Annotated in this window: 50 protein-coding genes, 3 tRNA genes and 2 pseudogenes (2 of these 55 running past the window's edge); 28 read left to right on the forward strand and 27 right to left on the reverse strand. The window is 60.3% G+C overall.

Going from position 1 to position 57671, the window contains the following annotated elements; all coding sequences use genetic code 11:
- The 5 genes from AC13EY_RS14675 to sdhC all read right to left on the reverse strand — a co-directional run.
- Window positions 1–1303 carry the beginning of a 2-oxoglutarate dehydrogenase E1 component gene (locus tag AC13EY_RS14675; protein ID WP_228247169.1) on the reverse strand. The gene continues 1535 nt to the left of window position 1, outside the view, so only the first 1303 of its 2838 coding nucleotides appear in the window; its start codon is at window positions 1301–1303; the stop codon falls past the left edge of the window.
- A gap of 313 nt (window positions 1304–1616) precedes the next feature.
- Window positions 1617–2321 carry a succinate dehydrogenase iron-sulfur subunit gene (locus tag AC13EY_RS14680; protein WP_088274115.1) on the reverse strand — a complete coding sequence of 235 codons (705 nt, stop codon included), beginning with the start codon at window positions 2319–2321 and terminating at the stop codon, window positions 1617–1619.
- An 11-nt stretch (window positions 2322–2332) separates the two neighbouring features.
- Window positions 2333–4105, reverse strand: a complete 1773-nt coding sequence (sdhA, locus tag AC13EY_RS14685) for a succinate dehydrogenase flavoprotein subunit (RefSeq protein WP_228247170.1) — start codon at window positions 4103–4105, stop codon at window positions 2333–2335.
- Window positions 4106–4474 (reverse strand): succinate dehydrogenase, hydrophobic membrane anchor protein, encoded by a 369-nt coding sequence (sdhD, locus tag AC13EY_RS14690; protein ID WP_088274113.1) that lies wholly within the window; start codon window positions 4472–4474, stop codon window positions 4106–4108.
- Window positions 4468–4854, reverse strand: coding sequence for a succinate dehydrogenase, cytochrome b556 subunit (sdhC, locus tag AC13EY_RS14695; protein ID WP_228247171.1), 387 nt, complete (start codon window positions 4852–4854; stop codon window positions 4468–4470). The genes sdhD and sdhC overlap by 7 nt, the downstream gene beginning before the upstream one ends.
- A 341-nt stretch (window positions 4855–5195) precedes the next feature.
- Here sdhC and gltA point away from each other — a divergent pair, with 341 nt between their 5' ends.
- Together gltA and AC13EY_RS14705 are read left to right on the forward strand one after the other, a co-directional pair.
- On the forward strand, window positions 5196–6470 hold the full coding sequence (gene gltA, locus AC13EY_RS14700) for a citrate synthase (RefSeq protein WP_088274111.1): 1275 nt from the start codon (window positions 5196–5198) through the stop codon (window positions 6468–6470).
- A 151-nt stretch (window positions 6471–6621) separates the two neighbouring features.
- Window positions 6622–7509, forward strand: a complete 888-nt coding sequence (locus tag AC13EY_RS14705) for an EamA family transporter (RefSeq protein ID WP_228247172.1) — start codon at window positions 6622–6624, stop codon at window positions 7507–7509.
- Here the strand turns inward: AC13EY_RS14705 and AC13EY_RS14710 are convergent.
- Window positions 7506–7763 (reverse strand): YkgJ family cysteine cluster protein, encoded by a 258-nt coding sequence (locus AC13EY_RS14710; protein ID WP_228247173.1) that lies wholly within the window; start codon window positions 7761–7763, stop codon window positions 7506–7508. The two genes, AC13EY_RS14705 and AC13EY_RS14710, sit on opposite strands and share 4 nt — an antisense overlap.
- Complete coding sequence (locus tag AC13EY_RS14715) at window positions 7763–8635, reverse strand: NAD(P)-dependent oxidoreductase (RefSeq protein ID WP_228247174.1); 873 nt, start codon at window positions 8633–8635, stop codon at window positions 7763–7765. Before AC13EY_RS14715 ends, AC13EY_RS14710 begins: the two co-directional genes overlap by 1 nt.
- Window positions 8636–8762: 127 nt before the next feature.
- Between AC13EY_RS14715 and ppnP the strand changes: the two genes are divergently transcribed.
- Window positions 8763–9044 (forward strand): pyrimidine/purine nucleoside phosphorylase, encoded by a 282-nt coding sequence (ppnP, locus tag AC13EY_RS14720; protein ID WP_088274107.1) that lies wholly within the window; start codon window positions 8763–8765, stop codon window positions 9042–9044.
- 31 nt (window positions 9045–9075) lie between these two features.
- On the opposite strand, the gene AC13EY_RS14725 is transcribed toward ppnP, so the two are convergent.
- Entirely contained in the window at window positions 9076–9522 is a 447-nt protein-coding gene (locus tag AC13EY_RS14725; protein ID WP_228247194.1) for an acyl-CoA thioesterase, read from the reverse strand.
- Window positions 9523–9661: 139 nt separating this feature from the next.
- On the opposite strand from AC13EY_RS14725, the gene AC13EY_RS14730 reads away from it, so the two are divergent.
- Window positions 9662–11911, forward strand: a complete 2250-nt coding sequence (locus AC13EY_RS14730) for an Orn/Lys/Arg family decarboxylase (RefSeq protein WP_228247175.1) — start codon at window positions 9662–9664, stop codon at window positions 11909–11911.
- A gap of 39 nt (window positions 11912–11950) precedes the next feature.
- Here the strand turns inward: AC13EY_RS14730 and AC13EY_RS14735 are convergent.
- From AC13EY_RS14735 to AC13EY_RS14760, 6 genes and pseudogenes are all read right to left on the reverse strand, one after another.
- Window positions 11951–13164, reverse strand: a pseudogene (locus AC13EY_RS14735) (IS3 family transposase).
- 95 nt (window positions 13165–13259) lie between these two features.
- Window positions 13260–13335 (reverse strand) — tRNA-Ala (locus tag AC13EY_RS14740).
- Window positions 13336–13376: 41 nt separating this feature from the next.
- A tRNA-Glu gene (locus tag AC13EY_RS14745) sits at window positions 13377–13452 on the reverse strand.
- Between the two features lie 79 nt (window positions 13453–13531).
- Window positions 13532–13607, reverse strand: a tRNA-Ala gene (locus tag AC13EY_RS14750).
- Between the two features lie 236 nt (window positions 13608–13843).
- The gene (gltX, locus tag AC13EY_RS14755) at window positions 13844–15319 is read right to left on the reverse strand and encodes a glutamate--tRNA ligase (protein ID WP_228247176.1); all 1476 of its coding nucleotides are present in this window, start codon (window positions 15317–15319) and stop codon (window positions 13844–13846) included.
- Window positions 15320–15388: 69 nt separating this feature from the next.
- Complete coding sequence (locus AC13EY_RS14760) at window positions 15389–16291, reverse strand: LysR family transcriptional regulator (RefSeq protein WP_228247177.1); 903 nt, start codon at window positions 16289–16291, stop codon at window positions 15389–15391.
- A 102-nt stretch (window positions 16292–16393) separates the two neighbouring features.
- On the opposite strand from AC13EY_RS14760, the gene AC13EY_RS14765 reads away from it, so the two are divergent.
- The 14 genes and pseudogenes from AC13EY_RS14765 (at window position 16394) to AC13EY_RS14830 (ending at window position 31489) form a co-directional block, all read left to right on the forward strand.
- Entirely contained in the window at window positions 16394–17425 is a 1032-nt protein-coding gene (locus AC13EY_RS14765; protein WP_228247178.1) for an HlyD family secretion protein, read from the forward strand.
- A complete protein-coding gene (locus tag AC13EY_RS14770) occupies window positions 17418–18989 on the forward strand; it encodes a DHA2 family efflux MFS transporter permease subunit (RefSeq protein WP_228247179.1) in 1572 nt (523 codons plus the stop codon). The genes AC13EY_RS14765 and AC13EY_RS14770 overlap by 8 nt, the downstream gene beginning before the upstream one ends.
- A gap of 102 nt (window positions 18990–19091) precedes the next feature.
- Window positions 19092–20375 carry an NAD(P)/FAD-dependent oxidoreductase gene (locus AC13EY_RS14775; protein WP_228247180.1) on the forward strand — a complete coding sequence of 428 codons (1284 nt, stop codon included), beginning with the start codon at window positions 19092–19094 and terminating at the stop codon, window positions 20373–20375.
- Window positions 20376–20541: 166 nt separating this feature from the next.
- Window positions 20542–20934 carry a PA2779 family protein gene (locus AC13EY_RS14780; RefSeq protein ID WP_410172333.1) on the forward strand — a complete coding sequence of 131 codons (393 nt, stop codon included), beginning with the start codon at window positions 20542–20544 and terminating at the stop codon, window positions 20932–20934.
- Window positions 20935–20938: 4 nt separating this feature from the next.
- Window positions 20939–21874, forward strand: coding sequence for a PA2778 family cysteine peptidase (locus tag AC13EY_RS14785; protein WP_228247181.1), 936 nt, complete (start codon window positions 20939–20941; stop codon window positions 21872–21874).
- Window positions 21875–21912: 38 nt separating this feature from the next.
- A pseudogene (locus tag AC13EY_RS14790) lies at window positions 21913–22334 on the forward strand (PaaI family thioesterase).
- 212 nt (window positions 22335–22546) lie between these two features.
- Complete coding sequence (locus AC13EY_RS14795; protein WP_228247182.1) at window positions 22547–22702, forward strand: type VI secretion protein; 156 nt, start codon at window positions 22547–22549, stop codon at window positions 22700–22702.
- Window positions 22693–23778, forward strand: a complete 1086-nt coding sequence (locus tag AC13EY_RS14800) for a type VI secretion system-associated FHA domain protein (RefSeq protein ID WP_228247183.1) — start codon at window positions 22693–22695, stop codon at window positions 23776–23778. Before AC13EY_RS14795 ends, AC13EY_RS14800 begins: the two co-directional genes overlap by 10 nt.
- A gap of 4 nt (window positions 23779–23782) precedes the next feature.
- Window positions 23783–24259, forward strand: a complete 477-nt coding sequence (gene tssJ, locus AC13EY_RS14805; RefSeq protein WP_228247184.1) for a type VI secretion system lipoprotein TssJ — start codon at window positions 23783–23785, stop codon at window positions 24257–24259.
- 1 nt (window position 24260) lies between these two features.
- Window positions 24261–25592, forward strand: a complete 1332-nt coding sequence (gene tssK / locus AC13EY_RS14810) for a type VI secretion system baseplate subunit TssK (protein ID WP_228247185.1) — start codon at window positions 24261–24263, stop codon at window positions 25590–25592.
- Window positions 25593–25597: 5 nt separating this feature from the next.
- A complete protein-coding gene (gene icmH / locus AC13EY_RS14815) occupies window positions 25598–26452 on the forward strand; it encodes a type IVB secretion system protein IcmH/DotU (RefSeq protein ID WP_228247186.1) in 855 nt (284 codons plus the stop codon).
- A complete protein-coding gene (gene tssM / locus AC13EY_RS14820; RefSeq protein WP_482876423.1) occupies window positions 26449–29772 on the forward strand; it encodes a type VI secretion system membrane subunit TssM in 3324 nt (1107 codons plus the stop codon). The genes icmH and tssM overlap by 4 nt, the downstream gene beginning before the upstream one ends.
- Window positions 29769–30497: a PP2C family protein-serine/threonine phosphatase gene (locus AC13EY_RS14825; RefSeq protein WP_228247188.1), complete on the forward strand. Its 729-nt coding sequence runs from the start codon at window positions 29769–29771 to the stop codon at window positions 30495–30497. Before tssM ends, AC13EY_RS14825 begins: the two co-directional genes overlap by 4 nt.
- A complete protein-coding gene (locus AC13EY_RS14830) occupies window positions 30497–31489 on the forward strand; it encodes a serine/threonine-protein kinase (RefSeq protein ID WP_228247189.1) in 993 nt (330 codons plus the stop codon). Before AC13EY_RS14825 ends, AC13EY_RS14830 begins: the two co-directional genes overlap by 1 nt.
- Here AC13EY_RS14830 and thrH read toward each other — a convergent pair.
- A complete protein-coding gene (gene thrH / locus AC13EY_RS14835; protein WP_088274091.1) occupies window positions 31432–32049 on the reverse strand; it encodes a bifunctional phosphoserine phosphatase/homoserine phosphotransferase ThrH in 618 nt (205 codons plus the stop codon). The two genes, AC13EY_RS14830 and thrH, sit on opposite strands and share 58 nt — an antisense overlap.
- Before the next feature lie 217 nt (window positions 32050–32266).
- Here thrH and AC13EY_RS14840 point away from each other — a divergent pair, with 217 nt between their 5' ends.
- Window positions 32267–32992, forward strand: a complete 726-nt coding sequence (locus tag AC13EY_RS14840) for a phosphoadenylyl-sulfate reductase (protein ID WP_228247190.1) — start codon at window positions 32267–32269, stop codon at window positions 32990–32992.
- Between the two features lie 64 nt (window positions 32993–33056).
- Here the strand turns inward: AC13EY_RS14840 and cysB are convergent, their stop codons facing one another.
- The 3 genes from cysB to AC13EY_RS14855 all read right to left on the reverse strand — a co-directional run bounded on the left by cysB (window position 33057) and on the right by AC13EY_RS14855 (window position 36082).
- Window positions 33057–34031: an HTH-type transcriptional regulator CysB gene (gene cysB / locus AC13EY_RS14845; protein ID WP_228247191.1), complete on the reverse strand. Its 975-nt coding sequence runs from the start codon at window positions 34029–34031 to the stop codon at window positions 33057–33059.
- A gap of 167 nt (window positions 34032–34198) precedes the next feature.
- A complete protein-coding gene (locus AC13EY_RS14850; protein WP_228247192.1) occupies window positions 34199–35116 on the reverse strand; it encodes a 5'-nucleotidase in 918 nt (305 codons plus the stop codon).
- A gap of 9 nt (window positions 35117–35125) precedes the next feature.
- On the reverse strand, window positions 35126–36082 hold the full coding sequence (locus tag AC13EY_RS14855) for a putative 2-dehydropantoate 2-reductase (RefSeq protein WP_228247193.1): 957 nt from the start codon (window positions 36080–36082) through the stop codon (window positions 35126–35128).
- Between the two features lie 320 nt (window positions 36083–36402).
- Between AC13EY_RS14855 and AC13EY_RS14860 the strand changes: the two genes are divergently transcribed.
- A complete protein-coding gene (locus tag AC13EY_RS14860) occupies window positions 36403–37488 on the forward strand; it encodes a 3-deoxy-7-phosphoheptulonate synthase (RefSeq protein WP_088274086.1) in 1086 nt (361 codons plus the stop codon).
- Between the two features lie 117 nt (window positions 37489–37605).
- Here AC13EY_RS14860 and AC13EY_RS14865 read toward each other — a convergent pair whose 3' ends face one another.
- The 3 genes from AC13EY_RS14865 to AC13EY_RS14875 form a co-directional block, all read right to left on the reverse strand.
- On the reverse strand, window positions 37606–39042 hold the full coding sequence (locus tag AC13EY_RS14865) for an IS1182 family transposase (protein WP_482890423.1): 1437 nt from the start codon (window positions 39040–39042) through the stop codon (window positions 37606–37608).
- Between the two features lie 120 nt (window positions 39043–39162).
- The gene (locus tag AC13EY_RS14870; RefSeq protein ID WP_228246763.1) at window positions 39163–39438 is read right to left on the reverse strand and encodes a GNAT family N-acetyltransferase; all 276 of its coding nucleotides are present in this window, start codon (window positions 39436–39438) and stop codon (window positions 39163–39165) included.
- Window positions 39439–39532: 94 nt separating this feature from the next.
- A complete protein-coding gene (locus AC13EY_RS14875; protein WP_228246764.1) occupies window positions 39533–40933 on the reverse strand; it encodes a GntP family permease in 1401 nt (466 codons plus the stop codon).
- Between the two features lie 265 nt (window positions 40934–41198).
- On the opposite strand from AC13EY_RS14875, the gene AC13EY_RS14880 reads away from it, so the two are divergent.
- Complete coding sequence (locus tag AC13EY_RS14880) at window positions 41199–41453, forward strand: Lpp/OprI family alanine-zipper lipoprotein (RefSeq protein ID WP_088274083.1); 255 nt, start codon at window positions 41199–41201, stop codon at window positions 41451–41453.
- A gap of 21 nt (window positions 41454–41474) precedes the next feature.
- Here AC13EY_RS14880 and AC13EY_RS14885 read toward each other — a convergent pair whose 3' ends face one another.
- Genes AC13EY_RS14885 through AC13EY_RS14895 form a run of 3 tightly spaced genes read right to left on the reverse strand, consistent with a single transcriptional unit; the run spans window position 41475 to window position 43406 of the window.
- On the reverse strand, window positions 41475–42407 hold the full coding sequence (locus AC13EY_RS14885) for a L,D-transpeptidase family protein (protein WP_228246765.1): 933 nt from the start codon (window positions 42405–42407) through the stop codon (window positions 41475–41477).
- Between the two features lie 13 nt (window positions 42408–42420).
- Window positions 42421–42753: a hypothetical protein gene (locus AC13EY_RS14890; RefSeq protein ID WP_228246766.1), complete on the reverse strand. Its 333-nt coding sequence runs from the start codon at window positions 42751–42753 to the stop codon at window positions 42421–42423.
- A 14-nt stretch (window positions 42754–42767) separates the two neighbouring features.
- Complete coding sequence (locus AC13EY_RS14895; protein WP_088274081.1) at window positions 42768–43406, reverse strand: arylesterase; 639 nt, start codon at window positions 43404–43406, stop codon at window positions 42768–42770.
- Between the two features lie 14 nt (window positions 43407–43420).
- Here AC13EY_RS14895 and AC13EY_RS14900 point away from each other — a divergent pair, with 14 nt between their 5' ends.
- From AC13EY_RS14900 to AC13EY_RS14920, 5 genes are all read left to right on the forward strand, one after another.
- Entirely contained in the window at window positions 43421–44101 is a 681-nt protein-coding gene (locus tag AC13EY_RS14900) for an ABC transporter ATP-binding protein (protein WP_228246767.1), read from the forward strand.
- Window positions 44098–46623 carry an ABC transporter permease gene (locus AC13EY_RS14905; protein WP_228246768.1) on the forward strand — a complete coding sequence of 842 codons (2526 nt, stop codon included), beginning with the start codon at window positions 44098–44100 and terminating at the stop codon, window positions 46621–46623. The genes AC13EY_RS14900 and AC13EY_RS14905 overlap by 4 nt, the downstream gene beginning before the upstream one ends.
- Before the next feature lie 179 nt (window positions 46624–46802).
- Complete coding sequence (locus AC13EY_RS14910; RefSeq protein ID WP_482877098.1) at window positions 46803–47876, forward strand: HlyD family secretion protein; 1074 nt, start codon at window positions 46803–46805, stop codon at window positions 47874–47876.
- 2 nt (window positions 47877–47878) lie between these two features.
- Entirely contained in the window at window positions 47879–50608 is a 2730-nt protein-coding gene (rbbA, locus tag AC13EY_RS14915; protein ID WP_228246770.1) for a ribosome-associated ATPase/putative transporter RbbA, read from the forward strand.
- Window position 50609: 1 nt separating this feature from the next.
- Window positions 50610–51728, forward strand: coding sequence for an ABC transporter permease (locus AC13EY_RS14920; RefSeq protein WP_228246771.1), 1119 nt, complete (start codon window positions 50610–50612; stop codon window positions 51726–51728).
- Between the two features lie 12 nt (window positions 51729–51740).
- Here AC13EY_RS14920 and greB read toward each other — a convergent pair whose 3' ends face one another.
- From greB to AC13EY_RS14935, 3 genes are all read right to left on the reverse strand, one after another.
- Window positions 51741–52223 carry a transcription elongation factor GreB gene (gene greB / locus AC13EY_RS14925; RefSeq protein ID WP_228246772.1) on the reverse strand — a complete coding sequence of 161 codons (483 nt, stop codon included), beginning with the start codon at window positions 52221–52223 and terminating at the stop codon, window positions 51741–51743.
- Between the two features lie 87 nt (window positions 52224–52310).
- Window positions 52311–54197: a cation:proton antiporter gene (locus AC13EY_RS14930; protein WP_410172325.1), complete on the reverse strand. Its 1887-nt coding sequence runs from the start codon at window positions 54195–54197 to the stop codon at window positions 52311–52313.
- Between the two features lies 1 nt (window position 54198).
- Window positions 54199–55164, reverse strand: coding sequence for a glutathione S-transferase family protein (locus tag AC13EY_RS14935; RefSeq protein ID WP_228246773.1), 966 nt, complete (start codon window positions 55162–55164; stop codon window positions 54199–54201).
- Window positions 55165–55307: 143 nt separating this feature from the next.
- On the opposite strand from AC13EY_RS14935, the gene AC13EY_RS14940 reads away from it, so the two are divergent.
- Both AC13EY_RS14940 and AC13EY_RS14945 read left to right on the forward strand, forming a co-directional pair.
- Complete coding sequence (locus tag AC13EY_RS14940) at window positions 55308–57014, forward strand: DEAD/DEAH box helicase (RefSeq protein ID WP_088274073.1); 1707 nt, start codon at window positions 55308–55310, stop codon at window positions 57012–57014.
- Window positions 57015–57028: 14 nt separating this feature from the next.
- A protein-coding gene (locus AC13EY_RS14945; RefSeq protein WP_228246774.1) for a TatD family hydrolase crosses the window boundary here: on the forward strand, window positions 57029–57671 show its 5' portion. The gene runs 158 nt beyond the window's last position; 643 of the gene's 801 nt are visible here — the first part of the coding sequence; its start codon is at window positions 57029–57031; the stop codon falls past the right edge of the window.

Below are 57671 nucleotides of genomic sequence, written 5' to 3' on the forward strand. Positions count from 1 at the left end.
CCGGATCATCGCCATTGACGTGGAAGATCGGCGCCTGAATCATCTTGGCAACGTCGGTGCAGTACTCGGTGGAACGCGCATCGTCCTGGCGGCTGGTGGTGAAGCCAACCTGGTTGTTGATGACGATGTGGATGGTACCACCAGTCTTGTAGGCTCGGGTCTGGGACATCTGGAATGTCTCCATGACCACACCCTGACCGGCAAAGGCTGCATCACCGTGAATGCTGATCGGCAGCACCTTGTCGCCAGTCACGTCGAGGCGACGGTCCTGACGGGCGCGTACGGACCCCTCGACCACCGGAGAAACAATCTCCAGGTGAGACGGGTTGAAGGCCAGCGCCAAATGGACTTCGCCACCGGAGGTCATGACGTTGGACGAGAAGCCCTGGTGGTACTTGACGTCACCGGAGCCCATGTCGACCTTCTTCTTGCCTTCGAACTCGTCGAACAGGTCGCGGGGGTTCTTGCCGAGGGTGTTGACCAGCACGTTCAATCGGCCGCGGTGTGCCATGCCGAGCACAACTTCCTGGGTGCCGTAGGAGCCTGCACGCTGAATGATTTCATCCAGCATGGGAATGAGGCTCTCACCCCCTTCCACACCAAAACGCTTGGTACCCGGATACTTGGTACCCAGATACTTCTCCAGACCTTCAGCAGCAGTCAGACGCTCGAGCAGGTGACGCTTGGTATCAGCGCCCAGCTGGGGCTTGCCGCGCACGCTTTCGATACGCTGCTGGAACCAGCGGCGCTGAGTGGAATCCACGATGTGCATGTACTCGGCCCCGAAGGTCGAGCAATAGGTCGATTTCAGCGCATCCAGAATTTCACGCAGGGTCGCCTCATCCTTGCCGATCTGCAGCTCACCGGTGCGGAACACCGTGTCCAGATCAGCATTGGTCAGGCCGTAATCGGCCAGAGTCAGGTCGGCGATTTCTTCGCGCTTCCAAAGGCCCAGGGGATCAAGAGTGGAAGCCTGATGGCCACGCATCCGGAAAGCCTGGATCAGACGCAGAACATCGATCTGCTTTTTCTCGTGCTCGCTACTGACTGCGCCGCCGCTGACAGCCTGCGGACGACGATTGCTCTTGGCGAGCTGAAGGAAGTGGTCGCGAATTGCGGAGTGGGGAACGTCCGAACCGGCGTGACCGTTTACCTGGGGCAGCTTTTGGAAATAGCTTCGCCACTCTTCGGAAACACTGTTCGGATCTTGCAGGTAGAGCTCATAAAGCTCTTCAACATAGGACGCATTCCCACCATCAAGGTGAGAGGTGCTCCACAGCTGCTGCATTACGCTGTCTGGCATGCTTGGTCACCCTCTATAAGGGGACACCACCTGGCGCTAAGACCATTAATTGGCGAGTCATTCAATGACTCAGCCATCCGCGCGAAACTGCTGGCGTTGACTAGTGGCAGTGTCGCTGCCTCCAATCCTGCCGCCACCTATCCCGTTTAACGGAAAATTGCCGGCCCCGACAGATAGTTCGGGTGTTACCCGAGTGCCCCTGCTGGTTTAGGTACATACAAACCGCTGCTTTTTGGGCTGCGGCTCGTTAAAAAACTGACCGGCTCCCTATGGCAGGAGCCGGTACAGGCCAACTTAATGCAATTTAAGCCGATCAGGTACCGCTTTGCAGCAGCATGTTGCGGATGTGACCAATGGCACGAGTCGGGTTGAGACCCTTCGGGCACACATTCACGCAGTTCATGATGCCGCGGCAGCGGAATACACTGAACGGATCATCCAGCGAAGCCAGACGCTCGTCGGTCTTTTCATCGCGACTATCCGCCAGGAAGCGGTAAGCCTGCAGCAGACCAGCCGGGCCGATAAACTTGTCCGGGTTCCACCAGAAGGAAGGACAGGACGTCGAACAGCAAGCACAGAGAATACACTCGTACAGGCCATCCAGTTTTTCCCGCTCTTCGGGTGACTGCAGGCGCTCGATAGCGGGCGCCGGCGTGTCGTTTTGCAGATACGGCTGCACTTTTTCGTACTGCTTGTAGAAGATGCTCATATCTACAACCAAGTCACGAATTACCGGCAAACCTGGCAAAGGACGCAGCACAAGCTTGTTGTTCTTGACCACGGAAGACAGCGGAGTGATACACGCCAGGCCGTTTTTGCCGTTGATATTCATGCCATCAGAGCCGCACACACCTTCACGACAGGAACGGCGGTAGGAAAAACCTACATCCTGTTCCTTGATCAGGGCCAGCACGTCAAGAACCATGATGTCCTTGCCGCCGGTATCAACCTGAAAGTCCTGCATGTGAGGAGCGTTGTCGCTCTCGGGGTTGTAACGATAAACACTAACTTGCAACATATCGATCACCCTTAGTAAGTACGCACTTTAGGCTCAAATGCCGGAACAGTCTTGGGCGCGAAGTTGACCGCGCGCTTGTTCAGCTGCTTGGTTTCAGGCATGTACAGGCTGTGGCACAGCCAGTTCACGTCATCGCGATCCTCGAAGTCTTCACGCGCGTGGGCGCCGCGGCTTTCCTTGCGGGCTTCAGCTGCGATCGCAGTGGCTTCAGCCACTTCCAGCAGGTTCTGCAGTTCCAGCGCTTCGATACGTGCGGTGTTGAATGCCTGACTCTTGTCTTCGATCTTGACGTTGGCAATGCGCTCACGCAGATCAGCCAGCTGAGCAATACCCTTCTGCATGTATTCACCGGTACGGAATACACCGAAATAGTTCTGCATGCAGTTCTGCAGTTCCTTACGCAGCGGAGCAACGTCTTCGCCGGTAGTACGCTCGTTCAGACCGGACAGGCGCGCCAGGGAGGCGTCGATGTCGGACTCGGACGCACCGCGGTGATCGATGCCTTCCTTCAGTGCAGACTCCAGGTGCAGACCGGCAGCACGACCAAATACAACCAGGTCCAGCAGCGAGTTGCCGCCCAGACGGTTGGCGCCGTGTACGGATACGCAGGCCACTTCACCAACAGCGAACAGACCTTCAACAATCTTGTCGTTGCCGTTGGCATCCTGGGTAATCGCCTGACCATGAATATTGGTAGCGATACCACCCATCATGTAGTGACAGGTCGGAACAACCGGGATCGGCGCAGTGACCGGATCAACGTGGGCGAAGGTCTTGGACAGTTCGCAGATACCGGGCAGACGGCTGTGCAGCACTTCCTCGCCCAGGTGATCCAGCTTGAGCATGACGTGGTCGCCATCCGGACCACAGCCGTTACCGGCCAGAATTTCCTTGACCATGGAGCGCGCAACCACGTCGCGGCCAGCCAGGTCTTTCGCGTTCGGAGCATAACGCTCCATGAAACGCTCACCGTGCTTGTTGATCAGGTAGCCACCTTCGCCACGGCAACCCTCGGTAACCAGGGTGCCGGCGCCGGCGATACCGGTCGGGTGGAACTGCCACATTTCGATGTCCTGCACCGGCACGCCAGCACGCAGAGCCATGCCAACGCCGTCGCCAGTATTGATCAGGGCGTTGGTGGTAGAGGCATAGATGCGACCTGCACCGCCAGTCGCCAGCACGGTAGCCTTGGCACGGATATAGACGGTTTCGCCGGTTTCAATGCAGATGGCGATAACACCAACGACAGCACCGTCCTGGTTCTTGACCAGATCCACGGCATACCACTCGTTCAGGAACGAGGTGTTGTGCTTGACGTTGTTCTGATACAGGGTGTGCAGCAGCGCGTGACCGGTACGGTCGGCTGCAGCACAGGTACGGGCAGCCTGAGTCGGGTTATCCGGCCCCTTGGACTGACCACCGAACGGACGCTGATAGATGCGCCCGGTTTCGGTACGGGAGAACGGCAGACCCATGTGCTCAAGCTCGAAGACCGCTTCCGGGCCAACGGAACACATGTACTCGATTGCGTCCTGGTCACCGATGTAGTCGGAGCCCTTGACGGTGTCGTACATGTGCCAGCGCCAATCGTCATTCGGATCGGCAGAGGCGATGGCGCAGGTGATGCCACCCTGGGCCGAAACGGTGTGCGAGCGAGTCGGGAATACCTTGGTTACAACAGCGGTCTTGTGACCACCCTGAGCCAGCTGCAGTGCAGCGCGCATGCCGGCACCACCACCACCCACGATGATGGCATCAAAAGTCAGTGTGCGAATGTTAGACATTTAGTTACCCCAGAGAATCTGCACGCCCCAGACGAAAATCACGAACATGACCAGACCGCAGACCGCCTGGAACAGGAAGCGGACAACGGTGGCAGATTTGCCAAGGGCCATGGGAGTCAGGTAGTCGGTCGAGATGGTCCACATCCCAACCCACGCATGCACACTCAGCGAAACCAGTGTCAGCAGGCTAAAGATGCGCATCCAGCTCTGGGAAAACAGACCATGCCAATCAGCAAAGGTCAGCCCCGGATTGCAAATCAGGTAGCCAAGCAAAAACAGCACATAAGCAGCCAGCACTACAGCGGAGACGCGCTGCGCCATCCAGTCATAGAGACCGCTGCGAGACAGGTTGGTGACATTCGTTACCATATCCACACCCCCAGAAGAACAATCACGATGGCAGAAACCACGATTACTACCTGCGAACCAAGCTTGCCGCTTTCCAGCCCTTCACCAATCCCCGCATCCATTACCAGATGACGCACACCGGCAATGAGGTGGTAGAGAAGCGCGGACAGAATGCCCCAGATGACCAGCTTGGCCAGTGGGTTCTGCAGGCAGCTCTTGATCTGCTCAAAGCCGCTCTCGGAGGTGAGAGAGGTGTCGAGCATCCAGAGAAGCCCAGCGATGGCGACAAACAGGATCACGCCAGAAATGCGATGCAGAATTGACGTGTATGCGGTTACAGGAAGCTTGATAGTCCTGAGGTCGAGGTTGACGGGTCGTTTGCTATTCACGGCTATATTCACACTCAGGGCCCTGTGGACAGGGCTGGATTATAGGAAGATGCACTGTGACACCTTTAATGACCCGCCCCAGCAGCCTCTGGCGAAGCCCTGCGGGTCACTTTGCCGGTCAAGGAGTATAGTGACTTAGACCGTTGATTACAACGAAACAACCGGCGGGAAACGCTCTGTTTCCGCGGTGCCAAGTCTAGCCAGGCAACAAGAAAAGCTTGCAATTAAACCTTTTAATTGACCTCATTTCCTTTCACTATCCGCACAATTGACAAACCGATTTATCACCTTATAGTGATGCGGGCCCTGCGTGGGGGGTCACCTTTTCGATACAGCAAAACAGGAGGCCATCAATGGCTGACAAAAAGGCGCAGTTGATCATCGAGGGCGCGGCCCCCATCGAGCTGCCAGTCTATTCCGGGACCATGGGCCCCGACGTTGTGGACGTACGCGGCTTGACCGCCCAAGGCGTATTCACCTTCGACCCTGGCTTTATGGCCACTTCGTCCTGTGAATCCAAGATCACCTACATCGACGGCGACAAGGGTGTACTCCTGCACCGCGGCTACCCGATCGATCAGTTGGCCGAGAAATCCGACTTCCTGGAGACCTGCTTCCTGCTGCTCAAGGGCGAACTGCCCAGCGCAGAAGAGAAGGCCAAGTTCGACAACACCATCAAGAACCACACCATGGTTCACGAGCAATTGAAGAATTTCTTCAACGGCTTCCGCCGCGATGCGCACCCGATGGCCATCATGTGCGGCGTTGTCGGCGCCCTCTCTGCCTTCTACCACGACTCACTGGATATCAACGATCCGCATCATCGCGAAATTTCCGCAATTCGTCTGATCGCCAAGATGCCGACCCTGGCCGCCATGGTCTACAAGTACTCCATGGGGCAGCCCATGATGTACCCGCGCAATGACCTGAGCTACTCCGAAAACTTCCTGCACATGATGTTCAATACCCCATGTGAAGAGAAGAAGATCAGCCCGGTACTGGCCAAGGCAATGGACCGTATATTCGTCCTGCACGCCGACCACGAGCAGAACGCCTCCACCTCAACCGTACGCCTGGCCGGCTCGTCCGGAGCCAACCCGTTCGCCTGCATTGCAGCAGGTATCGCTGCCCTCTGGGGGCCTGCACACGGTGGCGCAAACGAAGCGGTACTGCGCATGCTGGACGAGATCGGTGATGTATCGAACATCGAAAAATTCGTCGCCAAGGCCAAAGACAAGGACGACCCTTTCAAGCTGATGGGCTTCGGTCACCGCGTCTACAAGAACTTCGACCCGCGCGCCAAGGTCATGAAGCAGACCTGCGACGAAGTTCTGGCCGAACTGGGCATCAACGATCCGCAGCTGGAACTGGCCATGAAGCTGGAAGAGATTGCGCGCAACGATCCGTACTTCAAGGAGCGCAACCTGTACCCGAACGTCGATTTCTACTCAGGCATCATCCTGAAAGCGATCGGCATTCCGACCGAAATGTTCACCGTTATCTTTGCCACCGGCCGCACGCCGGGCTGGATTGCGCACTGGAACGAGATGATCAGCGGTCCGTACAAGATTGGCCGGCCGCGCCAGCTGTACACCGGCTCAACCCAGCGCGACTACCCTTCCAAGTAATTGCGCCGAGAGTGAAAAAATCCCCGCCATGTGCGGGGATTTTTTTGCACGCATCAAACTGTTCAGCTCTCATTGCACCTGACTGTATGGCTTGCCCGGCGGGCTTTCGTGATTGGATAGACCGCTACCCAAACACACGAGGTACCTGCCAATGCCCCTGAGTGACCTGCTCCGCGCGCTCGCCGTGATCCTGTTGTGGGGCCTTAACTTCGTTGTTATCAAGCTAGGGCTCGACAGCCTGCCGCCGATGCTACTTGGCGCCATGCGCTTCACGCTTGCAGCCATTCCGGCCGTATTTTTCATACCCCGACCACGCATTCCCCTGCGCTGGCTAATAGCCTACGGGATGACCATTTCCTTCGGGCAGTTTGCATTCCTGTTCAGCGCCATGACCAGCGGCATGCCGGCAGGCATGGCCTCTCTGGTGCTGCAGTCGCAGGCATTTTTCACCCTGATGCTGGCAGCTGCGCTACTAGGTGAAAAGGCCCGCATCCACAACCTGGCCGGCCTTCTGGTCGCCGCGACCGGGTTATTGCTGATCGGCCTGCAAAGCGGCTCGAGCATCACAACGCTGGGCCTGATCCTGACGCTGTGTGCAGCCCTGATGTGGGCCTGCGGCAACATCATTACCAAGCAGGTTGGACAGGTTAACCTGACCAGCCTGGTGGTATGGGGCAGCCTTATCCCGCCAATACCGTTTATGGCAATGTCATTCTGGCTCGAAGGTCCGCGACAGATTCATCAGGCGTTGTCAGAGGTCAGCGGGACCGCCATTTTTGCCCTGTTCTATCTGGCATTCGGCGCCACGCTGATTGGCTACGGCCTCTGGAGCCGACTGCTGTCGCGTTACCCGGCGGGCCGGGTTGCGCCCTTCTCGATGCTCGTTCCGGTGGTAGGTCTCAGCTCATCAAGCCTGATTCTCGGCGAAAAGCTCGATGAGATGCAGATTCTGGGCGCGCTACTGATCATGCTGGGACTCGCAGTGAACGTATTCGGTGGCACCCTAAATCGTCGCGGCAGGCCGCTGCAGCCAGACTAGGCTGCGCCTGTCTCGGACTCCAGCCAACCAATAATCCGCAGAGCATCAGCCCGCGTGCTGCCGCAAACACTTTCTTCCGGCAAAAATCCCGCACAGACCGCAGGGCGCTCAGGCGAGCCGAAGATCGCACAGCGCATATCAGGCAGCAGCTGCACACAGGGCACGCCAGCGGGCTTGCCGCCAGGCATGCCGGGAATCGGCGAGGTAATGGACGGCGCCGTACAACAGGCGCCGCACTCTGCACGACAGTCCATCAATCACCCTTCTGCAGACGGGCGATCAGACTGGATGTATCCCAGCGCCCGCCGCCCATCGCCTGAACATCAGCATAGAACTGGTCAACCAGCGCCGTAACCGGCAGCTGCGCACCGTTGCGCCGGGCCTCATCCAGCACGATGGCGAAGTCCTTGCGCATCCAGTCAACCGCAAAGCCGAAATCAAATTCGCCATCAAGCATGGTTCGGTAGCGATTCTCCATCTGCCAGGACTGCGCAGCGCCCTTGCTGATCACCGACACCACGGCATCGCCATCCAGCCCGGCACGCTGAGCGAAATGCATTGCTTCGGCCAACCCCTGGAGCAAGCCACCGATGCATATCTGGTTCACCATCTTGGTCAACTGACCACTGCCCGCCTCACCCATATGCCGGAGCATCTTCGAATAACAATGCAGAATCGGTCTCGCCAGGTCGAATACCGATTCATCACCACCAGCCATGATCGTCAGCTGCCCCTTCTCCGCCCCCGCCTGGCCACCGGAAACAGGCGCATCCAGAAAGCCTACACCGAGTTGCGCAGCGGCCTGCGCCAGCTCGCGGGCCACGCCGGCCGATGCCGTGGTGTGATCCACTACCACCTGCCCCTTGTGCGAGCCGGCAAATACACCCAGCTCGCCACACACAACAGCTCGCAGATCATCATCGTTGCCAACGCACAGCAGCACAAAATCCTGCCCTCGCGCGGCAGAGGCAGGCGTGTCGGCAAAACGGCCACCATACTCCTGCACCCAGCGCGCCGCCTTCTCGGCAGTACGGTTATAAACCGTAACCTGATGCCCCGCGCGCTGCAGATGCCCCGCCATGGGGTAGCCCATGACACCCAGACCGATAAATGCAACATTTGCCATAGCACACCTCTTTGTTGTCAGACGCCAACGACCGCCCAGCCCTACAGTCGAACCTGCATAACCCCAATTGCCCGCCAGATCAGCCCTCGGCATAATGAGCGCCCTTTCATCTGCAGGAGTATTGCGCGTGTTCCAGGTAAATCAGTATTTCGATGGTCAGGTTGCCTCTATCGCCTTCAAGCAACCCGAAGGCGCAGCCACTGTCGGCGTAATGGCTCCAGGCGAGTACGAGTTCGGCACCAGCCAACTGGAAATCATGCACGTCATCAACGGCGCGCTGACCGTCAAGCTGCCCGGCAGCGACGAATGGACCACCTACAACGCCGGCGACCAGTTCACCGTGCCGGCCAACAGTCGCTTCAACCTGAAGGTCGAGCGCGATACCGCCTACCTGTGCGAGTACCGCTGAGCGCCTGCCCGGCGCCCTGCGCCGGGCCTTCTCAGAACCCTTCCGGGGCCTGCGTCATACCTTTGCGATAACCCTCGATAAAGGCCTCGGGCATACGCTTTGGGCGACCGGAAGACAACTCGATACAGACAAATATGGTACGCGCACGGAGCAAGGTGACCCCGTCCCTTTTGCGCACCAACTGAAAGTGCCGCGTCATTCGCAGCTTGCGATCCCAGGTAAAGATCCAGGTCGCCATCTCCAGCTCGTCACCCTCGTATGCCGACGCCAGGTAATCGATCTCGTGGCGCAGTACCGCCATCGCCCGATCCAGCTCACGATACTCCGCCAGCCCCAGCCCCAACGACTTGGAATGCTCCCAGGCACAGCGCTCAAGCCAGCGCACATACACTGCATTATTGGCGTGCCCAAGCTCGTCGATATCTTCGGACACGACCTTGATAGGCTGAACAAAAGGGGTTGGCAGATCCCAATTCACTGACATGCATCTCCTTGCGACGTGGTTGCTGGCTGAATGAGCGATGGTACTACAAAGACACCAGCCAAGCCGCACACCTGCATGCAAAGCACGCCAACCTGGATTAGTCTGGAGGCACTGCCAACATCAGGGACGCACCATGTTCAAACAGCTCAACTTCCCGATCCTCGTCATCCATCCCGCCATCGGACAGAACAACGTTGCAGGCCGCCAACTGGCCGCGCTGCTCGAGGCTCTGGGCAATGAAGGCTTTGAGGTACTGGGTGCAGAGCAGCTGGAAGAAGGCCGACTGATTGCCGAGGCACATCGCGGGCTCGCCTGCATCCTCTTCACGCCCGAGGCACTCAGCAAAATAAACGACGTTGAGGCGCTGTTTGATGCTGCGCACAGCCGCTCTCCCGAGCTGCCGATCATGGCAATTACCACCCGCCAGACCATCGACCCCGAGCAACTCGGCGCCCTGCGCGAACTGCACCAGATACGCGGAATCATTTATCTGTTTGAAGACACTCTGCCCTTTATTGCCGGGCAAATTGCGCGCACCGCCCGCAGCTATCTGGCTCAGCTTCTTCCACCCTTTTTCAAGGCCCTGCTCGAGTACAGCAGCCGTGCCAGCTACTCCTGGCACTCACCCGGCCACGGCGGTGGCGTCGCCTTTCGCAAGAGCCCGGTCGGCCGTGCCTTCCATGACTTCTTCGGCGAAAACACTCTGCGTTCGGATCTCTCGGTCTCGGTACCGGGGCTCGGTTCACTGCTTGACCATACCGGCCCGGTTGCCGACGCCGAACACAACACCGCCCGCGTCTTCGGCGCAGATCATGCCTTCTATGTGGTCAACGGCACCTCCACATCGAACAAGATCATCTGGCACGCCTACGTTACCCGTGACGACCTGGTACTGGTTGACCGCAACTGCCACAAGTCGATTCTGCACGCGATCATCATGACTGGCGCCATCCCCATCTATCTGACCGGCTCGCGTAACGACTACGGCATCATCGGCCCGATAGCCCGCCAGAGTTTCAGCAGCGAGCACCTGTCTCACCTGATCAGCAACCACCCCCTGCTGCAGAACCGCACAGACAGCGCCCGCATTCGCCTTGCGGTCCTGACCAACTCGACCTACGACGGCCTGTGCTACAACACCGACATGGTCGCCGAGCAACTGCGCGAGCGCGTTGACGTGCTGCACTTCGATGAGGCGTGGTACGGCTACGCAGCCTTCCACCCCTTCTATCAGGGCCGGCACGGCATGAGCCATAGCCAGCCGAGCCGAACCGGCCACCCCCTTGTGTTCGCAACCCAGTCGCCACACAAGGTACTAGCCGCACTGTCCCAGGCGTCCATCATCCTGGCACGCGACAGCGCAGATCAGCAGCTCGACCACGAGCGCTTCAATGAGGCCTACATGATGCACACCTCGACCTCGCCCCATTACGGCATGATTGCGTCGATTGACGTTGCCACCGGCATGATGGCCGGCCCGGCCGGCGAGTCGCTGGTTCAGGAAACCCTGGACGAGGCACTCTCCTTCCGTCGCGCCATGCAGCAGACCGCAGAACAGCTGGCCGATGAGGAATGGTGGTTCGATGTCTGGGAACCAGAGGAGGCACTGGGCGCAGAACAGCTGCAAGCGGAGAACTGGACACTCGGCAACAATGCCGACTGGCATGGCTTTGGCGCCATGGCCGAGGACTATGCGCTGCTCGACCCAATCAAGGTCACCCTGCTCACTCCAGGTATCGAAGAGAAGGGACGGCTTGGCAAAAGCGGCATCCCGGCAGCGATTGTCACCCGCTTCCTTGCCGGTCGCGGCCTGGTCGTGGAGAAGACCGGCCTATATTCCTTTCTCATTCTGTTTTCGCTGGGGATAACCAAGGGCAAATGGAGCACGCTGCTGTCGGAACTGCGCGAATTCAAGCGCCTGTACGATCAGAACGCACCGCTGGAAAGCACACTGCCCGAGATCGCCCGGCAGCCACAATACGCTGGGCTTGGCCTGCGCGACCTGTGTCAGCAGTTGCACCAATGCTACAAACAGCATGCTCTGGTGCACCTGCAGCGCGCGATGTACACCGAGCTGCCCGAGATGACACTGCGCCCGGCGGATGCCTATCAGCAAATGGTCAGAGGCAAGATTGAAGCCGTCCCGGTAAGCGCCCTCAGTGGCCGGCTCAGCGCCGTGATGCTGGTGCCCTACCCACCCGGAATCCCCGTCATCATGCCGGGAGAACGCTTTCCAACGGATAACACCATCGCCGCCTACCTGGCCGCTGCAATCGACCTGGAAACCCGCTTCCCCGGCTTTGGCAACGACATTCACGGCCTGCGTCAGGACCTGATAGAAGGCGAACGCTACTGGCGGGTAGACTGCCTGGTCGAGGAATAACAGTGTCTAGCCCTGGAATAGGTTGACACCTATTTTGTCTCAGAACGCCCGATGCACCGCATCGGGCGTTTTGTATTTCAGGGCCAGATGAGGCCGCTCACGGTTATAAATCTCCACCGACTCATCAACCATCGTGCGGGCCTGCTCCAGGTTCCCCGGTCGTACCAACAAGAATTCCGTCTTCAGGATGCCGTTCACTCGCTCCGCCAGGGCGTTTTGATAGCAGTCGTAGCCGTCGGTCATAGAGCATTGGATGCCGTGCTGCTGGTGCAACGCCTGGTAGCTGTCGCAGCAGTACTGAGCGCCTCGATCAGAGTGGTGGATCAGTGGCAGGCTTCCCGGGCGCTCCCGCAGAGCCTTGCGCAACGCCTGTTCCACATCCTCGCTGCGCAGGCTCTCATGCACATGATGACCCACGATTTTGCGGGAGTATGCATCCGTCACTAGGCTCACGTAGCTCATTCCAGAGCGCGTCGGCAGGTAGGTGATATCCGCCACCCAGACCTGATTCGGCCGGCTGGCAACCACTTGCTCCGGGCCCGGCTTGAGCAGGTTCGGATGACGCCGGAAGCGGTGATGGCTGTGCGTGGTCTTGTGGTAGGCCCGCCGCCGGGGTACCAGTAGACGCCGCGCCCGAAGTAGTTGGAACAGGTGATCACGCCCAAGGTGGAGAGCCCGGTCCGGTTGCTCATGGAGAAGGTGATGCAACTTGCGAGCGCCAATGCGAGGCTGGCAGCGGCGAATCGCCCGGACAAAGTCCACCACTCGCTGCTCACGAGCCTCCCTGGCATGCTCCGCTCTCTGGGCCTGATACCAGGCCTGGCGGCTGATCCCCAGGAGATGACAAGCCCTGCTGACGGTCAATCCGGCAACGCGTCTTTGCGTGAGGACTTGCCGGGCCGCTTTTTTACCGTCACCCCGTAGTCATTCTCCATGACATCGACCACGGCTTCGAAGAACTCGGCCTTCTGTTCAGCCAGACGCAGCTTCTCCTCAAGCTCCTTGATACGCTGTTCCGGGGTAGGTGGAGACTTCGGCACGGTAGGGCTCCGACTCGCACGGTGGGAGGTGCCAGGACACCAGTCCTGGTCGCCATATCGACGTAACCACTTTAGTACCGTCGAGCGGCCCTGAATACCATAGCGGGCCTGGGCCTGCTTATAGGTCAGCTCACCGCGCTCCACCTCGTCCACCACCGCCTGTTTAAAGGCCAGGGTGTAATCCCGCTGCGTGCGCTTAACCCTTTGATTCATCACGTTCTCCCACAATCAGGGCTGGAACGTGTCAACTCTATTCAGGACGGGTCACAGATAAAAAAAAGGCCGGCGAATTCGCCGGCCCTTCTAAATGGTGGAGCTAAGCGGGATCGAACCGCTGACCTCCTGCATGCCATGCAGGCGCTCTCCCAGCTGAGCTATAGCCCCAGGTCTTGCGACCCTGACACACTCACGTGTGCCGGTAAAAATGGCGTCCCCTAGGGGACTCGAACCCCTGTTACCGCCGTGAAAGGGCGGTGTCCTAGGCCACTAGACGAAGGGGACGCAATCCCTTCTCTGAACAGGCTGGAATCTGTTCAGCAGTGTATAAAACAGGTCAACGCGAACGTTGACCAAAAAAACTTGGTGGAGCTAAGCGGGATCGAACCGCTGACCTCCTGCATGCCATGCAGGCGCTCTCCCAGCTGAGCTATAGCCCCGTCTCAAGGACGGGGCGAATATTAAGAGCGAAGCCCAAGGGTGTCAACAGAAATTTACGCAAAACAGCAACTTATCTAAAACAAAGCCTCAAGCTGGAAGCTGTAAGCCGCAAGCTGATTGGGGTGGCGGCGAATCGCGGCGCGAGGCTCGAACCCCGCGCCGCTTTTGCTTTTGCTTTTGCTTTTGCTTTCAGCTTCTAGCTTCTAGCTTCTAGCTTGCAGCTTGCAGCTGGAGGCTAGATAGCCTCCAGCTCCTTCTGCCACGCCTTGTTCTCTTTCTTCGAGGTGCCGCCCAGCAGTTCGACGGTTTGACGCAGACGGTAACGGGTAAGGTCCGGGCCCAGATGTGCCATGGCGTCCAGTACCGAGACCGAGCTGGCCTGGCCGGTGATCGCCGGGAACAGCAGCGGCATCAGATCGCGCAGCTTCAGTTCCATATAGGCTGCGACAGCCTGAATGACACCGGTGATGTTGTCCTTGTCCCAGTCGCGCAGTGCTTCAAGCTTCCAGAGCAACAACTGCAGCGCCTTGCGCACGCCGTCGGCGTCCAGCTTTTTGTGCACAAACAGCTCAGGTGCGGGATCAACTTTGCCGGCCATAAAGAAGCCCAGCAGATTCGGCAGATCACTGAAGGTTTCCACCCGGGTCTGCGCCAGCGAGATCATCGGTTTGAGGTACGCCGGATTCAGCGCCCACTGCTGCACTGCTGCGGCAAACTGGTCTTGCGACAACTCACGAATCCACTGCCCGTTCAACCACGACAGCTTGTCGATATCGAAAATAGGCCCACCCAGCGAGACACGCTGAATGTCGAAGTGCTCGACCATTTCAGCGAGGGTGAATTTCTCCCGCTCATCCGGCATCGACCAGCCCATGCGGCCTAGGTAGTTCAGCAGCGCCTCGGGCAGGTAACCCATGCGCTCGTAGAAGGTGATACTGGTCGGGTTCTTGCGTTTGGACAGCTTGCTCTTGTCCGGGTTGCGCAGCAGCGGCATGTGGCACAACTGTGGCATCTCCCAGCCAAAATACTGGTACAACAGGATGTGCTTTGGCGCCGAGTTGATCCACTCCTCGCCGCGCAGGACGTGAGTAATACCCATCAGGTGATCGTCTACCACGTTGGCCAGATGGTAGGTCGGCAGTCCATCGGCCTTCATCAGCACCTGCATGTCGACCTGTTCCCACGGGATATCGATCTCGCCGCGCAACATGTCCTGCACCTTGCAGATGCCATCGGCCGGGACCTTCATGCGCACAACGTGCGACTCACCGGCAGCAACCCGTGCACTGACTTCTTCGGCGCTCAGGCTGAGGCAGTGGCCGTCATAGCCGGGCGTCTGCTTGTTCGCCATCTGCTCGGCCCGCAGCGCATCAAGACGCTCGCTGGAGCAGAAGCAGCGGAAGGCATGGCCCTTCTCGATCAGCGCTTCACTGTGCTCGTGATAGATCGCGCTGCGCTCGCTCTGACGATAGGGACCGTACGGGCCGCCAACATCAGGCCCCTCATCCCACTCAAGTCCCAGCCAGCGCAGCGAATCGAGAATCTGCTTCTCGGAGGCGGCGCTGGATCGGACCTGGTCGGTATCCTCGATACGCAGAATGAACTGACCACCGTGCTGGCGGGCAAAACACTGGTTGAACAGTGCAATGTAAGCGGTGCCAACGTGAGGATCACCGGTAGGGGAAGGTGCGATGCGGGTACGAACAGTCATGAACTCTCTCGATCAGGTGACCCGGACAATCCGGGACGAACTACACAATGGGGCGAATTTTATCAGGGCTCAGCCCTCAACCTCTATATAACTAGACGATCGCAATTGCAGTCGCTCGACCACAAAGTCGATAAACGCCTTCACCTTCATGGCCTGGAAGCGACGCGATGGATAGAGCGCGTACAATTCCCCGGAGGGCAGCTCGGCCTGCTCCAGCACACGCACCAGGGTACCTTCCTCGACACAGGACTCGGCAATAAACGCCGGCACGTTGATGATACCGACCCCGGCCAGCGCCGCCTCGCGCGCGAAGGTAATGTTGTTGACTACCAGTACCGGGGAGATGGGCACGCTAATCGCCGGCTGATCGAACCGCCACTTGCGCGCACCATCGGCCAACGCGTGAATGCAGCGATGATGAGTCAGTTCGGACGCCTCGGCCGGCATGCCGCAACGCTTGATGTAGTCCGGGCTGGCGTACAACTGCCGGGGGCTGGTCATCAGTCGCCGGGCGACCAGGCTGGAGTCCTGTGGCCGCCCGAGGTGGATCACCACATCAACGCCCTCCTCGACCGGGTCGACAGCACGCGTGGTCAGCTCGACCTCAACCTGAATGGCCGGATAGCAGCGCATGAACTCACCGACGACACCTCCGAGAAACAGCTGCCCGAATTCGATGGGCGAGCTGACGCGCAACAGGCCCGTGGGCTCGCGCTGCAGTTGCATGATGGCCTGCTCGGCTTCGGAGAACTCCTGCATGATCTGGCGACAACGTTCGTAGTAGGCCTGCCCTACTTCGGTGAGCCGCAACTTGCGCGTCGTACGGTTGAGCAGGCGCACGCCCAGGCGCTCTTCAAGCTGGGCAATACGGCGGCTGACCGTTGATTTCTGCATACCCAAGGTCGTGGCAGCGCTGGTAAAACTGTGGCACTCCACAACCCGCGTGAAGATCAACGCATCATCCAAACCCATGCTTACTGTTCCCTCGCTGCAACAAAGTTTCCAGATTCTAGCGCCTCCGGCACCCTGCGGAACAGTGTTAGAGTGCAGGCAGAAAAATAATCGAGAAATTGTATGTCAGCCCGAGTTAGAGCACGCCTGTTCGTTTTCCTTCTCCTCTGCGCAATCGCCGGTCTGGTCGCCGTCGGACACTGGTGGCTGGTAGGCCGTTTCTACGAAGAAACCGACAACGCCTACGTTCAGGGCGATATCACCCTGGTATCCAGTCGCCTCTCTGCACAGGTGACAGAGGTACTGGTGGATGACAACCAGGCCGTTGTACCGGGCGACCTGCTGGTCCGGCTTGATCCCCGCGACTTCGAAATTGCCCTGGCGCAAGCGACCGCCAACCTGGCGACCCGCAGCGCCGAGAAGCAACAGGCGCAATCACGGCTACGACAGCAGGACAGCCTGATAGCTGCAGCCGAGGCCAACGTTGAAGCCTCTCAAGCCGAGCAGCGGCGCGTTGAGCTCGATATCAAGCGCATCACACCACTGCGCCAGTCGGGCTATGCCTCCGAAGAACAGCTCAGCAACTACCGGGCGCAGCTGGAAGTGGCTCGAGCGCAGGTCAGCAAGGCACGGGCAGAGCTGCAGACACAAACACTGGCCAAGGATACCCTTGCCGCCGACATCGCCCGCCTGGACGCCCAGATTCAGGCAGCCGAGGCGGCAGTCGGGCAGGCCCGCCTGGACCTTGAACGTACCGAAATTCGCGCCCCGGTCGCCGGCCGAATCGGTCAGCGTAATGTGCGCATCGGCCAGAACGTCTCTCCCGGCAGCAATTTGCTTGCAGTGGTTCCGGATACCGAACTGTGGATCAAGGCCAATTTCAAGGAAACCCAGATCAGCCGTATGCACGAAGGGCTGAGGGCCGAACTGGTATTCGACACCTTTCCCGATCAGCCAGTGACCGGCACCTTACAGAGCCTTTTCCCCGCCTCGGGCGCCCAATTCAGTCTGCTCCCGCCGGACAACGCTACCGGCAACTTCACCAAGGTGGTTCAGCGCATCCCGGTCAAGCTGGTGGTCGATGAAGACAATCCGCTGGCTGGCCTGATCCGACCCGGCATGTCGGTGCACGTGAAGGTCGATCTGCGTGACTAACGCCGGCTCCGCCCACGACATACCACCACCGGGCAGGCGCGACTGGATCGCCCTGCTCAGCGCCATTCTCGGCGCCTTCATGGCGATTCTGGACATTCAGATCATCAACTCGTCGCTGAAGGATATTCAGGGCGCGCTGTCGGCCACCATCGAGGAAGGCTCCTGGATTTCTACCTCCTATCTGGTGGCAGAGATCATCATCATCCCCCTCGCGGCCTGGTTGACTACCATTTTTTCACCACGCCGCTTTGCGGTAACCATCTCGGCTATCTTCGTCATCGCGTCGCTGCTGTGTTCGATGGCCTGGAGCCTGGAAAGCATGATCGTGTTTCGTGCGCTGCAAGGCCTTGCCGGCGGCGCGCTGATACCGTTTGCCTTTACCCTGATTCTGATCAAGCTGCCGCCCTCCTCCCGTCCCAAGGGCATGGCACTGTTTGCCATTACCGCCACCTTTGCTCCATCGATCGGCCCAACCATCGGTGGCTGGCTGACCGAACATTTTGGCTGGGAATACATTTTCTACATCAACATCGTCCCCGGCATTCTGATGGCCGCCGGGCTGATGTACGGGCTGGACAAGTCGCAACCACGCTGGGATCTGCTGCGCCAGGGCGATTACATGGGCATTGTTACCATGGCGGTCGGCCTGGGTTGCCTGCAGGTGTTTCTGGAAGAAGGACATCGCAAGGACTGGCTGGAGTCCAATCTGATGCTGGCACTGGCGGTCATCAGCTTTGTCAGTCTGATCAGCTTCGTCATCATTCAGCTCACCAGAGAAAACCCTCTGGTCAATCTGCGCCTGCTAAAGGATCGCAACTTTCTGTTCGGCAGCCTGGCCAATATCGGTCTGGGGGTCGGCCTGTACGGCACCGTATTCGTATTGCCGGTCTACCTGGCCCAGATTCAGCAGTACAACGCGCTGCAGATCGGTCAGGTCATCATGTGGATGGGTATCCCCCAGTTGCTGATCATTCCGCTGGTACCGATCCTCATGCGCTTTATCGATGCGCGGCTGATCTGCGCGACCGGGTTCTTTCTGTTCGCCTTTGCCAGCTTCTACAGCGGCAGCCTGAGCCTGGATTTTGCCGGCGATCAGTTTATCGCCATCCAGATCTTCCGCGCCTTCGGACAACCCATGGTCCTGGTGCCCATGTCGATCATCGCTACCGCCATGATTGCGCCTTCGCAGGCCGGCTCTGCCTCCAGTCTGTACAATATTCTGCGCAACCTTGGCGGCGCTATCGGCATCGCCGCGCTGGCGACCATTCTCGACAGCCGCGCCAAATACTATTTCGACTTCCTGCGTGAACATATAACCCCGGGCAATCCGGCATTCGAAGAACGCATGCACCTGCTCACCGGCCAGCTGGGCAATGAGCAGAGCGCACTGCAACTGCTGAGCAACCAGGTGCATCAGCAGGCCGCCATCATGGCCTACAACGATGCCTTCCATCTGATTGCCCTGATGCTCGGCTGCTCGATGATCTTCGTATTACTGTGCAAACCATTGCCAAAAGCGCCACCACAAGGTGGCGCGGCAGAGACCGAACCCGCACACCCCTGACTGTCGTTTTTTTTGATCACCCTATAGCAATAGAGCATCCCAAGCGTTAGGATCGGCGCATATTGTCAAATATTTTCAACAAACATTTGCACAGGTGCCCCCATGGCCGAGACCCGACACACCACTTCCTACTACGCAGCCTCAGCCAACCCCGCGCCCGAGCGCCCCGCCCTGCAAGGCAGCCATGAAACCGACGTCTGCATCGTCGGTGCCGGTTTCACCGGTATCTCTGCCGCCCTGCACCTGGCGGAACAGGGCTTCAAGGTCACCGTACTGGAAGCAGTCAAGGTCGGCTTTGGCGCATCCGGTCGTAACGGTGGCCAGATCGTCAACAGCTACAGCCGCGACATCGACGTTATCGAGCGCACCCTGGGCGCTCAGCAGGCACGATTGCTAGGCGATATGGCCTTTGAAGGCGGACGCATCATTCGCGAGCGCGTAGCCCAGTACAACATCCAGTGTGACCTGAAAGACGGCGGCGTCTTTGCCGCGTTCAACAGCAAGCACATGAAGCACCTTGAGGCTCAAAAGCAGCTTTGGGAGCGCTACGGCCACACCCAGCTCGAGATGCTGGACAGCAAGCGCATCCGCGAGGTAGTCAATACCGATATCTATGTCGGCGGCATGCTCGATATGAGCGGCGGCCACATTCACCCGTTGAACCTGGTGCTGGGCGAGGCAGCCGCCTTCGAATCACTGGGCGGCGTCATTCACGAGCTGTCGCCGGTGACCCGTATCGACCAGGGCGAGCATCCCGTCGTGCATACCGCGCAGGGGCAGGTAAAAGCCCGTTATGTGATCGTCGCCGGCAACGCTTATCTGGGCGACCTGCTGCCGCAACTGGCGGCCAAGTCCATGCCTTGCGGTACCCAGGTGGTTACCACAGAGCCGCTGTCGGACGAGCTGGCCGCATCGCTGCTGCCGCAGGACTATTGTGTAGAGGATTGTGCCTATCTGCTCGACTACTACCGTCTCTCCGGCGACAAGCGCCTCATCTTTGGCGGCGGGGTTGTCTACGGTGCCCGTGACCCGAGCAACATCGAGGCGCTGATTCGTCCCAACCTGATCAAGACCTTCCCGCAGCTCAAGGACGTGAAGATCGACTATGCCTGGACCGGCAATTTCCTGCTGACCCTGTCACGCCTGCCGCAGATGGGTCGCATTGGCAACAACATCTACTACTCGCAAGGCTGCAGTGGCCACGGAGTTACCTTTACCCACGTTGCCGGGCGGGTGCTCGCAGAGGTCCTGCGCGGCCAGGCAGAGCGCTTCGACGCCTTTGCCGCGCTGCCGCATTACCCCTTCCCGGGCGGCAGACTGTTCCGCATTCCGTTCACCGCGATTGGCGCCTGGTACTACCAGATGCGCGACAAGCTGGGCATCTGATAAGTCGTGAACCAGGTCACAGCTGCACTGGCATAGTGGAACCCGCAGGCATTGCATGGGTCGATTATAGGGAGCGCGTCTTGCGCACCAGCAGAAGCCACCTATCGTGGTTAACAGCTTCCAAGCAGGGAAGCCACAACAAATCGAGGTATGTCCGATGACTTTCATGCGAACAACAAAGCGTTACCTGTCCATCATGCTCACCGCCCTGTTCATGCTGACGTCACTGGCCAGCATTCAGGCCCAGGCCGCGATGGTCGGCACTGGTGAGGCCATTGCCCAGCAGCAACTGACCGTGGACCGTGCCGAACTCAAAAGCATGCTCGATGATCAGGCCGTTCAGGACAAGCTGGCCAGCATGGGTGTAACACCCGACCAGGTTGAAAAGCGCATCGACAGCCTGACCGCCGCCGAGCTTGCCCAGTTCAACAGCCAGCTGGATGAAGCACCCGCAGGTGCCGGTGTTGTTGGCATCATCGTGCTGTTTCTGGTCATCTTCATCATCACCGACATGCTCTGCGCAACCAACGTCTACAGCTTCGTCAACTGCGTAAACTGACATCATGACCAGGGCTATTCGCCTGGCCCTGGCACTTGGGCTGACAGCACTGCTGTCAGCCTGTGCCGGGCTAACCCCTACCCCACAGCAAAACCTCCCGGACAACCTCCCGGCCAATCGGCTGCTGACCAATCTGCCGTTTCATGCCCAGGATGAGTATCAGTGCGGCCCTGCAGCGCTGTCGATGCTGCTTGGTCAGCGTAACATCGACATTGCACCGGAGCAGCTCACCGACCGTGTCTACTTGCCCGAGCGCCAGGGCAGCCTGCAAGTAGAAATGATTGCGGCCGCCCGAGAACAGGGTCTGCTGGTCTATCCGCTCGCGCCTGAACTGGGCGCCATTCTGCGCGAAATCGATGCCGGCAATGCAGTGCTGGTCATGCAGAATCTGGCCTTCGACTGGTACCCGCAATGGCACTACGCAGTGGTGGTTGGCTATGATCTCAACACCCGGGATCTAATCCTTCACTCCGGCCTGAACGCGCGCCAGCGCGAATCCTTTGCACTATTCCTGCGCACCTGGCAACGCGCGAACAGTTGGGCCGTCGTCGCAGTTCCGGCAGACAGGATACCGGCGACAGCCGAGCCTTTGCCCTACCTGAAAGCTGCAGCGGACCTCGAACAGGTTGGTCAGACCACCAGTGCCGAGGCAGCCTATCGGCAGGCCAGCGAGCGCTGGAGCGATCAGCCGGCGCCACTGCTCGGCCTCGGCAATATCGCCTGGAGCAGCGGGCGCCATAGCGAAGCGCTGGAGCACTTCAGCGAACTGGTGCGGCGTTTCCCCGACTACCAGGCAGGCTGGAACAATCTGGCAACCGGCATGGAAGAACTGGGCTGCACAGAGGCCGCAGAACAGGTTCGTGCCTGCGCCGCAAACCATTCGCAAAACGGCATACATGTTGGCGCTGACGCCGCTTGTACGATCCCGGTCTGTCGATGACCATAGAGCCTCCCCCAGGTGAGGCTCCAATCCTGATGCTGTCATCCTGCGATATTCAAACCCTGATCCGGGAAGGCGTGCCACATGCCGACGACCTCGACTTGCAGGTCATCAGCAGCGATAGCACAACGGCGGTCGCCTGCGTCCCGTTCAACACCCGGCTGATCCGCCCCGGCGGCACACTATCCGGACCAACCATGATGGCACTGGCAGACGCCGCCATGTATGCGCTGATTCTTGCCGGGCCGGGCCGGGTCGCCAGGAGATGGCTGTCACCAGCAACCTGAACATCCACTTTCTGGCACGCCCCGCGCCACTTGACCTCTACGCCAGAGCAACCTGGATGAAGCGCGGCGAACGCCAGGCGGTCTGCGCAGTTGATCTGTACAGCGCGGGCGACGAACACAATCTGGTGGCGCATGCCACCGGCACCTATGCCCTGGCCCGCCAGATACCTTGAGCCTGCCGGCGGTCCTGCGCCAGTTTTTACCGCTACTGCGCAGGCCTTTGCGCACCATGGTGACAACCCCGTCACAACGGCATCCATCGTGAGTCACAGACAGAACCCAAGCTGTTGATTTAACTGATTTATATAGTTCAGGAACAGAGATTGCTGAAGTGACCCCAAGCGCGATTCAGGACGATTCGCGCCGGACCCGCAACGGAATTGCCATGCCCAGCACACCACCACAGTACCGTCTCGTAACCCTGCTGATGCTCTGCCTGCTCAGCAGCTGCACCGGTAACCTGCGCTTTGACGATGAACAGTACCGTCCTCTCGAGACGCCGATAGATCCGCATGCCACGGAGCGTCGTGCATGGAATTGACGCTTGAGGTGATTCATCCGCCACGCCGTCACGATGAACAGCCGCGCAGCCGCACCTTCAGGGCAGCCGGCGGCATCATCGGCCGAGCCGGCCACTGTGACTGGGTGCTCGAAGACCCTTCACGCATTCTGTCCGGCCAGCATGCCGAGATCCGCTTCGACCAGCAGCGCTATCAACTGGTCGATCTGAGCAGCAACGGCATTACCCGCAAACATGACAACCGGAAACTGACCCGAGACACACCGCTGGATATTGAGCACGGCCACATCTATCGCATGGGCGCACTGGAGATCAGAGCCAGACTGCAAGGCGCCCCGGTGGCTAGCCGAAGCCTGATTCCGGACGATGCCTTTCTCGAGCTGGATCACAGCGACCCAGACCTCAGCAGTGACGACCTGCTTGCCACCCTGTTGCCCGAGGGGGAGCCCCAGGCCAGTGCGTTACCGCCGGATACCTTCGCAACCGAAGGTGATCATCACCGCATCGAATCGGAGCATGTTCGGCTGCCGCGCAGGGCAGCGCTCCCCGGCTTCAACACGCAGGAAGAAGACCCTCTGGCCGAACAGATCTGCCAGCGCCTGGGTCTGACTGACTGCGATGCCGGCAACGCCGTACGGCAGGCTCTGCAGGCTGCAACCCTGCTGCGAGTGCTGCTGGGAGAGCTGCAACTCAGCCTTCGCGCAGCGCAACAACTGGATGACGCCCTGGACCTCAGGGAGCCTCCCCACCCAGTCATCCGGCATGACACGCCCCAGGCGCTACTCGAGCACCTGTTGCGGCATGAGCACGATGCCAGCGCCATGGTACGCAGCGCCTGCCAGCGACTACGCGCCCAGGGCCTGGCCATGCAGCAGGCCAGCCGCCACTGCAGCGAGCGTCTGACGCAACTGCTGGCCCCGCATCAACTGATTGGCTCCATGGGGGCCCTGCGCAGTGACGGTGCCCGCTGGCGCGCACTGTGTGAGGTCTACGCCCGGCAGCCGGCGCAGCTGCAGCAACGATTCAGCGATGCGTTCAACTGCGCCTATCGGGATCAGTCCCGGCTTCTGGGCGCACTTCATCAACACCTCGGATAATCCCATGCCCCTTGCCCAACTTCTGCTCACTATTGCGGCCTGCACGCTACTCAGTGCCTGCAGCCTGATATCGCCCTACTCTGATCTGACCAAGCTGGACCTGACCCTGCATACATCGGATCAGCTCAATCCAGACCTTAACGGCAGACCCTCTCCGCTGGTACTGCAACTGGTTGAGCTCAGCCATGCAACCGCCTTTGAACAAGCCGATTACTTCGACCTGCAGCAACGTCCGGCAACCGTGCTGGCTCCGGATCTGCTGGCCATGGAGGAGCTGGAACTGCGCCCGGGCGAGCAGCGCACGCTAAAACTGGCCCTGCAACCCGACACCCGCCATGTTGGGCTGGTGGCAAGCTATCGCGATCTGGGCGCAGCCCGGTGGCGGCTGACCCTGGATCTGGCTCCGCGCCAGCGCAACACCGTGCGGCTGCACCTCGATAACAACGGGCTGCACCTGCCGGCCGGCGATGGGGCACCCTGACATGCAGGCACTGAAAATAATCTGGCAGGAAGGCATGTTGCTGCGTCCGCAGCACTTCCAGTGGCAGGACCGATACCACGAGCAGCAACTGGCGCTTCGCATTCAGGGACTGCTCGCAGACACCTGGGGGTTTCACAGCCTGACGATTGACGAAGCCTTTCTGCCGCTGGGGAAACTGGTCATCAGCCAGGCCAGCGGCGTGCTGCCCGATGGCACACTGTTTCAACTGGAAAGCGACCCGGCACCGCTCGCACTGGATGTCCCCGCCAGCCAGACCGATACCGATATCTATCTGACCTTGCCACTGCAGACAGCCGAGCCGACCGGAGCCATCATTGCGGAACGTGATAACGCGACCGCCCGGTTCACGACCATCACGCAGCGGGTGAGCGACAGTAACGGTACGGTCGATAACGACAGCAGCTTGCTCTGCGCCCGCCCCAATCTGCAACTGCGACTGGACGCCGACGCCCAATCGCCCGGGCTGGTCCGTCTGCGCGTCTGCACGGTGCGCGACAGCTCCCCCGACGGCGGAATCCGGCTGGACGACCGCTTTGCGCCAACCTTTATCCACTGCCAGCCCAGCCCCTTTCTCGGGCGCTGTCTGCGCGAAGTAATCAGCCTGCTGCAGCAGAGAGCCGATGTTCTGGCCGATCGCTTGCTTGCCCGCGGCAAGGCCGCCGGTGCAGAGATCGGCGACCTGCTGACCCTGCAGTTGATCAACCGCCATGAGGCAATCCTCCGGCACCACCAGCACAGGACCCAGACACCCGCCGCCGAGCTGTACAGCATTCTGCTGTCATTGCAGGCAGAACTGGCGACATTCTGCTCCGACAGTCGGCGGCCACCGCCGGAGCTGCAATATCAGCATATTGATCAAAGCCGGAGTTTCGATGCCCTGATGCGGGTCCTGCGGCAACGTCTGTCCAGCGTGCTGGAACAGCACAGTGTCGAGTTACCGCTGCAGCAGCGTCAGTATGGTGTACAAGTCGCGCCCATCAACGACCCCGACCTCATTGACGGGGCACGCTTTGTACTCGCCGCAACGGCAGCCTGCAGCAGCGAGGAACTGCGCAGCCGTTTGCCCAACCACCTCAAGGTCGGCGCCGTCGAACATATTCGTCAGTTGGTCAACCTGCACCTGCCCGGCATCCGCCTGCAGCCACTGCCCGTCGCGCCCAGACAGCTTCCCTTCCGCCGGGACCACTGCTATTTCGCGCTGACACCCGGCAGCGATGAACGCGCACAGCTATCACGCTCCGGCGGCATTGCCTTCCACGCCGCCGGCGATCTGCCCGAACTGAAACTGGCCCTGTGGGCTATCAGAGACTGACTTGCATGTACAACGGCGACTACCCTGACGACGATCGCACTGTCATCCTGTCTGGCAGCATGGCCGGGCACACTCCATACTCGCTGACCGACCACGCGGCATCCGCGGCGTGCATCGCACCGCGAACAGACGATGATCTGTGCCGCACCACTGACGTGCAGCCCAACCCGCTGCTCGCCGCCGCAGCGCCACTGCTGTCCGAACTGGTCGCCCTGCGCACCGGCAGCGGCGAGCGCGAGCCAATCGACGTCCTGCGCGTCACCCTGGAAGCCGGCATACGGCAGTTTGACCAGCAGTGCAGACACCTCGAGGTTGCGCCTGCCAGCAGGCAGGCTGCCCGATACGTGCTCTGCACAGCCCTGGACGAAGCCATTCTCACTACCCGCTGGGGCAACAACAGCAACTGGTCCAGCCGCAGCCTTCTCAGCGCCTTCCACCAGGAAACCTTTGGGGGAGAGAAGTTCTTTCTGTTGCTCACCCGCCTGTCACAAGACATGGCCCGGCATATCGATATGCTCGAATTGATGCTGGCCTGCCTCTGCCTCGGTTTTGAAGGTCGCTACCGGCTGCAACTGCGCGGCCAGCAAGACCTGGAACACATTCGCAGCCGCTTGCACGCCGCGCTGCAGCAATACCGCAGCCCGCCGGATATGCACCTGGGCTCACAGATCGTCCACCCTGAACCGAGCCCCCCGGTGAGGCCGTTGCCCGGCTGGGTGACGGCGGTAGCCACCGCCAGCTGCCTGACAATCCTGTTCCTGGGGTTCAACCATTATCTGGAGCAACACCGCAACGCCGCGCTGGAGCCTTACCTGACCAGCAGCGCGGGCATCACCGCACAACCGGGAGTCAAACGATGAAGGCCCTTTATCAGCGGGTAGCCTCCTATCTGCGCAAACCTGCCGGCGGGTCTCTGCTGATACTGCTGATCCTCGCTGCCTTGATCTGGGTACTCGGCCCGAACATCGCCTTCAACGGCAATACCATACTGGCCGGCCCCGGCAGCCGCCTGCTGGCTGGTACGATACTGCTCTCGCCCTGGCTGGTCTGGCAGTTGCTCGATCAGCTCAAGCAAAGGCGAGCAAACGGCGAGCAAGCCGCCAGCAACGCAGCAACCCTGCAGGCCCGCATCGCCCTGGAACAACGCTACAGATTGAGTCGCCACCTGCTGGCAGAGCACGGGGTAAGCCAACGCCAGCAACGTCGGCAACCCTGGTATCTGCTGCTCGGCCCGGAGAACTCGGGCAAGAAGCGCCTGTTTGCAAGCGCAGAGTTAAGCGGATACTGCACAACTGTCACTGCCCCCCATGGGCCCCTGGGGATCAGCCCGGCAGAGTGGCACAGCCTCAGCCACTGCAGTTGGCTTCAAGTGGGTGGCAGTTGCCTGCCGTCCGCAGATCAGGAGCCACCTTCACCGGCCTGGACAGCACTGCTGGGGCTATTGCGTCAGCGTCGGGCGCCGGCGCTCAATGCCATCGCGCTGATGCTGCCAATGGACCTGCTGACCACGCAGAACACCCTTGAGCTCGACCAACTGGCACGCCGGTACAGGCTTGCACTGAGCACGTTGCGCAAGGCACTGGGACTGGATCTGCCAATTTACCTGCTGCTGAGCAAGGCCGATCTGCTGCCCGGCATCATTGAGTTATGCCAGCAACTGACACCGGAGCAGCGTCTGCAGCCACTGGGCGCGACGCTGCCGGGTGCACCGAACCCGGCACAGGCCAGCACCGGTGCCCTTGGCCCACTGCTGGCTCAGCTGAATCGTCAAATCCTCTGTCGAACCCAACAGGAGTCGGACAGCCTGCGCCGCGGCCGTCTTTACGATCTTCCCTATCAACTGGCGAAACTGGAAGGGTCGCTTCGTCAGTTCCTCAACCAGGCATTTGACAGCAACAGCTACCAGCAGGGCAGTCGAGTGCATGGAATCTATCTGACGATCGCTGCCAGCGAACACGACGTTCTCGTCCCCGGCTCGCTGCCGCGCCCTCCGGTTCAAGGCGCCTTCAGCAGGCGACTGCTGGAAAATCCCCTTGCCGGGCGGCCTGATGGCGTCACGGTCGCCGAAGAGCAGCGCACGCGACAACGCACCAGGCAACGGGTCACGGTCGGTCTCGCCGCAGCTTGTGTGACACTGTCTGCAACTGGCTGGGCTTGGCGCTACGGGCACGAGGCCGAGCAGCTGCAGCAACTTGCCGAGCTTGGCCGACACGTCGTCCAGGATGCTCCCGCGGTTCAGGCACACAGCCGAATAGAACCCTTGCTACAGCAGCTCGATACCCGCTACGCGGCGACGCTGATACCCCAGCCGGCGTCGATGCCTGGCGGCCTCCAGCGCCTGAGTCTTGAGCAGTCCGAGGCGACTCTGCCGGTAGTCGAAAAGGCCTATGCAGATGCACTGCGTACCTTCCTGTTGCCACTGGTAATGCGTCAGTTGGAATACCGTCTGAGCACCGACCTTGAAGACCGCCAGCAGTTGATCGGGCACCTGCGCGCCTACCTGATGCTGGGTCTGCCGGAGCGCCTGGACAGCGCCTACCTTGAGGACTGGATGCACATGGAGTGGACGCGCCGTTACCCCAGACAACCCGCGGTCAGAGAGAGCCTGGAGGCCCATCTAAGCCGCCTGCTTGCCTCCGCCCCAATGCCCCAGACGCTTGATGAGTCTCTGGTAGCCAGCGCCAGGGAGATCATGCGGCAAGAGCCCCTGCCCCGGCTTTGCTACCGATTGCTCCGGGAGCGCTCCAGATCCCTCCCCGACTACCGCCTCGATGCCCGCCTTGGACGCCACCACCGGTTACTGACATCCGAACCGGTCGACATTCCCGGGTTCTACATCCATACCGGCTATGAAAGCCTGATCAAAACCAGAGGTCCGGCGCTGATTCATGACTTGCTGGCCGACGACTGGGTACTGGGCCTCGCCGAACCGGTTAACAGGCAAACCGAGCAGGCGCTGATGGCAGACGTGGAGAGCATCTACTTTCAGGATTACACCTCACATTGGAATCGCGCCCTGGCCAGCCTCCGCCTGCAACCACAGTCCGGCGCTAGCGCGGATCAGCTGGCGGCGCTCTCGTCCGGGCACTCCCCCCTGCTGACGCTGCTGCAGGAGATCAGGCTCCACACTCGACTGATAACAGCTGACGACCCAACACCCAGCGCAGGCAAGCTGGCCATGCAACAGCACTTCAGCCACCTTCACCGCCTGCTTGATGACGATGCCATGCCCGCTCCGGAATTGGCTGGCGCATTGCAAAGCATCGGTCAATTGCAACACCAGCTCGCCCAGCTCAGCGACAGCAGCGCCCGCGGACTGCTTGCCTACAAGATGGCCAGCGCACGCATGCAGCGCCAACGCGATGCAATCGGCGCGACCCGCGACAGCGCAGCTCAGCTGCCGCCGCCGCTGCAGCTATGGGTGAAGCAGCTTGCCGACCAGAGTTGGCGAACCGTGCTGAGCGCAGCGGCCGAGTATCTGAACGGCCAGTATCGCACCCAGGTGTATCGCCCATACCGGGACGCAATCGCCGACTACTACCCCTTCAATCCGGCCAGTCAGCGGGAAGTGGAGCTAGGCGACTTCCAGCGTTTCTTCCAGCAGGAGGGCACTATTCAAGGCTTTACCGACCAGTATCTGGAGCCATTTTTGATCAGCACGGACGCAGGCTACCGGCTGCGACTGCTGGACGGGCGGGCATTGCCCATATCCGCAAGGCTGCTGACACAACTGAACCGGGCCAGGACCATTCACGACAGTTTTTTTGCCAGCAATCCGCTCGAGCCGGGCATCGGGTTTCGCCTGGAACCCTACTCACTTGATGCCAGCCTCAGCCGCGCCAGCTTTTATTACGGGAGCCATCAGCTGGAATATCGCCACGGGCCCATCATTCCCAAGGCGTTCACCTGGCCGGCAAGCCTTGACGACAGCCGCATCAGCTTGACTCTGGAGGATCTGGGAGGCCGGCGAATGACCCTGCACGGCCAGCAGGGTACCTGGTCGCTGTTTCGCCTGCTTGAGCAACTGACACTCGAGCAGGAGGAACAACGCGACGCGCTTCAGCTGCGGGCCAATATCGGCGGCATGCGTGCCCGCTATCTGCTGCACAGTCAACGCTCTCCAAACCCGTTCCAGCCCGGCCTGCTGGCGGGCTTCAACCTCCCGGCCCGCCTGCAATGAACTGGTCAAGCTGCTCTCAAACCGATCCAGGCAATCAGCGTCGACACAATGAAGATGCCATTCTGGCCCTTCAGGACTACGGGCTCTGGGCGGTCGCTGACGGTATGGGCGGTCACCGCAACGGCGCACTCGCCAGCCGCCTGATAATCGACACACTGGGCGCACTTGAGCTGACTGGAAATATCGACCAGAACCAGCGTCGGGTGCGTCAGGCCCTGCAGCAGGTCAACCGCAGGCTGACGCAAGACATGACCCAGGTGCAGGGCCAGCCAGCCGGTCCAGTCGGCAGCACCGTGGTTATCCTTCTGGCAAGTGCAAACCGGGCGCTCTGCCTGTGGGCAGGTGACAGTCGCTGTTATCTCTGGCGCCAGCAAACACTTCACCAACTGACCCGCGACCACTCGCTGCTGCAGCAACTGATAGACCGGGGCGCTGTAACCAGCACCGAGGCCGCCTCACACCCTGGTGCCCACGTACTGACCCGAGCAGTCGGCGCGCATGACCATCTGAAACTGGACAGTGTGACGTTCATGATTCAACCGGGTGATACCTTGCTGCTGTGCAGTGACGGCCTGCATCGGGAGCTGAGCCCCGCGCAACTGTCCTCGGCCCTTGAACACCAAGACAGCAGCGGCGCGGCGCAGCTGGTGAGCCTGGCATTGCGGGGGCCGGCCCGCGACAACCTGAGCGCAGTCGTTGTCAGAATCGGTGCAGGAGCAAGCTGATGCCCTCCAGGACGCCTCCGGTTGCACCAGCCGCCATACCCGAACTGCTGGGCAACCGATACCGTATTGAGCGCCTGCTTGGGGTGGGAGGCATGGGTGCGGTCTATCAGGTGCGTGACCTGCTGCGCGAGCAATTCAACGACCCCCGACCCAGTGTGGCACTGAAGGCCCTGAACGATCAATTTGCCGCCCATGCCGATGCCAACGCTCTGCTTTACGCGGAATATGCCCTCACCTGCCGCCTGCACCATCCGAATGTGATCCGCCCCTACAGCTACCACATCGACCCGGCGAGCGGTCGGGCATTCATGACGCTTGAGTTGCTTGAGGGCCCTGCGCTGGATCAGATCATCGCCGACCATCCCGACGGGATGGCCTGGCCGGCGCTGCAACCCCTCGCAGTCGGCCTGCTGTCTGCCCTTGCCCATGCACACGGCGCCGGCGTGCTGCACGGTGATCTGAAGCCGGGCAATATCATCCTGAGCACCGCCGGCCTGCGTCTGTTTGATTTCGGGCTGGGACGAGACTGTCGGGGTCCCCTGCAGCGATTACCCCGGCTCAGCCGACGTCTGGCCGCCTGGACACCACGTTACGCTGCGCTGGAGCTGCTCGATGGCGAAGAGTTGACCGCGGCCGCTGATCTGTATGCGGTCGCCTGTGTCCTGTATGAGTTGGCCAGCGGGCACCACCCCTTCAGCCGCCTGACGGCGCGCCAGGCAATGCGCATGCAGCAAGAAACCGGTTTACAGAAACCACATGGCATACCAAAACCGGTATGGCGTGAACTGCGCACGGCACTGGCCTTTGATCCGGCAGCGCGGATCAGCAGCGTGGCTGCGCTGTTGGAAGCATTCAGAAAGGGAAGCAAAACAGGGTGGCCACCGGCGGTCCGGCGGCGATGGCAGCCGGCGGCGGGACCGCCGGCTGCATCAGATCAGAGCGACAGGTCGCGGTTGGACGCTGCGATGAAGGCCTTTTTCAGGTCCTCGTAGGTATGCACCGCCGGGAACTGGGGAAACTCGCGAATCACGTTTTCCGGCGCGTGGAACAGGATGCCGGCATGCGCTTCCGAAAGCATGGTGGTGTCGTTGTACGAATCGCCTGCGGCAATGATGCGGTAGTACAGGCTCTTGAGCGCAATCACCGACTGACGCTTGGGATCCTTCTGACGCAACTGGTAGTCAACGACCCGGTCGGTTTCGTCGGTAATCAGGCGGTGACACAGTAGCGTCGGGAAACCGAGCTGGCGCATCAACGGCTGGGAAAACTCGTAGAAGGTGTCCGACAGAATAACCACCTGGAAACGCTCGCGCAGCCAGTCGACAAACTCGACGGCGCCATCAAGCGGTTTGAGGGTCGCAATGACTTCCTGAATATCCGACAGTTTGAGGCCGTGCTTGTCGAGAATGGACAGGCGCTGCTTCATCAGCACGTCATAGTCGGGAATGTCACGGGTGGTTGCCTTGAGCTCCTCAATGCCGGTTTTCTCGGCAAAGGCAATCCAGATTTCAGGGACCAGCACCCCTTCCAGGTCAAGGCAAGCGATTTCCACACGACACTCCTGAGATTCACATTTGAGACTGGCGCACAATCTACCGGCAAGCGGGTCTCGGCGCAATCACAAGGCGGCTGGAGCCTGCCGTTCTAAGTCGAAAATCGCATAAAAGTATAACCAAATAAAAGAGGATGGACTAAGGCGGCCTTTGCTAGACTGCCGATCACAGAACGGTGGCACACCGATCCACCGCCGGATTGAGAGCCTGATTTCCATGAGTACCTTCGACATCGATCAACTGGCTGTCGACTACGCCAGCAAATCCCCTCAACAGATTCTGGAGCTGGCATTCGCCAACTTCGACAACCTCTGGCTGTCGTTCAGCGGCGCCGACGACATCGTCGTGCTGGACATGGCCTGGAAACTCAACCCGAACGTCAAGGTATTTACCCTCGACACCGGCCGCCTGCACGCCGAGACCTATCGGTTTCTGGAGCAGGTGCGCAAGCATTACGGGATCCAGCTTGAGGTGTTGTCGCCCGACCACCAGCAGCTTGAAGCCTATGTGCGCGAAAAAGGCCTGTTCGACTTCTACGAGAGCGGTCATGGCGAATGCTGTGGCGTGCGCAAGATTGCGCCGCTGCGCCGCAAACTGGCCAGCGTCGATGCCTGGATCACCGGGCAGCGCAAGGATCAGAGCCCGACCCGGGCAGATGTTCCGGTGGTGCAGCTGGACGGCGGGTTCTCGACCCCGACGCACTCACTGGTCAAATTCAATCCGCTGGCCAATTACACCAGCGAGGACGTCTGGAACTACATCCGCATGCTGGAGATTCCCTACAACCCGCTGCACGAGCGTGGTTTTATCAGCATCGGCTGCGAGCCCTGCACCCGCCCTGTATTGCCGAACCAGCACGAGCGTGAAGGTCGCTGGTGGTGGGAAGAGGCAACGAAAAAGGAATGCGGCCTGCACGGCAGCAACCTGATCGCCAAGTCCTGAAACTGAAAAAGCCGGCGCACCTCCGTGCGCCGGCCTTCTTCTCTCCCCCAGCAGCCGCTACACGTCAGTGAACCGGCAGCTCCACCCCATCAAATAATGCTTCCAGCTCGAGCTTGCTGCTGCACTGCAGCGCCCGATCAATCATCTCGCGGGTCAGATGCGGCGCGAACGCCTCAATAAATTCATACATGTAGCCACGCAGGAAGGTGCCTCGACGAAAGCCGATCTTGGTGACGCTGGACTCGAACAGGCGACTGGCATCGATCACCTCCAGGTCTGGATCCATTTCGGGGTCGACAGCCATGTGAGCGACAATACCGACGCCCAGGCCGAGCCGCACATAGGTCTTGATCACATCCGCATCGGCGGCGGTGAACACGACCTTCGGTGACAGGCCACAGTTACTGAACGCGTCATCCAGCTTCGAGCGCCCGGTAAACCCGAAGACATAGGTAACCAGCGGCCATTCGGCCAATGCTTCCAGGGTCAGCTCTGCGCCACTGGCCAGCGGGTGCCCCTTGGGCACGATAACGCAGCGGTTCCAGCGATAGCACGGCATCATCACCAGATCGGAAAACAGCTCCAGTGCTTCGGTGGCGATGGCAAAGTCGGCCGTTCCATCGACCGTCATCTCGCAAATTTGCATCGGTGTGCCCTGATGCATGTGCAGCGACACATCCGGGTAGTTCTTGATGAATTTCTGAATGATTGGCGGCAACGCATAACGTGCCTGGGTGTGGGTGGTTGCCAGTGTCAGCGTGCCCTTGCGCTCGTTGCTGAACTCCTGGGCAATCTGCTTGATGCTGTCGACCTTGCGCAGAATCTCGCCGGCAGTGGCAATGATGCGCTCTCCGGCCGGTGTGATGCGGGTCAGGTGCTTGCCACTGCGGGAAAAGACCTCGACACCCAGCTCATCCTCCAGCAGCCTGATCTGCTTGCTGATGCCCGGTTGCGAGGTATACAGACTCTGGGCAGTCGCCGATACGTTCAGCTCATGATGGGCTACTTCCCAGATGTAACGCAGTTGCTGCAATTTCATGATTGTCTTCCCCTTGCGAGCCGCAGCACCACGCCTTCCAAGGCAGGGATCAAAGGCACGCTTATAACCAGATAGGCCGTTATGCCTGCTAGCTTAGTCCATAAACTCCTGCTCGCATACGGCATCTCGCGGGACTGGCCGACCGACGGCCGATTGAGTGGCTCAGGTCACACTGAATGCGGGGATTTGAGATTGCTGATGCCGTGCGGCACGTGCCCGGTGGGGACCACATCGACAGCGCGTCGACAATGTCCCTCCTGGTCATCAAAGAACAGGTCGGCGCCGAACGCCTGAAGAAAGCTGGACTTGTCCAAGCCGCCGAGGAACAAGGATTCGTCCAGCCGGATGTTCCATTCGCGCAGGGTACGAATCACCCGCTCATGGGCAGGCGCACTGCGCGCGGTGAACAATGCCGTCCGGATCGGGCACTGTTCGCCAGCAAACTCGGTCTGGATCCGGTTGAGCGCGGCAAGAAACGGCTTGAACGGTCCACCGCCAAGCGGCTCGCGCGCCGCCGCCTGCTCGCTGGCCTGAAAGGCAGCCAATCCCTCTTTCTGAAACACCTGCTCGGATTCATCGGAGAACAGCACTGCATCCCCATCAAAGGCAATGCGCAGCTCATCACGTTGCTCACGGGCCCGCTTGGCGGGAAAGATGGTGGCGGCGGCAAATCCCGCCTCCAGCGTTGCGCGCACATCCTCGGCATGGGTCGAAAGAAACAGCTGGCAGCCGAAGGCGGGAATATAGGTGAAGGGGCTGCGCCCGCCGGCGAAGGCCGCGCGGGTGATGCCAAGCCCGAAATGCTGAATCGAATTGAACACCCGCAGTCCGGTATCGGCACTGTTGCGCGATATCAGTACGACCTCGACCCGGCTGTCGCCCTCAAGCAAGTTATTGATACGCAACAACTTCTGCACCAGCGGAAAGGCCTCTCCCGGTTCCAGCGGAATGTCTTCCCGGGCAATCTGGTACTGCCGATAGGCCTCCAGCCCTTCCTGCTCAAAAACCTGATGACTTTCGTCCAGGTCAAACAGCGCTCTGGAGGAGATGGCGATGACCAGTTTGTCTCCGAGCAGGGTGGGCATGGGGCGTCCTTATTGGTTACTGAGATAGCGGGCCTGGAGGAATTTCAGCTGATCCAACATTGCCTCTATTTTCGGCAGGCTGCAACCAGCTTCCTTGCCCAGGCGCAGCAACTCACCGTACAACGCGTCCAGCTCCATGGGGCGCTTGTGCAGCCAGTCGTGGTACATGCTCGGATAATAATCGGGCATGATCTCGGTGCCCTTGAACATGTAGCCGATCACGCCGTCGGGAATGTCGATGCCACGGGCCCGAGCCGCCGCAATGACCTCTTCCATCATCTCGGTGATCAACTTGCGACTGGCGGGGTTGCCCACCAGCTCCTGGGTGCCGGCATTGAGTACCACAGAGATACCGTTGAACGGCGCATTCCAGACCAGCTTCTGCCAGCGCGCCTCGTCAACACCGGGCAACAGCCGCGTCGGAATATTGCCGGATTCAAGCAGCGCTGCGCCCTCCTTCAACAGTGCCTGCTGCTCTTCCTTGGATACAGCGGGGCCGGAGTGGTAACCCAGGTCGATCATGCCATTGGACTGGTGCTTGACCAGACCTGGGCCTTCACGGAACAGGCAGACGTAGCACAGACCGCCGATCAGGTGCATGCTGTCCGGCAGCAACGGTCGCAGATGATCTTCGTTGTTCAGGCCGTTTTGCAGCAGAACCACCTTGGCATCCGGCTTGCCGGCGGCTGCAATGATGTCACCCAGGTTGTCCGCTGTGGACTTGGCACCCACCAGCAGCCAATCGCACTTCGGCATATCCGCTGCATCCTGGTAGGCCTGTACCGGGTGAATATGCAATTCGGGATTGACCAGGCTGTTGATGGTGATGCCCTTCTCCTTGACCGCCTGGTATTCGCTGCGCAGCAGAAAGTGCACGTCGTTTCCGCCATTGACCAGCATGGCGCCATAGAAACCGCCGATTGCACCGGTGCCAATAATCCCGATCTTCAGATCACTCTGACTCATACAACCCTCATCTGGATGATGTATTTATTGGTATGCAGGCATGTTAATCCGCTCGCGCCAGGCGAGACAGTCAATAACACGACAAACCTGCGGCCAAATGCCCCATCATTCACATCGCGGTTGAGCACGAGCAAGCGGCCGGGCTTTGACCCGCCGATTTCCGCCGGCCACTCAGCGTGCAGCACGAAAGGCCAATTTATATTGTTTTTCAGGGCAATAGAGCCTGGGCGGGGTAGCCTAAGCCGGCAAGCTTGATTAAGCTGTGTAGCACTCAAAAAGCGCCGCATTGCCGTGGCGAGCACCACATTCCGGGATGACTGATGGCCGATTTACCTATTGATGACCTGAACATAACCTCCAATGAGATTCTGATTACGCCTGAACAGCTCAAGGCTCAGATTCCGCTTAGCGAAGCCGCACAGGCGACCGTGGTGCAAAGCCGCCAGGTCATTCGCGACATTCTCGACGGCAAGGACCATCGCCTGTTTATTGTCATCGGCCCCTGCTCCATCCACGACGTCAACGCTGCCAAGGACTACGCCGCACGCCTCAAGGAGCTGGCGGCGGAAGTAGGCGACACCCTGTATCTGGTCATGCGCGTCTACTTCGAAAAGCCGCGCACAACCGTGGGCTGGAAGGGATTGATCAACGACCCCTACCTGGATGACTCCTTCAAGATTCAGGACGGCCTGAAGATTGGTCGCCAGTTGCTGCGCGACCTGACCGAAATGGGGCTGCCAACCGCAACCGAAGCGCTTGATCCGATTTCGCCGCAATACCTTCAGGATCTCATCTCCTGGTCTGCCATCGGGGCCCGCACCACCGAATCACAGACCCACCGGGAAATGTCCTCCGGTCTGTCCTCGGCCGTAGGTTTCAAGAACGGTACCGACGGCGGACTGGCAGTGGCGATCAACGCGCTGCAATCGGTATCCAGCCCGCACCGTTTCCTCGGCATCAATCAGCAGGGCCAGGTCTCGATCGTGACCACCAAGGGCAACCCCTATGGTCACGTCGTCTTGCGCGGCGGTAACGGTAAGCCGAACTACGACTCGGTCAGCGTAGCGCTGTGCGAGAAGGATCTGGAAAAGGCCGGTATCAGCAAGAACATCATGGTCGACTGCAGCCACGCCAACTCCAACAAGGATCCGGGCTTGCAGCCGCTGGTGATGGATAACGTGGCCAACCAGATCCTGGAAGGCAATGACTCCATCATCGGCCTGATGGTTGAGAGCAATATTGGCTGGGGTAACCAGTCGATTCCGAAGGACCTGTCCCAACTGCAATACGGCGTGTCCGTGACCGATGCCTGCATTGACTGGGCCACCACGGTGCAAAGCGTGCGTTCCATGCGCGACAAGCTCAAGGATGTACTGCCGCGCCGCGCGCGCCTGAAGCAGGACTGAGGTCCTCAGCCATAAAAAAACCGGCCAATGGCCGGTCAGACTGCTGACGAACCCCGCATTTTCGCGGGGTTTCGTTTTTCTGGGACGCTTGCAATGATTTTCCCTGTGTTGACTGATTCAGCCTGCGAAGGCCCCAATTCCCTCCGAGTAGCTGCACTTTTGGCTTCGTAGCCAAGTGCCGCGTCTTATCCCGGACCGCAGGCGTAAAAGCACTGCCAGCAGGCGGGCAATCTTCTTCATGTTTTGGCAGGCGGCTGCCAGCAGGCACTGTTTCATTACCTTGCGCAGTCCACGGAATCGGGCATAACGGTGCCCGTGCAGCTCCTTGGCGTCCGCAAAGCTGCGCTCGACGGTTTCTTTGCGCCTGGCATAGATACGCTTGCCTTCAGGGCTAAGACGATTCTGGTTAATCCGCTCCTTGGCGTCCTCCCAGACATGCCGCACGACAACCTTGACGTGGTTTCGACTGCGAGTGCATTGGTCTCGTAATGGACACTCTCGGCATTGCTGCGGGTCGGACTTGTACTCGCGATAACCGGCCCGGTTAGCCGTGCTGTAGGGCAGGAACTGATTGTTTGGGCACAGGTAACCGTCACGTTCTGCATCATAGGTGAACTGACGTTTATAGAAGTAACCTTGCTTGTGATTGGGGCGTCGATAGCCCATCACGCCGAAGATGTCTCGTTCCTCCAGCCCCTTGCAGATCGCTGGCGTGAAGTAGCCGGCGTCCAGGGCAACGGCCAGCGGTGTCAGAGAAAAGCGCTCGCATTGGCGGTCCAGTCGTTCAAGGTAAGGTCGGCTGTCATGCACATTGCCGGGGGTAACAAAGGTATCGGTGATAATGCTGTGCTTCCCATCTACCGTGCGGTGATCAAGATAGAAGAAACCTTGCGGCTTGTTATCCCGCGTCATGAATCCACTATCAGGGTCGGTGGTGCTGACCTTGGTTTCCTTTACCTCGGGATCACTGTCTTTGGGCTTTAGCGGTTGCTTGCCGTGCGCTTGGCGGTCGGCATCGATTGCCGCATTAAGCTCGGCCAGATAATCAACAGGACGCTGCTCAACCTGATGCACAGCGAACCGCTGCTTGTTGGCGCTGGCCTTGAGGTGCGTGCTGTCGGTGTGTAATACCTCGCCCCCAATCAGGCCCTTGTGCAGCGCTTGCTCGACAATCCCATCAAAGATGACTTGCTCGATATCCGTATCGGCAAAGCGACGGCGACGGTTCTGACTCAGGGTAGAGGCATCGGGCACCTTGTCGGTCAGGCTCAGGTCCAGAAACCAGCGATAGGCAACGTTGACCTGGATCTCGCGCATCAACTGTCGTTCACTGCGCACGCCAAACAAGTATCCAATAAACAGCATCTTGAACAGCATAACCGGGTCAATCGCCGGACGACCGTTGTCAGCGCAATACAGGTGCTGCGTGGCAGGACGAATGAACTCGAAATCAATGTGCTGGGCGATCTTGCGCAGCAGATGGTCAGCTGGCACCAGTTCTTCGAGGGTGACCATCTCCAGCGCGTGCTGTTTGGGTGAAGGGGGTTTGAGCATCGGGTTGGCCTGCGATAAACGACAACCCATTAAACAAAAGCCCCCGCCTTTCGGCTAGGGGCTTTGTCAGCAGTCTGACCGGCCAATGGCCGGTTTTTTTATGGCGATATGACTGAGCACCTAACTGACCGCTGCCGCATTGCGATCCATATAGCGTTCAACGTATGAGCAGGACGGGATCACCGTATAACCATGCTCCTGCGCGTATGTCAGCGCATGGGCAGTCAGGCGGGCAGCCACCCCCTTGCCACGAAGACTGTCTGGAACGAAGGTCCGATAGATATCCAGCGTGTTCTTGCCCAAGTCCATATAGGCCAGATATGCCCGCATACCGTCCAATGTAATATAGAACTGCTTGCCGTCCTGATCGTGCTGGATGGTCGCATTCATATTCATTGTCTGTCTCCCAGGCAGAAAGCGTCGAGCGAAGAGTTATCCACTATAGACCGAGATCGGGCGGAATGTTTCCCCGCCCGTCTCAAAAAGTGAACTACCCCGCCGAAACCATCCCCATTCCCAGCGACATCAGCAGGGCAATGGATGCCAAACAGGCAATGACCGGCACAGCCACCGTCACCACAAAGATGTCGCGATAGGCTTCCTTGTGGGTAATACCCATGATCATGAAGGTCGCAATCACCGCGCCACAGTGCGGCAGCGAATCCAGCCCGCCAGCGGCGATGGCAGCGATACGGTGCAGGATCTCGGGGTCAACACCCATCTCGATGTAATGCGGCCCGAGCGACTGCATAAAGATCTGCAGGCCACCGGACGACGAGCCGACAATCGCCGAGACCACACTGACCGAGGCAAACACCGACAGCAAAGGCGGTAAATCGACATTCAGGATCCAGTTAGCAAACTGGGCGAACCCGGCAGTCTGGGTCACCACACCGCCAAAACCGATCACCGCCGCGGTATTGAGCAACGGCATGATGGAATCATCAGCGCCCTGACCGAATGCCTGCGCCGCCTTGCGACGCAAGCCCGGAAACAGCAGTACGCAGGTCAGCGAACCAAGAATGAGCGAGATACTGGGCCAGATGATCGGCTGCGCTGCACTGAACAACAGAACGCGAGCGACGATACTGTCGCTTTCAGACCAGTCAGCCAGACCCAGAATAGCGCGTGGCAGCATGATAGAGCCCAGTACCACTACCATGGGAATCAACGCCATCCACCATACCGGAGCATCATTCGGATCACCGATAAGCTGCTCCATGCGACGGTCCTGGGCATTTTCGACAAACCCTTCGCCGCGGGCCTGGGCGCGTTTCCACTGGCTTTCCACATACCACATGCCAAGACCAGCCATAATCAGCGCAGCAAAGATGCCGATCCAGCCTCCGGCAAACAGGTCGGTACCCAGCGCACTGGCAGAAATCACGTTATGAATGGACGGTGTTCCCGGCAGCGCGGTCATGGTGAAGGTGCCCGCGCCAACCGAGGTCGCAGCCGCCCAAAGCCGCTTGGGCAGGTTGGCTTCACGCATCAGCGTAATACCCAGCGGATACATGGTGAACACCACCACAAACACCACAACACCGCCGTAGGTCAGCAAGGCGCAGACGATCATGCCAACCAGCAGCGTATGACGCACACCCAGCGCGCGAGTGATCGATAACGCGATACTCTTGGCCGCCTGACTGGTCGCCATCACCTTGCCGAAAATAGCGCCACAGAGGAACAGCAAAAAGAACTTCCCGGCAAAGGTAAACGCACCCAGCGGGCCAAACGGGAAGAACTCCAGAAAGGTTTGCGAGATCAGCATATTGTTGGTCAGCGCGACCACCAATGCGCAGACCAGAGACGCAATAAAGATATTGATCCCTCGCAAGGCCAGATAAATAAGTAACGTCACGCCGGCGAGAAGACCGAGATTTCCGAGCATTGTTTTTATCCTTGTAGTTGACTGCGCTGGCTACATTACCCCAGCGCAGATTCACTACAAAGCCTTTAGCGCCGGAATCAGAGCGCTTTATTGTTGTGTATTGGTAACAGAATTATCGGTTGCCTACTTCCAACCCACGATGCAACTGCTACTATTACTGGCGCTATCAGGAACGTACAGCCGAAGACCGATGGAACTTCGAGCCACTTGTTCGGTCTTGGGCTGTGCGTTCTTGAAGCAAGACTTTTTACACAAGGGGAAAGTTATGAAAACTGCACTGAAAGTATCCGCCGTAGCTCTGGCCGCTCTGCTGGCCGCCGGCTGCAGCAACAGCATGGAAAAGGAACTGAGCGCTCGCGTTGCCGCTAACGAAAACGCTACTGCCAGTGCCCAAGCCCGTGCTGACGAAGCTTACCGCAAGGCCGAAGAAGCTCTGGCTGCCGCTCAGCGCGCACAGCAGACTGCTGACGAAGCCAACGAGCGCGCCCTGCGCATGCTCGAGAAAGCCAGCCAGAAGTAAGGCCAGCTTTGCCGATCCGGATCACATGGTCCGGATCGGCTGTCCAATTACGCCCGGAATACCGCTCTCGGCATAAACCAGATCGCGAATCGCCGTCCAGTCCAGCCGAAACCCCCGCACCTTCTCCTGCTGCTCTTCCAGCAACGCCTGAATCGCCGCCTGCTTGTCCAGTGTTGAAGGCATGCCATGTTCATCCAGGGCGGTATGTACCTCCAGGTACAGCAAGCCATCCTTGACGCCCAGCTTATAAGGCTGGTTGACAATGGTTACCGGCGTGCCGACCGGCACCTGCGGAAACAGCTCGGTGATATCCTCGTTACGCATCCGGAAACAGCCATGACTGACCCGCGTTCCGATACCGAACTTCTTGTTGGTGCCATGGATCACATAACCACTGAGCGCCAGATTCATCTTGAACGGGCCCATCGGGTTATTCGGCCCCGGCGGCACCACTGACGGCAACGGGTCACCATTGGCAGCGTGCTCCTCCAGGATGGATTTGGGTGGATACCAGGAGGGGTTGGCTTCCTTGCGCAGAATGCGCGTTTCACCAATCGGCGAGGACCAGCCTTCGCGGCCGATACCAACCGGGTAGCTGGAAACCAGTTCACCGCCCTTGTGGAAGTAATACATGCGAAATTCGGGGAGATTGATGACCACACCTTCGCGCGGCCCGACCGGAAGGATGTGCTGGCCCGGGAGGATGATTTCGACTCCCTCGCCGGGCAACCAGGGGTCGATACCCGGGTTCGCCGCGGTCATCTCCAGATATCCGAAACCCCGCGCACTGCCAAGGTCGGCAAAGGTATCCTCATAGAGCGCCTGATAGCGGGTGACCTCGCCAATCAGATCCTGATCCGCCGACAACAACGGGTAGTCGTTTGCCTGGGCCGCACCAAGACCCAGCCCGGTAAACAGCAGCGCCGCGGTGATTCTGCCCAGTCGAGAACACACGCTCAACATTCCTTCAGCTCCCACTTAACATCATATTCAAGTCAAACTGCTGCATTTGTCCGCTATCGCCATTATTGCGCGCAGCGACAGGACGACGCACTGCCGCCCTCGCCTGCTCGGCCAGATCAACACAGGTCGGACACAGGTTACGCAGATCCGCACGCGTCAACTCACGGTAGATCGGCGACGACGGCAACAGGTCTCCACACAGGGTGCGCTCGCGCGGTACGTCGAGCCGCAGATTGATATCAACCAGGTGAACATGCCAGGGATCTTCCACAAACAAATCCCGCTGCTCATCCTGCTCCACCAGACACCAGCGTCTGGCCATCCAGGACACACTCAATTCAGGGCTCCACCTTAATCGTTTATCGCAGCAGGCTGCTGCGTCAGAACCCATTCACGTATTACCGGCCAGGCATTATCGAGAATACCCGGCTGCCCCTGCGCGTTCGGATGAATGCCATCGGCCTGCATCAGTTCACCGCGATCAGCCACGCCTTCGAGCAGGAACGGCACCAGTGGCACCTGCTGTCGATCGGCAATCTGCCGGTACACCTGCTCAAAGGCTTGCGTATAGCGAACACCATAATTGGGCGGGATTCGCATACCCAGCAGTATGACGTCAGCGCCGGCCGCACGCGACTGTTCAACCATGGCAGTAAGATTCTGTTGCATATTATCCGGCGGCAGGCCGCGAAGGCCATCATTACCACCCAGCTCGAGGATGACTAGGTCCGGCGCATGCTGCCCCAACAGCGCTGGCAAGCGGGCCAGACCACCGGCGGTGGTATCTCCGCTGACAGAGGCATTGTGGACCGGCAAAGGGTAATTTTCCGTCTCTAGCCGCCGCTCCAGCAGGGCAACCCAGCCCTCACCAATTTCCAGACCGAAAGCGGCGCTGATACTATCACCGACAATCAGGATCCCCTGAGCTGCCGCAGGAAAGGAGAGCAGATACAGCAGTACCGCTCCCAACCAGTTTCTCAAGCCATTCATCAGGTCCGTACACCATGTCCGATGCCGTTGTAATCGCTCGCCACCTTAGCAAAGTCGTGACCAGCTCGGAAGCGCCGCTGCAGATCCTCGACGACGTCTCACTCAGTATCGAACGCAGCAGCAGCCTGGCCATTGTCGGCGCTTCGGGATCGGGCAAGTCAACCCTGCTCAGCCTGCTGGCCGGTCTGGACCTGCCAAGCAGTGGTCAGGTCATACTCGCCGGCGAAGACCTCACGGCACTCAACGAAGACCAGCGCGCGACACTGCGCGGCCGTGAGGTAGGCTTCGTCTTTCAATCCTTTCAGCTGCTGGACAGCCTCACCGCGCTGGAAAATGTCATGCTGCCACTGGAGCTGGCCGGGCGATCCGACGCACGGGAACGCGCCGGCGAACTGCTGCAGCGGGTCGGACTCGAAGCCCGGCGCCAGCACTACCCCCAGCAACTCTCTGGTGGCGAACAGCAACGGGTAGCCATCGCCCGCGCCTTTGCCAGCGAACCCAGCATCCTGTTTGCCGACGAGCCAACCGGCAACCTGGATGCAGCCACCGGCGAGCGCATCAGCGACCTGCTGTTTGCACTCAATCGCGAGCGCGGCACCACCCTGGTGCTGGTAACGCATGACGCGCAGCTGGCCGACCGCTGCCAGCATGCAGTACGCATGCAGGCGGGCCGCCTGCTTGGAGACGATGCATGAACCGACCGCCGCTGGCCCGACTGGCCTGGCGCCTGTTGCGCAGGGAATGGCGGGCAGGCGAACTGACCGTGCTGCTGGGTGCCCTGCTTATCGCGGTGACCATCAGCACCGCCATCAGTCTGTTTACCCAACGGCTTGAGCGCAGCATGACCGATCGCGCCGCAGAGTTTCTGGGCGCCGATCTGGTTGTCTCCTCGCGTAGCCCCTTGCCGGACAGTTACGCAGAGCAGGCGGCAGTCAATGACCTGATGCTCAGTCGTCAGCTCGAGTTTTCCAGCGTCATGGCCAGCGACTCGGCAATGCAGCTATCCAGTGTCAAGGCGGTTGACGCGGCGTATCCCTTGCGCGGCGAGTTACGTATCAGCCGTTCCGCTTTTGCCGAGGAAACAGCAACCCGCGCCATACCGGCCGCCGGTGAAATCTGGGTGGAACCACGCTTGCTGAACCAGCTGGGAGTTCAGGTCGGCGACAGCCTGGAGGTTGGCTATGCGACGCTGCGAATTAGCGCTGTACTGACCCATGAACCTGACCGTGCAAGCGACTTCTACAGTCTCACCCCGCGGGTGCTGATGAACCTTGATGACCTTGACGCGACCGGCGTGGTCCAGCCCGGCAGCCGGGTAACCTATCGCTTGCTATTGAGCGGCGAACGCCAGGCACTGGAGCGTTACCGTAACTGGATAGACCCGCTGCTGGCGGTAAACCAGCGACTCAGCGGCGTGGAAGACGGAAACCGCCAGGTTGGCAATGCGCTAACGCGGGCCAATCAGTTCCTAGGCCTTGCCAGCATTGCGGCCATTATTTTGGCTGGGGTTGCCGTGGCACTGTCATCCGGGCGTTTTGCGCTTCGTCATTTCGACAGTAGCGCCCTGCTGCGCTGTATGGGACTGCAACGCCGGCAGGTGCTCACCCTGTTCACCCTTCAACTACTGTATATCGGGATCATTGCCACCGTGGCCGGCCTCGCCCTGGGGCTTGTCGTGCAGTGGGGCCTGATGCAACTGCTCGCCGATCTGCTGCCCCCACAGTTGCCGGAGCCGGGCGTCTTGCCGCTGCTGGTTGGCGCGGCTACCGGCTTCAGCGCACTGCTCGGATTCGCCCTGCCGCCGCTGCTGCGACTTGGCAACGTCGCACCTTTGCGGGTGCTGCGCCGCGACCTCGAACCGATGCCTGTCAGCAGCTGGCTGATCTATGGGCTCGCCCTCGCCGTCCTCAGCCTGCTGATGTGGCAGTTCACCGGCGATCTGACCATCACCTTGGCCATGCTGTTCGGCGGAGCACTCGCTGCATTGCTGCTTGGGCTGCTCGCCTGGCTGCTGCTGCGCGCGGTCGCCGGCAAACTGCGCGAGGCCAGCCTGGCCTGGCGGTTGGGCAGCGGTGAACTGCTCAAGCGCCCAACGGCCGCCGCCACGCAGATGCTGTCATTCGGTCTGATTTTCATGTGCATGCTGGTTGTCCTGATCCTGCGGACCGAGCTGCTCAGCACCTGGCAGAATCAATTACCGGATGACGCTCCCAACCACTTCGTGCTGAACGTGCTGCCAGCTGAACAACAGGCGTTCAGCCAGGCACTGGAGAATATCGGTGCACTCAGCGCCCCGCTCTACCCGGTCACGCCAGGACGTCTGGTCAGCATCAACGGCGAGCCCGTGCGCACCGAGGTAAGCAAGGAAGATGGCAATCGCGATCGCGGAACCCGGGCCATCAACCGTGACCTCAGCCTGACCTGGGCAGCCGAGCTGCCCGCAGACAATCAACTGCGCGAAGGCCAGTGGTGGCCAGCAGTCGCAGCCCCTGCTCCATCCGCCATGGCCCGTGTGTCCATCGAGGCCGAGCTGGCCGACAGCCTTGGTGTCACCCTTGGTGACAGGCTGGGATTCGTCATTGAAGGCAGGACTCTGGACGCCGAGGTCAGCAGCGTCCGCAGCGTCGAATGGGACAACTTCACGCCCAACTTCTACATGATCTTCGCCCCGGGGGACCTTGACGGCTTCCCCGCGACCCTGCTGACCAGTTTCTATTTGCCGGCCGAGCAACGCGGTGCCCTGCGGGAGCTGAACCGTCAGTTCCCGGCAATGACGCTGCTGGAAGTCGGCCCCTTGCTGGCCCAGATTCGCGACATTCTCAGGCAGGTCACGCTGGCAGTGGAATATGTCCTGCTGTTTGTTCTGCTCGCCGGGATGACAGTGCTGTTTGCCGCCCTGCAGGCTACCCTTGACGAACGGCTGTATCAGGGCGCATTGCTGCGCACACTGGGGGCCGGGCGAGCGCTGCTGCGCCGCGCAAGCTGGATGGAGTTTTTGCTGCTGGGGCTGATGTCCGGCCTGATGGCAGTGGTGGCCGCAGAGCTGGCCACCTGGGCGCTGTATCGATTTGCGCTGAATCTGGATTGGGCACCGCATTTGCTGTTTTGGCTGCTGACACCCTCGGCAGCGGCCTTGCTGATCGGTTGCGCGGGCGTCTGGGGGACCAGGGCGGTGCTCCAGCAAAGCCCCATGCGCCTGATCAACCGCGGCGCCTGAGCAGCCCCGAATGCAGCCGTCGATCAACACCGGAATATCCGGTTCGGCAGCTGCTCGGGTTTCTTGACGCATGGCCGCCGCACTTGATCGACGTCAACCTCACCTCGCAGCAAAGCGTCTAGAATGGATTTCAGCGGCCTGGCAACAGCAGCCAGCCGCCCCCAGCACAAGGAACCGTCATGCCAAAACCTCCTCGCCATCTCGTTCGGGCCCTGATCGCCGCAGCCGTGCTCGCCGGCATTGCTCTGGTTACCTGGCTGGAGCTGCAGCCTGAGGGCTACGGTGATGGCTTTGCCAGCGGTAACGGCCGGATTGAGGCGACCGAGATCAACATCGCGACCAAGCTCGGTGGACGTATTGCCCGGATCCTGGTCGACGAAGGGGATTTCGTCGAACCCGGACAGCTGCTGGCCGAAATGGATACCAGCGTACTGCAGGCGCAACTGCTGCAGGCCGAGGCACAGGCTCGGCAGGCCGAGAACGCTATCCAGACAGCCCGCGCCCAGGTTGGCCTGCGCGAAAGCGAGCGCTCTGCCGCAGAGGCGTTGTTGCTGCAGCGCCAGGCTGAACACAATGCAGCGCGCAAGCGCCATGAGCGCATCAGTGTACTGGTCCAGCGCAGCGCCGCCTCGCGCCAGCAGCTGGACGATGCCCTGGCGGCCATGCAGAGCGCCGAGGCAGCCGTTGCATCGGCGCGGGCCCAGATCCACGCAACCGAGGCCGGCATTGCCGCGGCGCGCTCGCAGGTAATCGAAGCCGAATCAGCGCTGGATGCTACACGCGCAGCGGTAGAGCGCATCGCTGCAGATATCAACGACAGCAAGCTGACCGCCGATCGCAAGGCAAGGGTGCAGTTTCGTACCGTTCAGCCCGGTGAGGTACTTGGCGCAGGTGGCCGGGTTTTGAATCTGGTGGATCTGACCGATGTCTACATGACTTTCTTTCTGCCCGAACGGCTGGCGGGTCGCGTCGCGATGGGCTCCGATGCGCGGATCATTATCGATGCTGCGCCGCAGTATGTGATTCCGGCCACGGTCAGCTACGTCTCCAGCGTGGCCCAGTTCACCCCCAAATCGGTGGAAACGGAGCAGGAGCGGGAAAAAATGATGTTCCGCATTCGCGCACGTATCGACCCGGCGCTGCTGGAGCAGCATATCGAACAGGTCAAGACCGGCCTGCCCGGCGTCGCCTGGCTGAAACTGGATGCCAGTGCCGAGTGGCCCGACGCACTCAGCGTTAACGTCGGCAACTGAACATGAGCCAGCCGCAGCCGGTCGCCCAACTGCGCGATATCAGCCTGCATTACAAGCACGTCGCTGCCCTGGACAAGGTCACCCTTGACCTGCCGGCGGGCTGTATGGTCGGCCTGATTGGCCCGGATGGCGTTGGCAAATCCAGCCTGCTGGCACTGGTCGCCGGCGCGCGTCGCCTGCAACGGGGCGAGTTGCAGGTCCTGGGTGGGGACATGCGCAGCGCCAGCCACCGCAGTCACGTGTGCCCGCGTATCGCCTTCATGCCCCAGGGGCTGGGCAAGAACCTGTATCCGACCCTCAGCGTGGCCGAGAACCTCGAATTCTTTGGCCGGCTGTTCAATCAGGGTGAAGCCGAGCGCAAGCAGCGCATCCAGCAGTTACTGGCCAGCACCGGCATGAGCCGGTTTGCCGATCGCCCGGCCGGCAAGCTCTCCGGCGGCATGAAGCAAAAGCTGGGGCTGTGCTGCGCGCTGATCCATGACCCTGACCTGCTGGTGCTGGATGAGCCCACTACCGGTGTCGACCCCCTGTCACGCAGCCAGTTCTGGGAGCTTATTCGACGCATCCGTGCCGGCAGGCCGCAGATGAGCGTGCTGATCGCCAGTGCCTATATGGATGAGGCCCAGGGCTTTGACTGGCTGGTTGCAATGGATGCCGGCAAGGTACTTGCAACCGGCACGCCACAGCAGATTCTCGCCGACACCAACAGCAGCAGCCTCGAGCAGGCCTTCGTTGCGCTGCTGCCAGAGGAAAAACGCCGTCAGCACAGGCAGTTGCAGATACCGCCGCGCACGATGCATACCGGTATTGCCATCGAGGCTCACGACCTGACCTGCCGCTTCGGCGATTTCGTCGCGGTCGACAAGGTGAATTTCCGCATTGAGCGTGGGGAAATCTTCGGCTTTCTCGGTTCCAACGGCTGTGGCAAGTCGACCACAATGAAAATGCTCACCGGCCTGCTGCCCTTCAGCGAGGGCGAAGCCTGGTTGCTGGGCAAGCCGGTTGACCCGACCGACATGGCCATCCGCATGCGGGTTGGCTACATGTCCCAGTCATTTTCGTTGTACAGCGAACTGACGGTGCGCCAGAACCTGGCGCTGCACGCCAAGCTGTTTCAGCTCCCCGCCGAGCAAAGCGCCGAGCGGATTGATGAACTGCTTACGCAGTTCAATCTGCAGGCAGTTGCTGACAGCTTGCCGCTGTCCCTGCCACTGGGGGTGCGTCAACGCCTTTCGCTCGCGGTGGCGGTGATTCATAAACCGGAGGTGCTGATTCTCGACGAGCCCACCTCGGGGGTGGACCCGATCGCCCGGGATCTGTTCTGGAGCCTGCTGGTCAGGCTGTCGCGGGAGGACGGCGTTACCATCTTCATCTCGACTCACTTCATGAACGAGGCCGAGCGTTGCGACCGGATGTCGTTAATGCACGCCGGCAAGGTACTGGTCAGCGGTGCACCCGATGATCTGCGGCAGCAGCGGGGCAAGGCAACGCTGGAGGACGCGTTCATCGACTGGTTGCGCGAGGCCAGTGGTCAGCAAGAGCAGGTGCCTGACGCTGCTGCGCTGTCATCCTCAGTCGCTCAGCCTGACACCGAAAAGCGCCCTCCCCGTTTCAGTTTGCGCCGAATGCTCAGCTATACCCGCCGGGAGGCGATGGAACTCAAGCGCGATCCGTTGCGTGCGCTGCTCGCACTGGCCGGCTCGGTTCTGCTGATGGTGATCATGGGGTACGGCATCAACATGGATGTGGACGACCTGACCTTCGCCGTACTGGACCGGGACCAGACCACCTACAGCCAGGCCTACGCGCTGGAGCTGGCCGGTTCCGGCTATTTTATTGAGCGCCCGCCACTGCACAGCCATGCCGAGCTGGAGCAACGCATGCGAGCCGGCGACATCAGCCTGGCGCTGGAAATCCCGCCCGGCTTCGGACGCGACCTGCTGCGCGGCGATTTCCCGCAGGTTGCCTACTGGGTCGACGGTGCCATGCCGGTGCGGGCCGATACCCTGCGTGGCTATGCCCAGGGCATTCATTTGAACTACCTGCGTTCACTGGCAAGCCGTCAACCCACACCCATCGCGGTCAGCCTGGTGAACGTGGAAACGCGCTATCGCTACAACCCCGATGTGAAGAGCCTGCCCGCGATGGTGCCGGCGGTAATTCCGATTCTGCTGATGATGATTCCGGCCATGCTCACCGCGTTGGCAGTGGTGCGCGAAAAGGAGCTGGGCTCCATCACCAATTTCTATGTAACCCCGGTAACCCGGCTCGAGTTCCTGCTCGGCAAGCAGCTGCCCTACGTGGTACTCGGCTTCATCAATTTCATCGCATTGCTGCTGCTCGCGGTGCTGGCTTTCGATGTCCCGATCAAGGGCAGCCTGCCGAGCCTGCTGCTCGGCGGCCTGCTGTATATCGTATGCGCGACCGGCCTCGGGTTGCTGGTCTCCTCGCTGCTGAAAAGCCAGATCGCTGCCATCTTCGGTACCGCCATCGCCACGCTGATTCCGGCGGTCCAGTTCTCCGGCATGATGCATCCGGTGTCTGCAATGGAGGGGCTCGGCGCGATGATCGGGCAGCTGTATCCCACCACCCACTTCCTGATCATTTCCCGCGGCGTGTTTTCCAAGGCATTGGGGTTTAGCGACCTCTATTTCTACTTCATCCCCCTGCTACTGGCGATACCGGTACTGACGCTGGCCAGCGTCGCGGGACTGAAAAAGCAGGAACAGTGACATGCGCCGAGCGTTGAGTAACGTACTGCAGCTGGGAGTAAAGGAGCTGCGCAGCCTCGCCCGGGACCCGGCGATGGTCATACTGATCATCTACGCATTCAGCATGGCCATCTACTCCTCCGCCACGGCGATGCCGGAAACGCCAAACCGGGCAACCATAGCGGTGGTAGACGAGGATCGCTCGCAGGTTTCCAGCCGGCTGATCGACGCTTTCCAGCTGCCCTACTTCATGCCCCCGATCCTGATCAACCACCGCCAGATGGATCGGGGCATGGACAGCGGACTCTACACCTTCACCCTGAACATTCCTCCGGACTTTCAGCGTGACCTGCTGGCCGGACAGCAACCGACGATCCAGCTCAATGTCGATGCCACCCAGATCAGCCAGGCGTTCAGTGGCGCCGGCCACATTCAGCAGATCATCCAGAATGAAACCACCGCCTTCGTGCAGGGCTATAGCGGCGCGGCAGCCCTGCCTCTGGAAGCGGTGGTACGCATGGCCTACAACCCGAACCTGGAGGCCAGCTGGTTCGGCTCGATAAGCGAAGTCATCAACCAGATTACGATGCTGTCGATCATCCTCACGGGTGCGGCGCTGATTCGTGAGCGCGAACACGGCACCATCGAGCACCTTCTGGTCATGCCGGTGACGCCGCTGGAAATCATGCTGGCAAAGGTATGGGCCATGGGCCTGGTGGTACTGATCGCCTGCGCACTGTCACTGCGTCTGGTGGTACAGGACTGGCTGGGCGTACCCATTCAGGGCGCAGTCAGCCTGTTTCTGGCCGGCACCGCGCTGCACCTTTTTGCAACCACATCGATGGGGATTTTCCTTGGTACCGTGGCGCGCTCCATGCCGCAGCTCGGGCTGCTGATCATTCTGGTGCTGATCCCGCTGGAAATCCTCTCCGGAGCGGTAACGCCGCGCGAGAGCATGCCGGTCGTGGTGCAGACCATCATGTCGCTGGCTCCGACCACGCACTTTGTTCAACTGGCACAGGGCGTTCTGCTCAGAGGCGCCGGCATCGGCATTATCTGGCCGCAGCTGCTGGCCCTGGCTGCCATCGGGCTGGTGTTCTTCTATGCGGCGTTACGTCGGCTGCGCACTACCCTGCAGTAATCCGGCCGCACGCTAGCGGCTCTCAGGCTGGTAGCAAATATCCGTGATCTCCCAGCTTTTTTCGGATTCCGGCGTGCGCACAACCACTTCATCGCCAACCACCTTGCCAAGACACGCCCTGACGATCGGCGCGTTGACCGACACATAGTCCTTGCGGCCATAGATTTCGTCAGGGCCGACAATTCTGAAACGCAGGGTGTTGTCGTCCTCATCGACCAGTTCAATCCAGGCACCGAAGAAGGCACGCCCCTCCTGCACCGGGCTGTATTCGACCACCCGCAGCTTGTCGAGACGATTGCGCAGAAACCGTACCCGACGGTCGATTTCGCGCAGCCGTTTCTTGTTGTACTGATAATCGGCGTTCTCGGAGCGGTCTCCCAGACTGGCAGCCCACTGTACCAGTCGGGTGACCTCCGGACGTTCCTTGCGCCACAGAGTATCGAGCTCCTCTTTGAGCGCAGCATGACCTTCCGGCGTAATGACGTTGGTATCCATGATGTCCTGTATCGGGGTTTGGCGGCGACCATGCACGCGGGTTACCGGTTATTTTCGGGGCAGGCGCGGGCTTCTGTCGATGCCTGCCTACTCGCGTGCCTGCGCCTCCCCGCTATCACCCTTTTCTGTCTTTTCTCCCTTTTCTGCGTTGCGACGACCCGCAGACTCGGGCTCGGTCTCCAGGTAAATCAGCGTCCAGTCCGCTGCCGGCTCCAACGGCTGAGCCGGCGAGAACACTCGTACCCTGCGCTCAGGCGTCAGGGCCAGTACAGCGATACGCCCCTTGCCCGACTCCTGCTGCCACTGACTGAAGCCGAAGTCTTCGGTGAGCGTCGTTGCCTTGAAGCGCGCCCCCTGACTGACCAGACTGGAGAGCTTGCTGAAGGTCAGCCCCTCGGGGCCGAGCGGCGCGCCCTCGTGCCTCGACGATATCTGCAGGCGCTCACTGGCACCGCTGCGCTCATTGCGTACGGTGTAGATACGGTGGGCTGCAAAGTCGCGACGAAAATGCTGGTTCAGCAGCGCGTTGCGTTCGCGCTCCGGCGTCATGGTCAGCAGGGTACCCAGCCCGGTCAGATCAAGGATGCTGTCGACCTGTGCCGACAGGGGATTACCGCGCAGGGTGCGCAGTCCCTTCATCCGTGCCTGGCTGATCGACTCCCAATGGGTGTCGACCACCAGCAGCGGCACTTCCAGCTTCTGCAACACCTCACCCAGTGCCCGAGCTACCGCATTGGCACCGATCATGAGTACCCCGCGACGCTCAGGCTCGGTAACCCCGAGCAGGCGCGCAACGGTTCGCGCAGTCGCGCTCTGAAACACCACCGTGCCGATAATCACGGCAAAGGTCAGCGCACTGACCAGCGCCGCATCCTCATAACCGGCCTGCTCCAGACGCAGGGCAAACAGTGCCGAGACCGCCGCAGCGACAATCCCGCGCGGGCCGATCCAGGCAATCAACGCCCGCTCTCGCCAATTAAGCTCGCTGCCCAGGCTGCTTATCCAGACCGCCAGCGGCCTTGCAACGAACTGGATCACCAGCAGCAGGGCCAGCGCCGGCAGGCCCAGGGCAAGCAGTGCATCCAGATCCAGTCGCGCCGCCAGCAGGATAAACAGCCCGGAAATCAGCAGCACCGACAGATGCTCCTTGAACACCAGGATCTCTTCGATATCCACACCGCGAGCATTGGCCAGCCAGATACCCATCACCGTCACAGCCAGCAAACCGGATTCATGGGCCAGCTCGTTGGCCAGCGTGAAGGTCACCAGCACCAGAGTCAGCGAGGCCAGCACCTCAAGGTATTCGGGAATCCAGCGCCGACGCATGGCGGTCGCCATCAGCGCACCACCAGCCACCCCGGCGACCGTGCCGTAGCACACTACCTTGAAGAAGATCAGCGAACCGGCCAGCAAGCCGCTGTCACCCGCGCTCTGGGCAGCAATCCATTCGTAGACCAGTACCGCCAGCAGCGCACCGATCGGATCAATCAGGATGCCTTCCCAACGCAACACACGCGAGATTCGCTGGGTTGCACGCAGGGTACGCAGCATCGGCACAATCACCGTGGGCCCGGTTACCACCACAAGCGCACCGAACAACGCAGACAGACCGGGATCCAGGCCAATCAGCCAGTGGCAGGCAACACTGATAACCCCCCAGGTCACCAGCGCACCCAGAGTAACCAGCCTGCGCACCACGGTACCGGTTTCCTTGAGCTGTTCGAACTTCAGCGTCAGGCTGCCTTCAAACAGGATCAGGGCGACACACAGCGACACCAGCGGAAACAGCAGCTCACCAAGGAAGTCATCTGGCGACAATAGCCCTGCGACCGGCCCAAGCAGGATGCCCGCCAACAGCAGAAACAGAATCGCCGGCAGACGCAGGCGCCAGGCCCCAAGCTGGCAAACCAGACTGACCAGCGCTACCCCGGAGAAAATCAGTGCCGGGGTAATCAGATGTTGCATCTCGCTCACGTTAACGTCCCTGCTGCGGTGTATCGGCGGTCAACCCGTCACGTTGGTGGGGCGCAAGCAGATCCGGCCCCATGCCCAGCGCGACAATCCGGTTGGGATTGATGGTCGGGTGACTGTAGTAGTAATGCTGCTTGATATGACTGAAATCCACCGTGTCCGCAATCCCCGGGTACTGATACAGCTCACGCAGATACCCCAGCAGATTCGGGTAGTCCTCGATGCGCCGCAGATTGCACTTGAAGTGTCCGTGATAGACCGGATCAAAGCGCACCAGCGTGGTAAACAGGCGCCAATCGGCCAGGGTCAGCCGGCTGCCGGTCAGATAACGGCGCTCACCAAGAAGCGCCTCCAGCCAGTCAAGCGCGGAAAACAGCTCACGGCAAGCCTGTTCGTAGACCTGCTGATCGGTCGCAAACCCGGCCTTGTACACCCCGTTGTTGATCTCACTGTAGACCCGCTCGTTGATCCGCTCGATCTCGTCCTGAAGCGCTGCCGGATAATAGTCGTCACGGTTACCGGTCAGCGCATCAAACGCGCTGTTGAAGATACGGATAATCTCGGCGGACTCGTTGTTGACGATCGTCTCCTCACGCCGATCCCAGAGCACGGGAACGGTCACGCGCCCGGTGTAGTTCGCCCGGGCATGGGTATACAGCTGGTGCATGCAGCGATAACCGTAGAGCGGCTCGGGCTCGGCAAACTCCCAGCCCTGCTCCAGCATGTGCGGATGCACGACTGTGACATCGATATGTTCCTCGAGCCCCTTCAGCCGCCGCATGATCAGCGTGCGATGCGCCCACGGACATGCCAGCGAGACATAGAGATGGTAGCGGCCTGAATCCGGCGCAAAGCGCGTATCGGCAGCAACCCACTCGCGAAACCCGGCATCCTCGCGCTTGAAGGCGCCGCCATTACTGTCGGTGTCATACCACTGATCGACCCACTGGCCTTCAGCGAGACGTCCCATTCGGTACTCCTTGATCCTGTCAGTTGGCCTCCAAGCCTGACATCTTGTGCCGCCGCTGAACAGGTCAGACAAATGGCACGGGCAATTTTTTCATAAAGCGCGTATACTACGCGGCTATCTCTTCCCTAAGGTTCACTTCCCGTATGTCCGAAACCGCTCCGGCCCGGCAATTTGCCGACCTCGGCCTGCCCGCTCATCTCCTCGAGGCTCTCAACAGCCTTGGCTACGAAACTCCCTCCCCTATCCAGGCTGAAGCCATCCCGACGCTTCTGGCCGGCAAGGATCTGCTCGGTCTGGCACAGACCGGTACCGGCAAGACTGCAGCCTTCGCGCTGCCCGTACTCGCTGGCATTGATGTCAGCCTGCGCGCCACTCAGGCGCTGATTCTGACCCCAACCCGCGAGCTCGCTCTGCAGGTTGCAGAGGCGTTCCAACGCTACGCCCAGAACATGCGCGGCTTTACCGTTCTCGCCCTGTATGGCGGCTCGGCTTTCGCCCCCCAGTTCAAGGCACTTGAGCGCGGCGCGCATGTTGTTGTCGCCACGCCGGGCCGACTGACCGATCACCTGCGCCGCGGCAGCCTGAAGCTGCAGGAGCTGCGCTACCTGGCACTCGACGAAGCCGACGAGATGCTCAAGATGGGCTTCGCCGACGATCTGGAAGCGGTCTTTGAAGCGGTTCCAGACACCACCCAGAAGGCACTGTTCTCCGCAACCATGCCGCCGGGTGTGCGCAATGTCGCGCGCAACCACATGAAAGAGCCTGCCGAAATCCGCCTGCACAGTGGCGCCAGCAGCAGTCTCGAGACCATTACCCAGAAAGTCTGGGAAGTCTCCAACCACCACAAACTGGACGCCATGACCCGCCTGCTCGAAGTCGAGCCGGTTGAAGCCATGATTGTCTTCGTGCGCACCAAGACTGCCAGTCTTGAACTGGCCGAGCGCCTTGAAGCGCGTGGCTTCGCTGCGGCAGCACTGAACGGCGACCTGACCCAGCAGCTGCGCGAGCAAGTGGTCGATCGCCTCAAGCGCGGCCTGCTCGACATCGTCGTGGCTACCGACGTGGCAGCCCGCGGACTGGACGTCGAGCGCATCACCCACGTGCTCAACTACGATCTGCCGCACGACAGCGAAAGCTATGTACACCGTATCGGTCGTACCGGTCGCGCCGGTCGTCAGGGCACGGCGATTCTGTTCGCAACCCCGCGCGAGCGTCGTCTGCTGCACGTACTCGAGCGCGCTACCGGCCAGAAAATCGAGCCGCAGGCCCTGCCGACTGCCGATGCGGTACGCAGTGGTCGCCTGAACAAGCTGGCATCACGCCTGAACGACGCCCGCGAGAACGCCACCGCCCTGCACCAGCAGCTGGTCAGCGATCTGCAGGAACTCACTAGCCTGGATGCCACCGAACTGGCCGCCGCGCTACTGACCCTGCTGCCGAGCGCCAAAGCTCTGCTGGAGCCGGTTGCCGACCTGCCGAGCGCGCCGCCGCGCCGTGAGCGCGAAGAGTTTGACCGCGACGCCGGCCTGACCCGCTACAAGGTTCAAGGCGGTCGCAAGACCGGCCTGATGCCCAAGCCGCTGGTCGACGTGCTGGTCAAGGTAGGAGGCCTGCAGCGTCAGCAGATCGGCCACATCAAGCTGTTCAACGAGCACACTGGTGTGTTCCTGCCGACGCTCGACCAGTCGGTACTGAACCGCCTGGCCGGCGCCGAAATCAACGGCGTGACCTTGCAGATCAAGGCCTGGCCGCTGCCTGAAGGTGAATTGCCGCCACGTGACCGCGCGCCCCGAGGCAAGCCGCCTCGCCGTGAGTTCGCCGGCAAGCCCAAAGGCCCGCGCAAGGCCTGAGGGACGCACTGCAGATGGAATGGGTCGACATCGGTGTCAACCTGACGGACAAAGCCTTCGACAGCGACCGTGACGCGGTACTGGAGCGGGCCCGTCAGGCCGGTGTCAGCCAGCAGTTGCTGACCATGACCTCGCTGGAGCAGGCAGAACACCTGCTTGCTCTGTGCGCGGATCATCCTGAACACCTCTTCACCACCGCCGGCGTGCATCCGCACGAGGCGCGTCACTGGACTGCAGACAGCAGCCGTCAGTTACTTGAACTGAGCCAACAGCCTGCCGTTCGCGCCATTGGCGAATGCGGCCTCGATTACAACCGCGACTTCTCACCGCGCCCGGACCAGTTGCGCGCACTGGAAGAGCAGCTCGCAATAGCCGTGGAGACCCGGCTGCCGGTCTTTCTCCATGAGCGCGAAGCCAGCGACACGCTGATCAACGTTCTGCGTGATTATCGCGACCAGCTCAGCGGTGCCGTGGTGCACTGCTTTACCGCTGACCGCAAGGCACTGTACGCCTACCTCGACCTTGATCTGCATATCGGCATCACCGGCTGGATTTGCGACGAGCGCCGCGGAACCGACCTGCAGATTCTGGCCAGGGATATCCCCGACAACCGGCTTCTACTGGAAACCGATGCCCCCTGGTTACTGCCACGGACGC

The sequence above is a fragment of the Halopseudomonas sp. L-58 genome (assembly GCF_056859475.1).

Coding starts and splice junctions, on each gene's coding strand:
- AC13EY_RS14905 (WP_228246768.1), top strand. CDS start 44,098: ATGAACCGACCGCCGCTGGCCCGACTGGCCTGGCGCCTGTTGCGCAGG.
- AC13EY_RS14775 (WP_228247180.1), top strand. CDS start 19,092: ATGGCCGAGACCCGACACACCACTTCCTACTACGCAGCCTCAGCCAAC.
- AC13EY_RS14865 (WP_482890423.1), bottom strand. CDS start 39,042: ATGCTCAAACCCCCTTCACCCAAACAGCACGCGCTGGAGATGGTCACC.
- AC13EY_RS14795 (WP_228247182.1), top strand. CDS start 22,547: ATGCCCAGCACACCACCACAGTACCGTCTCGTAACCCTGCTGATGCTC.
- AC13EY_RS14760 (WP_228247177.1), bottom strand. CDS start 16,291: ATGGGTTTGGATGATGCGTTGATCTTCACGCGGGTTGTGGAGTGCCAC.
- AC13EY_RS14900 (WP_228246767.1), top strand. CDS start 43,421: ATGTCCGATGCCGTTGTAATCGCTCGCCACCTTAGCAAAGTCGTGACC.
- AC13EY_RS14875 (WP_228246764.1), bottom strand. CDS start 40,933: ATGCTCGGAAATCTCGGTCTTCTCGCCGGCGTGACGTTACTTATTTAT.
- AC13EY_RS14825 (WP_228247188.1), top strand. CDS start 29,769: ATGAACTGGTCAAGCTGCTCTCAAACCGATCCAGGCAATCAGCGTCGA.
- AC13EY_RS14680 (WP_088274115.1), bottom strand. CDS start 2,321: ATGTTGCAAGTTAGTGTTTATCGTTACAACCCCGAGAGCGACAACGCT.
- tssJ (WP_228247184.1), top strand. CDS start 23,783: ATGCCCCTTGCCCAACTTCTGCTCACTATTGCGGCCTGCACGCTACTC.
- AC13EY_RS14780 (WP_410172333.1), top strand. CDS start 20,542: ATGCGAACAACAAAGCGTTACCTGTCCATCATGCTCACCGCCCTGTTC.
- AC13EY_RS14855 (WP_228247193.1), bottom strand. CDS start 36,082: ATGAGTCAGAGTGATCTGAAGATCGGGATTATTGGCACCGGTGCAATC.
- AC13EY_RS14870 (WP_228246763.1), bottom strand. CDS start 39,438: ATGAATATGAATGCGACCATCCAGCACGATCAGGACGGCAAGCAGTTC.
- AC13EY_RS14830 (WP_228247189.1), top strand. CDS start 30,497: ATGCCCTCCAGGACGCCTCCGGTTGCACCAGCCGCCATACCCGAACTG.
- AC13EY_RS14850 (WP_228247192.1), bottom strand. CDS start 35,116: ATGCCCACCCTGCTCGGAGACAAACTGGTCATCGCCATCTCCTCCAGA.
- sdhA (WP_228247170.1), bottom strand. CDS start 4,105: ATGTCTAACATTCGCACACTGACTTTTGATGCCATCATCGTGGGTGGT.
- AC13EY_RS14800 (WP_228247183.1), top strand. CDS start 22,693: ATGGAATTGACGCTTGAGGTGATTCATCCGCCACGCCGTCACGATGAA.
- AC13EY_RS14715 (WP_228247174.1), bottom strand. CDS start 8,635: ATGGCAAATGTTGCATTTATCGGTCTGGGTGTCATGGGCTACCCCATG.
- sdhD (WP_088274113.1), bottom strand. CDS start 4,474: ATGGTAACGAATGTCACCAACCTGTCTCGCAGCGGTCTCTATGACTGG.
- AC13EY_RS14940 (WP_088274073.1), top strand. CDS start 55,308: ATGTCCGAAACCGCTCCGGCCCGGCAATTTGCCGACCTCGGCCTGCCC.
- gltX (WP_228247176.1), bottom strand. CDS start 15,319: ATGACTGTTCGTACCCGCATCGCACCTTCCCCTACCGGTGATCCTCAC.
- rbbA (WP_228246770.1), top strand. CDS start 47,879: ATGAGCCAGCCGCAGCCGGTCGCCCAACTGCGCGATATCAGCCTGCAT.
- icmH (WP_228247186.1), top strand. CDS start 25,598: ATGTACAACGGCGACTACCCTGACGACGATCGCACTGTCATCCTGTCT.
- AC13EY_RS14730 (WP_228247175.1), top strand. CDS start 9,662: ATGTTCAAACAGCTCAACTTCCCGATCCTCGTCATCCATCCCGCCATC.
- gltA (WP_088274111.1), top strand. CDS start 5,196: ATGGCTGACAAAAAGGCGCAGTTGATCATCGAGGGCGCGGCCCCCATC.
- AC13EY_RS14705 (WP_228247172.1), top strand. CDS start 6,622: ATGCCCCTGAGTGACCTGCTCCGCGCGCTCGCCGTGATCCTGTTGTGG.
- AC13EY_RS14935 (WP_228246773.1), bottom strand. CDS start 55,164: ATGGGACGTCTCGCTGAAGGCCAGTGGGTCGATCAGTGGTATGACACC.
- AC13EY_RS14910 (WP_482877098.1), top strand. CDS start 46,803: ATGCCAAAACCTCCTCGCCATCTCGTTCGGGCCCTGATCGCCGCAGCC.
- AC13EY_RS14860 (WP_088274086.1), top strand. CDS start 36,403: ATGGCCGATTTACCTATTGATGACCTGAACATAACCTCCAATGAGATT.
- AC13EY_RS14765 (WP_228247178.1), top strand. CDS start 16,394: ATGTCAGCCCGAGTTAGAGCACGCCTGTTCGTTTTCCTTCTCCTCTGC.
- AC13EY_RS14840 (WP_228247190.1), top strand. CDS start 32,267: ATGAGTACCTTCGACATCGATCAACTGGCTGTCGACTACGCCAGCAAA.
- AC13EY_RS14895 (WP_088274081.1), bottom strand. CDS start 43,406: ATGAATGGCTTGAGAAACTGGTTGGGAGCGGTACTGCTGTATCTGCTC.
- tssK (WP_228247185.1), top strand. CDS start 24,261: ATGCAGGCACTGAAAATAATCTGGCAGGAAGGCATGTTGCTGCGTCCG.
- tssM (WP_482876423.1), top strand. CDS start 26,449: ATGAAGGCCCTTTATCAGCGGGTAGCCTCCTATCTGCGCAAACCTGCC.
- greB (WP_228246772.1), bottom strand. CDS start 52,223: ATGGATACCAACGTCATTACGCCGGAAGGTCATGCTGCGCTCAAAGAG.
- cysB (WP_228247191.1), bottom strand. CDS start 34,031: ATGAAATTGCAGCAACTGCGTTACATCTGGGAAGTAGCCCATCATGAG.
- AC13EY_RS14920 (WP_228246771.1), top strand. CDS start 50,610: ATGCGCCGAGCGTTGAGTAACGTACTGCAGCTGGGAGTAAAGGAGCTG.
- AC13EY_RS14785 (WP_228247181.1), top strand. CDS start 20,939: ATGACCAGGGCTATTCGCCTGGCCCTGGCACTTGGGCTGACAGCACTG.
- AC13EY_RS14710 (WP_228247173.1), bottom strand. CDS start 7,763: ATGGACTGTCGTGCAGAGTGCGGCGCCTGTTGTACGGCGCCGTCCATT.
- AC13EY_RS14880 (WP_088274083.1), top strand. CDS start 41,199: ATGAAAACTGCACTGAAAGTATCCGCCGTAGCTCTGGCCGCTCTGCTG.